Origin of the sequence: Streptococcus mitis (genome assembly GCF_002096845.1) — a bacterium.
Taxonomy (GTDB): domain Bacteria; phylum Bacillota; class Bacilli; order Lactobacillales; family Streptococcaceae; genus Streptococcus; species Streptococcus mitis_A.
Window position 1 is genome coordinate 57672 of record NZ_NCVK01000058.1, and the last position, 57671, is coordinate 115342.

The window sequence follows — 57671 nt, forward strand, 5'->3', positions numbered from 1 at the left end:
GGAACTCAGGAGTTATTACGTCTCAGCTTTTCCGTGGATTTTCACAAGCCATCAAGGATAAAGACGAGTTAACAGGTCAAGACTTGGCCCTTGCCTTCCAATCAGGTGTGGAAGTTGCCTATAAGGCCGTTATGAAACCAGTTGAAGGAACGATTTTGACAGTTTCACGTGGAGCTGCTATCGGTGCTAAGAAAAAAGCTGAGCAAACAGATGACGCTGTTGAAGTAATGCGTGCAGCTTTAGAGGGTGCTAAAACAGCTCTAGCTAAAACACCAGACATGCTTCCAGTATTGAAAGAAGTTGGCGTTGTGGATTCAGGTGGTCAAGGACTGGTCTTCATCTATGAAGGTTTCCTTTCAGCCCTTACTGGTGAATATATTGCATCTGAGGACTTTGTAGCTACTCCTGCTAATATGAGTGAAATGATCAATGCGGAGCACCACAAGTCTGTAGCTGGTCATGTAGCGACTGAGGATATCACATTTGGTTACTGTACTGAAATCATGGTAGCCCTTAAACAAGGTCCAACCTATGCTAAAGATTTTGACTACGACGAATTCCGTAACTACTTGAATGAACTTGGGGATTCTCTTCTTGTTGTCAACGATGATGAAATCGTCAAAGTCCATGTCCATACAGAAGATCCAGGACTGGTTATGCAAGAAGGTCTCAAATATGGTAGCTTGGTCAAGGTAAAAGTTGATAATATGCGGAACCAACACGAAGCACAGGTTGAAAAAGAAGCGGCTCAAGTGAGCAAGCCGGCTGAAGAAAAAGAGTATGCTTTGATTGCTGTGGTGGCTGGTAAAGGTCTAGCAGATATCTTCCGTTCTCAAGGTGTAGATTATGTTATTGAAGGCGGTCAAACTATGAACCCTTCAACAGAAGACTTTATCAAGGCTGTTGAACAGGTCAACGCTCGTAACATTATCTTCCTACCAAACAACAAGAATATCTTCATGGCAGCTCAATCTGCAGCAGAAGTTTTGGAGCAACCAGCAGTAGTGGTAGAGGCTCGTACTTTACCACAAGGTTTGACAAGCCTTCTTGCCTTTGATCCAAGCAAGTCCATCGAAGAAAACCAAGAGCGTATGACTGTAGCCCTTAGCGATGTCGTTAGCGGAAGCGTCACAACAGCTGTGCGTGATACAACGATTGATGGCTTAGAAATCCATGAAAACGATAATCTTGGTATGGTTGATGGGAAAATTCTTGTGTCAAACCCTGATATGCACCAAACCTTGACAGAAACATTGAAACATATGTTGGATGAAGATAGTGAAATTGTAACCTTTTATGTCGGTGAAGACGGAAGTGAAGAACTTGCTAATGAAATTGCCCAAGAAATCGCAGAAGAATTCGAAGACGTTGAAGTCGAAATCCACCAAGGCCAACAACCAGTTTACCCATACCTATTTAGTGTGGAATAAGATTAATGAAGGACTGAGAAATCAGTTCTTTTTTCTTTTTGAATAATGAAATCGCTATCTTTTAAATAAAAACAAAAATAATATTCATAAAAAAACGTTAAAATAGAAAATTCAGAAAATTTCTTCTTTTCTCTTGAAAAATCTTGAAAAAATGGTATGATAGTAACAAGTTATTTTTAAGAGAAGAGAAAGGGGAACAATGGAGAAAATCAGTTTAGAGTCTCCTAAGACGGGGTCGGACCTAGTTTTGGAAACACTTCGTGATTTAGGAATTGATACCATCTTTGGTTATCCTGGTGGTGCAGTCTTGCCTTTTTATGATGCGATATATAATTTTAAAGGCATTCGCCACATTCTAGGACGCCATGAGCAAGGTTGTTTGCACGAAGCTGAAGGTTATGCCAAATCAACTGGAAAGTTGGGTGTTGCCGTCGTCACTAGTGGACCAGGAGCAACCAATGCCATTACAGGGATTGCAGATGCCATGAGCGATAGCGTTCCCCTTTTGGTCTTTACAGGTCAGGTGGCGCGAGCAGGGATTGGGAAAGATGCCTTTCAGGAGGCAGATATCGTGGGAATTACCATGCCAATCACTAAGTACAATTACCAAGTTCGTGAGACAGCTGATATTCCGCGTATCATTACGGAAGCTGTCCATATCGCAACTACAGGTCGTCCAGGGCCAGTTGTCATTGACCTACCTAAAGACGTATCTGCTTTAGAAACAGACTTCATTTATTCACCAGAAGTGAACCTACCAAGTTATCAGCCGACTCTTGAGCCAAATGATATGCAAATCAAGAAAATCTTGAAGCAATTATCCAAGGCTAAAAAGCCAGTCTTGCTAGCTGGTGGTGGAATTAGTTATGCTGAGGCTGCGGCAGAATTAAATGAATTTGCAGAACGCTATCAAATTCCAGTGGTAACCAGCCTTTTGGGACAAGGAACGATTGCAACGAGTCATCCACTCTTCCTTGGAATGGGAGGTATGCACGGGTCGTTCGCAGCTAATATTGCCATGACGGAAGCTGACTTTATGATTAGTATTGGTTGCCGTTTCGATGACCGCTTGACAGGAAATCCTAAGACCTTCGCTAAGAATGCCAAGGTTGCTCACATTGATATTGACCCAGCCGAGATTGGCAAGATTATCAGCGCGGATATTCCTGTAGTTGGAGATGCGAAGAAAGCCTTGCAAATGTTGCTGGCCGAACCAACCGTTCATAACAATACTGAGAAATGGATTGAAAAAGTTACTAAAGACAAGAACCGCGTTCGTTCTTATGATAAGAAAGAGCGTGTGGTTCAACCTCAAGCCGTTATTGAACGCATTGGTGAGTTGACGAATGGTGATGCCATTGTGGTAACAGACGTTGGTCAACACCAAATGTGGACAGCCCAGTATTATCCCTACCAAAATGAACGTCAGTTAGTGACTTCAGGTGGTTTGGGAACGATGGGATTTGGAATTCCAGCAGCAATCGGTGCTAAAATTGCTAACCCAGATAAGGAAGTAGTCTTGTTTGTTGGGGATGGTGGTTTCCAAATGACTAACCAAGAATTGGCTATTTTGAACATTTACAAGGTGCCAATCAAGGTGGTTATGCTGAACAACCACTCACTTGGAATGGTTCGCCAGTGGCAGGAATCCTTCTATGAAGGTAGAACATCAGAGTCAGTCTTTGATACCCTTCCAGATTTCCAATTGATGGCACAAGCTTACGGTATTAAAAACTATAAGTTTGACAATCCTGAGACCTTGGATCAAGACCTTGAAGTCATCACTGAGAATGTTCCTATGCTAATCGAGGTAGATATTTCTCGTAAGGAACAGGTGTTACCGATGGTACCAGCTGGTAAGAGTAATCATGAGATGTTGGGGGTGAAGTTCCATGCGTAGAATGTTAACAGCAAAACTACAAAATCGTTCAGGAGTCCTCAATCGCTTTACAGGTGTCCTATCTCGTCGTCAGGTTAATATCGAAAGCATCTCTGTTGGAGCAACAGAAGATCCGAATGTATCGCGGATCACTATTATTATTGATGTAGCTTCACATGATGAAGTCGAGCAAATCATCAAGCAACTCAATCGTCAAATTGATGTGATTCGTATTCGTGATATTACAGACAAGCCTCATTTGGAGCGCGAGGTGATTTTGGTTAAGATGTCAGCACCAGCTGAGAAGCGAGCTGAGATTCTAGCGATTATTCAACCTTTCCGTGCAACGGTGGTAGACGTAGCACCAAGCTCAATTACCATTCAGATGACAGGAAATGCTGAAAAGAGTGAAGCCCTGTTGCGAGTCATTCGACCATACGGTATTCGTAATATTGCTCGTACGGGTGCAACTGGATTTACCCGCGATTAAAAATCCAACTAAAATTTGTTAAACCAGCCTAAAAGGCAATAAATAATAGAAAAGAGAGAAAAACTATGGCAGTTCAAATGGAATACGAAAAAGATGTTAAAGTAGCAGCACTTGACGGTAAAAAAATCGCCGTTATCGGTTATGGTTCACAAGGACATGCGCATGCTCAAAACTTGCGTGATTCAGGTCGTGACGTTATTATCGGTGTACGTCCAGGTAAATCTTTTGACAAAGCAAAAGAAGACGGATTTGACACTTACACAGTAGCAGAAGCAACTAAATTGGCTGATGTTATCATGATTTTGGCACCAGACGAAATCCAACAAGAATTGTACGAAGCAGAAATCGCTCCAAACTTGGAAGCTGGAAACGCAGTTGGATTTGCTCATGGTTTCAATATCCACTTTGAGTTTATCAAAGTTCCTGCGGATGTAGATGTCTTCATGTGTGCTCCTAAAGGACCAGGACACTTGGTACGTCGTACTTATGAAGAAGGATTTGGTGTTCCAGCTCTTTATGCAGTATACCAAGATGCAACAGGAAATGCTAAAAACATTGCTATGGACTGGTGTAAAGGTGTTGGAGCAGCTCGTGTAGGTCTTCTTGAAACAACTTACAAAGAAGAAACTGAAGAAGATTTGTTTGGTGAACAAGCTGTACTTTGTGGTGGTTTGACTGCCCTTATCGAAGCAGGTTTCGAAGTTTTGACAGAAGCAGGATACGCTCCAGAATTGGCTTACTTTGAAGTTCTTCACGAAATGAAATTGATCGTTGACTTGATCTACGAAGGTGGATTCAAGAAAATGCGTCAATCAATTTCAAACACTGCTGAGTACGGTGACTATGTATCAGGTCCACGTGTAATCACTGAGCAAGTTAAAGAAAATATGAAGGCTGTCTTGGCAGACATCCAAAATGGTAAATTTGCAAATGACTTTGTAAATGACTATAAAGCTGGACGTCCAAAATTGACTGCTTACCGTGAACAAGCAGCTAACCTTGAAATTGAAAAAGTTGGTGCAGAATTGCGTAAAGCAATGCCATTCGTTGGTAAAAACGACGACGATGCATTCAAAATCTACAACTAATTGATAGAAATCAAGTTGAAGGCGAGTTGGGGGGACCTAACTCGCTTTTATAATCAATTCATCTCTTTTTAAAAGGATGGATTGAGATAAGTATGAAATAGTCTAGGAGAAAATGATGTTAAGTTCAAAAGATATAATCAAGGCTCATAAGGTCTTGAATGGTGTGGTCGTTAATACACCGCTTGATTATGACCATTATTTATCGGAGAAGTATGGTGCTAAGATTTATTTGAAAAAGGAAAATGCCCAACGTGTTCGCTCTTTTAAAATTCGTGGTGCCTATTACGCTATTTCTCAGCTCAGCGAGGAAGAGCGTGAGCGTGGGGTAGTCTGTGCCTCTGCGGGAAATCATGCGCAGGGAGTTGCCTATACTTGTAATGAGATGAAAATTCCTGCTACTATTTTTATGCCCATTACTACTCCGCAACAAAAAATTGGGCAGGTTCGCTTTTTTGGTGGGGATTTCGTGACCATTAAACTAGTTGGAGATACCTTTGATGCCTCAGCTAAAGCAGCTCAAGAATTTACAGTCTCTGAAAATCGTACCTTTATTGATCCCTTTGATGATGCCCATGTTCAAGCTGGTCAAGGGACAGTTGCTTATGAGATTTTAGAAGAGGCTCGAAAAGAGTCGATTGATTTTGATGCTGTTTTGGTCCCTGTTGGCGGCGGTGGTCTCATTGCTGGGGTTTCTACCTATATCAAGGAAACAAGTCCAGAAATTGAAGTCATTGGGGTAGAGGCTAATGGAGCGCGTTCCATGAAGGCTGCCTTTGAAGCTGGTGGACCTGTTAAACTCAAAGAAATTGACAAATTTGCGGATGGGATTGCTGTACAAAAGGTAGGTCAATTGACCTATGAAGCAACTCGTCAACATGTTCAAACTTTGGTAGGTGTCGATGAGGGATTGATTTCTGAAACCTTGATTGACCTCTACTCTAAGCAAGGGATTGTAGCAGAACCTGCTGGAGCAGCTAGTATCGCCTCTCTAGAGGTTTTAGCTGAATATATCAAGGGGAAAACCATTTGTTGTATCATTTCTGGAGGAAATAATGATATCAACCGTATGCCAGAAATGGAAGAACGTGCCTTGATTTATGATGGTATCAAGCATTACTTTGTGGTCAATTTTCCACAGCGTCCAGGTGCTCTGCGTGAGTTTGTAAATGATATCCTGGGACCAAATGATGATATCACACGATTTGAGTATATCAAACGAGCTAGCAAGGGGACAGGGCCTGTATTGATTGGGATAGCTTTAGCAGATAAGCATGATTATGCAGGATTGATTCGTCGAATGGAAGGTTTTGATCCAGCTTATATTAACTTAAATGGTAATGAAACGCTATATAATATGCTTGTCTGAGGACTAATAAAAAAATATCATATTATTTGCACAACCGATGTATAGGTGTTATAATGAGGATGAAGAAAGGGGGCGATTCCTATGGACTTAGGAAATCTATCGTGCTATTTCTACTACAACTCACTATAGCACCTATTATGTTTGATTCTGTTTATATTGAGGCGACAGAATTACTTACTATATAAGGAAATTTTTTGAAATCCCCAATTGTATATATCCCTAATTTGAACTTTCACTAAATATAATAGGAAATAGAAAAAATAATCAATGTTTGTGAGATGGTTACTAGGTAAGTCGGCTGAAAAAACTCGTGAGATAAACAATAGTGCTAGACATGAAACGGCAAGTGCTGCTGTTTTCAAATGACTAGCTGGGAAGCGGGTGTGTAATCAGAAGGTGCAAGATTGGACAAAGTAAGTAGTACCGGTTGTGAAATAAATAAGATATAGATAAGGACAGGAAAGGAACCAAAGAAGGAGAAAGAAAACGGAATAGTTTAGAGATAGTGTGGAGTGAAAGACTATCTTTAGTGGACTTGTTGATTTAAAAGGAACGTATAGAATGAAATAGTAAATCCTGTCTATCCTATTGAGAAACTAGTATTTAGTTTGTATGAATATTTTTACGAATTTAAAGTTTAATAATGCAATTGTTTTTTAGGGGCTTACTAATGGGTTATAGTAAGCAAAAACCTATATATTATCGGCTTTAAAAAGGAAGTAAGAAGATTCTGAATCATTTATTTTATTGAATATATGTTTTTTTATTGACAAAAGACATAAAAACGTATAGAATAATATAACGTAAAGAAGAAAATAGGAGAAGAACATGGCTAAGTCAAACTTTGAAAAAGTAGAATCAGTTGTTGGCTGGGTTCGTGATAAGAAAATCACAGGCTACCGTATCTCTAAAGAAACGAATGCGCGTGAAATGTCTATCATTGCTCTAGCGCAGGGTCGTGCAAAAGTAAAAAATATTTCATTTGAAACAGCTCTAGGTTTAATTGATTTCTATGAAAAAAATCATGAAAAATTTGAAGATTAATCTTTGGATAATGGCGGATTCTTGAATAAGGTCTGCCTTTTCATTTTGATACTCAATGAAAATCAAAGAGTAAACTAGGAAGCTAGCCGTAGGCTGCTCAAAACACTGTTTTGAGGTTGCAGATAGAGCTGACGTGGTTTGAAGAGATTTTCGAAGAGTATGAGGACAGCAAAAAGACTGCACGATTGATGCAGCCTTTTCTTTTTATTTGAGATAACGTTGAAGGAATTCTTTTGTACGGTCTTCTTTAGGATTGGTGAAGAGGTCTTCTGGTTTGCCTTCTTCAGCAATCACCCCCTTATCCATAAAGATAACACGGTGAGAGACATCACGGGCGAATTCCATTTCGTGGGTTACGACAATCATAGTCAAGCCTTCCTGAGCTAGATCCTGCATGATTTTGAGGACCTCTCCAACCATTTCTGGATCGAGAGCTGATGTTGGTTCATCAAAGAGAATAGCGTCAGGATTCATTGAAAGGGCACGAGCGATGGCCACACGTTGTTTTTGACCACCTGAGAGTTGTTTTGGTTTCGCTTGCCAGTAGCGTTCTCCCATGCCGACCTTTTCTAGGTTTTCTTTGGCAATCTTTTCAGCTTCTGTACGTTCGCGTTTAAGGACAGTTGTCTGAGCGACAATTGTGTTTTCAAGCACGTTGAGATTTTCAAAGAGGTTAAAGGATTGGAACACCATCCCCAACTTTTCACGGTATTGCGTGAGGTCATAGCCTTTTTCGAGGACGTTTTGTCCATGATAAAGGATTTGTCCATCAGTTGGCGTTTCAAGGAGGTTAATGGAGCGTAGGAAGGTCGATTTCCCACTTCCAGAGCTTCCGATGATAGAGATGACCTCTCCCTTGTGGACAGTCAGAGAAATGTCTTTTAGCACTTCGTTTTGTCCATAGGATTTTTTGAGGTGTTTAATTTCAAGGATTGCTTGTGTCATTATTTCAAATCCTCCGTTTGCATTTGGTTAGCACCTGTAGTATAGGTATCCATGTCCATGCGGCGTTCGATGAAGCGTAGGATACGTGTTACGGTGAAGGTGAGGACAAAGTAAATCACGGCGATGATTGTAAATGTCTGGAAGTATTGATAGGTTTGAGTTGCCACGGTATTTCCTGAGAAATAAAGTTCGACAACAGAGATAACGTTCAATACAGATGTATCTTTGATATTGATGACAAATTCATTACCAGTTGCTGGTAGGATATTGCGGACAACCTGAGGTAGGACAATCTTACGCATGGTTTGGTTATGAGTCATACCAAGAGCAGTCGCAGCTTCGAATTGTCCCTTGTCAACTGCCAGGATACCACCACGGACGATTTCAGTCATGTAGGCACCGGTATTGATTGAAACGATGAAGATAGCAGCTAGTGTACGGTCAAGGTTGATACCGAAAGCTTGGGCAGTTCCATAGTAGATAACCATCGATTGAACAATCATTGGTGTACCACGGAAAATTTCAATGTAGACATTGAGAATCCAGCCGACTAGTTTTTGTAGGCCGTAAATGGCTTTGTTTTCAGATAGTGGAGCAGTACGGAAAACACCAATGGCAAGGCCGATAATGAGACCTGTGATGGTTCCGACGATAGAGATTAAAAGAGTGATACCAGCACCACGCAAGAGTTGTTGCCAGTTTTCAGAAAGAATTTTAGCAACTTGGCTAAAGAAACTACTGCTAGTCTCTTCAGTTGTTGTAGCTTCGGCAGGTTGTTCCTTAATCATACGATCCATCAAGGCAACTTGGTCGTCTTTTGAAATGGTTTCAATGCTGGCATTGATTTGGCTAATACGATTGTCATCTTTACGAAGTCCAATGGCGATAGCTGTATCTTCTTCCCCAGTTTTGAAACCAGGTTCTACTTGGACCATCTTGAACTTAGAGTTAGCAGCTTCAGCAGTCAGAGCTTCTGGGCGTTCAGAAACATAGGCGTCGATGACACCAGCCTCAAGAGCTTGGCGCATTTGAGCGAAGTCTCCCATGGCTGTTTCTTTTTTAGCACCTGTGATTTGTGCAATCAAGTCATAAAGGTAGACACCTTGTTGAGAAGTGATTTTTGCACCGTTAAAGTCATCCAAAGATTTTGCATTTGCATAAGCAGAATCTTTTTTGACAAGTAGAACTGGTTCGCTAGTGTAGTAACTGCTTGAAAAGGCAATTTCTTGTTTGCGTTCAGCAGTAGGGCTCATACCTGCGATAATCATGTCAATCTTACCGGAAGTGAGGGCAGGGACTAGACCTTCCCACTTGGTTTTAACAACCAAAGGTTCTTTACCTAAGTCCTTAGCGATTTTCTTGGCGATTTGAACATCGTATCCGTTGGCATACTGGTTGGTCCCATCGATTTTGACAGCCCCATTGCTATCATCATCCTGAGTCCAGTTAAAGGGGGCATATGCTGCTTCCATCCCGATGCGTAAATATTCATCGGCTTGGGCAACATTGACAAGTCCCAGCATCAGCAAGAGACTTGTGAAAATAGATAAGTATATTTTTTTCATGATTTCTCCTATTTCTAATCTATTAAAAAATAACTGTCTCCTATTTTATCGAAAAAAACTTTATTTTTCAATATGGGTAAGCCCTTACTTGAGAAAAAATGATATAATGATAGCAAAGATAAAAAGGGGGGCTTGTTTGATGAAAAAAACTTTTTTCTTACTAGTGTTAGGCTTGTTTTGCCTTCTGCCACTCTCTGTTTTTGCCATTGATTTCAAGATAAATTCCTACCAAGGGGATTTGTATATTCATGCAGACAATACGGCAGAATTCAGACAAAAGATAGTTTATCAGTTTGAGGAGGACTTTAAGGGCCAAATCGTGGGACTTGGACGTGCTGGCAAGATGCCTAGTGGATTTGACATTGACCCTCATCCAAAGGTTCAGGCTGCGAAAAACGGTGCTGAACTGACAGATGTTACGAGCGAAGTGATAGAAGGAGCAGATGGTTATACTGTTAAAGTTTATAATCCAGGTCAAGAAGGCGACACAGTTGAAGTTGACCTTATCTGGAACTTAAAGAATTTGCTTTTCCTTTATGATGATATCGCTGAATTAAATTGGCAACCTTTAACAGATAGTTCAGGAACTATTGGAAAGTTTGAATTTCATGTAAGGGGAGATAAGGGGGCTGAAAAACTCTTTTTCCATACAGGGAAACTCTTTAGAGAGGGAACGGTTGAAAAGAGTAACCTTGATTATACTATTCGTTTGGACAATCTTCCGGCTAAGCGTGGAGTTGAATTGCATGCCTACTGGCCTCGGACCGATTTTGCTAGCGCTAGGGATCAGGACTTGAAAGGGAATCGTTTAGAAGAGTTTAATAAGATAGAAGACTCTATTGTTAAAGAAAAAGAGCAAAGTAAACAACTCCTTACTTGGGTCTTCCCCTTGATACTTTCTATCTCCTTGTTATTGAGTGTCTGCTTTTATTTTATTTATAGAAGAAAGACCACTCCTTCCGTCAAATATGCCAAAAATCATCGTCTCTATGAACCGCCGATGGAATTAGAGCCTATGGTTTTATCAGAGGCTGTCTACTCGACCTCCTTGGAGGAAGTGAGTCCTCTAACCAAAGGAGCAGGAAAATTCACCTTTGACCAACTTATTCAAGCTACCTTGCTAGATGTGATAGACCGTGGGAATGTCTCTATCATTTCAGAAGGAGACGCAGTTGGCTTGAGGCTGGTAAAAGAAGATGGTTTGTCAAATTTTGAGAAAGACTGCCTAAATCTAACTTTTTCAGGTAAAAAAGAAGAAACTCTTTCCAATTTGTTTGCGGATTACAAGGTATCTGATAGTCTTTATCGTAGAGCAAAAGTCTCTGATGAAAAACGGATTCAAGCAAAGGGACGTCAGCTCAAATCATCTTTTGAAGAGGTATTGAACCAGATGCAAGAAGGAGTGAGAAGTCGAGTTTCCTTCTGGGGGCTTCCGGATTATTATCGTCCCTTGACTGGTAGAGAAAAGGCCTTGCAAGTGGGGATGGGACTCTCTACTATCCTACCCCTATTTATCGGATTTGGTTTGTTCTTGTACAGTTTGGACGTTTATGGCTATCTTTACCTCCTTTTGCCAATACTTGGTTTTCTAGGTTTGGTTTTGGCTGTTTTCTATTATTGGAAGCTTCGATTAGATAATCGTGATGGTGTTCTAAATGAAGCAGGAGCAGAAGTCTACTATCTCTGGACCAGTTTTGAAAATATGTTGCGTGAGATTGCACGATTGGATCAGGCAGAGTTGGAAAGTATTGTGGTCTGGAATCGCCTCTTGGTCTATGCGACCCTATTTGGCTATGCGGACAAGGTCAGCCATTTGATGAAGGTTCATCAGATTCAAGTGGAAAATCCAGATATCAATCTTTATGTAGCTTATGGCTGGCATAGTATGTTTTATCATTCAAGCGCGCAAATGAGCCATTATGCCAGCATCGCAAATACAGCAAGTACCTACTCCGTATCTTCTGGAAGTGGAAGTTCTGGCGGTGGCTTCTCTGGAGGCGGAGGTGGCGGCAGTATCGGAGCCTTTTAAAGAGAACTGCCATAGACTGAAAAAGTATGCTATAATGGAAGATAGAAAAAAGGAGTAATCTATGTATCTTATTGAAATTTTAAAATCTATCTTCTTCGGAATTGTTGAAGGAATTACAGAATGGTTGCCGATTTCCAGTACAGGTCACTTGATTTTAGCAGAGGAATTTATCCAATACCAAAATCAAAATGAAGCCTTTATGTCCATGTTTAATGTCGTGATTCAACTTGGTGCTATTTTAGCAGTCATGGTGATTTACTTTAATAAACTAAATCCCTTTAAACCGACTAAGGACAAACAGGAAGTTCGTAAGACTTGGAGACTATGGTTGAAGGTCTTGATTGCGACCTTGCCTTTGCTTGGCGTCTTTAAATTTGATGATTGGTTTGATACCCACTTCCATAACATGGTTTCTGTTGCTCTCATGTTGATTATCTACGGGATTGCCTTTATCTATTTGGAAAAGCGCAATAAAGCGCGTGCTATCGAGCCAAGTGTAACAGAGTTGGACAAGCTTCCTTATACGACAGCCTTCTATATCGGTCTCTTCCAAGTTCTTGCCCTTTTACCAGGAACTAGCCGTTCAGGTGCAACGATTGTCGGTGGTTTGTTAAATGGAACCAGTCGTTCAGTTGTGACAGAATTTACCTTCTATCTTGGGATTCCTGTTATGTTTGGAGCTAGTGCCTTAAAGATTTTCAAATTTGTGAAAGCAGGACAGCTCTTGAGCTTTGGGCAATTGTTCTTGCTCTTGGTTGCGATGGGAGTCGCTTTTGCAGTCAGCATGGTCGCTATTCGCTTCTTGACCAGCTATGTGAAAAAACACGACTTTACTCTTTTTGGTAAATACCGTATCGTGCTTGGTGGTGTCTTGTTGCTCTATAGTTTTGTACGTTTATTTGTATAAGAAAAACCTTGAAGGGGCAGCTCTTCAAGGTTTTAAAATCCAGTCACGGTAATCCCCAGCAGGCGGACACCTCTTTCTTTCTCGCTTAACTCTTCATAGAGTTGCAGGGCTATTTGGCTTATCTGACTAGCATCCTGCGTTTTTTGATCCAGGCTTTTTCGTTTAGTAAGAGTTGAAAAGTTCTCGTAGCGAATTTTCAAAATGACAATTTTTCCAGCTTTTTCTTGTTGATGTAGATTGAGAGCGACTCTTTTTGATAGAAGAGTCAGCTCTTTTTTGATATCTTCCTCGGCACGGAGAATCTTCCCGTAGGTTTTTTCCTTGCCGATTGATTTACGGATGCGATTGGATTTGACTGGAGAGTTGTGAATGCCACGAGCCTTTCGATACAGGTCATAGCCCAGTCTGCCAAAGCGGTCTATTAGGGTCACTTCAGGAACTTCAAGTAGGTCAGCACCAGTAAAAACACCCATGTGATGAAGCCGTTCCACCGTCTTTTTTCCTACTCCATGAAACTTGGCCACGTCCATTTGTTTGAGAAAATCCTCAGCTTGGTCAGGTAGAATTACTGTCAGACCATGTGGTTTTTGATAATCACTAGCCATTTTAGCTAAGAATTTGTTATAAGAAACGCCAGCAGAAGCAGTTAGATGGAGTTCCTGCCAGATATCCTCTTGAATGAGACGAGCGATTTTGACGGCTGACTTGATACCGAGTTTATTTTCTGTTACATCCAAGTAGGCTTCGTCAATACTCATAGGTTCAATCAAATCTGTATAGCGCTTAAAGATAGCTCGAATCTGGAGTCCCACAGTCTTGTATTTTTCATAATTCCCTGAGATAAAGACTGCCTGGGGACAACGTTCGTAGGCTTCCTTGGAGCTCATGGCTGAATGGACACCAAAAACTCGAGCCTCATAGCTACAAGTGGAAACGACACCACGTCCACCTGTTTGCCGAGGGTCGCTTCCGATAATGACAGGTTTTCCTCTGAGTTTAGGATTATCCCTGATTTCCACTGCAGCAAAAAAGGCATCCATGTCAATATGGATGATTTTTCTTGACAAATCATTTAACAAAGGAAAAATCAACATGCCTAGCACCTTTTTACTGCTTATTTTCTTTTATTATACCTTTTTTTCTGAAAAAAAGAAAAAAGGACTTTATTTTTTCAAAAATATAATACAGTTTGAAATAAAATGTAGACTGTTTTAGAAAAGAAAGTGTAAAAATAGAGAATTTTCACTTGTTGAAATCGGTTACTGTATGGTATACTTGACTCATGAATGTAACAGATGGCTGTTACTAGAAAGAAAAAAGAGGACATTAACATGGTTGTTAAAACAGTTGTTGAAGCACAAGATATTTTTGACAAAGCTTGGGAAGGCTTCAAAGGCGTAGATTGGAAAGAAAAAGCAAGTGTATCACGCTTCGTACAAGCTAACTACACACCTTACGATGGAGACGAAAGCTTCCTCGCAGGACCAACAGAACGTTCACTTCACATCAAAAAAATTGTAGAAGAAACTAAGGCTCACTACGAAGAAACTCGTTTCCCAATGGACACTCGTCCAACATCTATCGCTGATATCCCAGCAGGATTTATCGACAAAGAAAACGAAGTTATCTTCGGTATCCAAAACGATGAACTCTTCAAATTGAACTTCATGCCAAAAGGTGGTATCCGTATGGCTGAAACTACTTTGAAAGAAAATGGATACGAACCAGACCCAGCTGTTCACGAAATCTTTACTAAATACGTAACAACAGTTAACGACGGTATCTTCCGTGCCTACACTTCAAACATCCGTCGCGCTCGTCACGCACACACTGTAACTGGTCTTCCAGATGCATACTCACGCGGACGTATCATCGGTGTTTACGCACGTCTTGCTCTTTACGGTGCAGACTACTTGATGCAAGAAAAAGTAAACGACTGGAACGCAATCGAAGAAATCGATGAAGAAACAATCCGTCTTCGTGAAGAAATCAATCTTCAATATCAAGCATTGCAACAAGTTGTTCGCTTGGGTGACCTTTATGGAGTTGACGTTCGCAAACCAGCGATGAACGTTAAAGAAGCAATCCAATGGGTTAACATCGCCTTCATGTCTGTCTGCCGTGTTATCAACGGTGCTGCTACATCTCTAGGTCGTGTGCCAATCGTATTGGACATCTTTGCAGAACGTGACCTTGCTCGTGGTACCTTTACTGAATCAGAAATCCAAGAATTCGTTGATGATTTCGTTATGAAACTTCGTACAGTTAAATTTGCTCGTACAAAAGCTTATGACCAATTGTACTCAGGTGACCCAACTTTCATCACAACTTCTATGGCTGGTATGGGTAACGACGGTCGTCACCGTGTTACTAAGATGGACTACCGTTTCTTGAACACACTTGACAACATCGGTAACTCTCCGGAACCAAACTTGACAGTTCTTTGGACTGATAAATTGCCATACAACTTCCGTCGCTACTGTATGCACATGAGCCACAAACACTCTTCAATCCAATACGAAGGTGTAACAACAATGGCTAAAGACGGATATGGTGAAATGAGTTGTATCTCATGCTGTGTGTCTCCACTTGACCCAGAAAATGAAGAACAACGCCACAACATCCAGTACTTCGGTGCGCGTGTAAACGTATTGAAAGCCCTTCTTACTGGTTTGAACGGTGGTTACGACGATGTACACAAAGACTACAAAGTATTTGATATCGAACCAATCCGTGACGAAGTTCTTGAATTTGAATCAGTTAAAGCTAACTTTGAAAAATCTCTTGACTGGTTGACTGACACTTACGTAGATGCTTTGAACATCATCCACTACATGACTGATAAGTACAACTACGAAGCTGTTCAAATGGCCTTCTTGCCAACTAAACAACGTGCCAACATGGGATTCGGTATCTGTGGATTTGCCAACACTGTTGATACATTGTCAGCTATCAAATACGCTACAGTTAAACCAATCCGTGATGAAAATGGCTACATCTACGATTACGAAACAATCGGTGAATACCCACGTTGGGGTGAAGATGATCCTCGTTCAAACGAATTGGCAGAATGGTTGATCGAAGCTTACACAACTCGTCTACGTAGCCACAAACTTTACAAAGACGCAGAAGCTACAGTTTCACTTTTGACTATCACATCTAACGTTGCTTACTCTAAACAAACTGGTAACTCACCAGTCCACAAAGGTGTATACCTCAACGAAGATGGTTCTGTGAACTTGTCTAAACTTGAATTCTTCTCACCAGGTGCTAACCCATCTAATAAAGCTAAAGGTGGATGGTTGCAAAACTTGAACTCACTTTCTAGCCTTGACTTTAGTTATGCGGCTGATGGTATCTCATTGACTACACAAGTATCACCTCGCGCTCTTGGTAAGACTCGTGACGAACAAGTTGATAACTTGGTAACAATCCTTGATGGTTACTTCGAAAACGGTGGACAACACGTTAACTTGAACGTTATGGACTTGAACGATGTTTACGAAAAGATTATGTCTGGTGAAGATGTTATCGTACGTATCTCTGGATACTGTGTAAACACTAAATACCTCACTCCAGAACAAAAAACTGAATTGACACAACGTGTCTTCCACGAAGTTCTTTCAATGGATGATGCCTTGGATGCGTTGAGCTAATCAAGTTCTTGAATAATGAAATACGGAACCCTCGGTCAGTCGACTGAGGGTTGTTTTTTGGGATCTTCAATTCCTTAATACTCAATGAAAATCAAAGAGCAAACTAGGAAGCTAGTCGCAGGTTGCTCAAAACACTGTTTTGAGGTTACAGGTAGAGATGACGCGGTTTGAAGAGATTTTCGAAGAGTATAAGTCAGGATCTTTAGTGTCTCACTTGGTTTAAAAAGAGAGTTAGTTGTGGGTGAGAGTTCATCAGAAATAAAAACACCACACTTTGTAAGAGACAAGGTGTGGTTGTATTTTATCTCTTAGACCAAGTTCTCTTCATAAAGAGAAGGAGGATTGGGTAAATCTCCAAGCGCCCTGCAATCATTGCAAAGGAGAGGAGAATTTTTGAGATAGGACTAAAGATTGAGAAGCTAGAGGTGGTTCCTAGGATAGGACCGATGTTATTGAAACAGCTAAAGACAGCACTGGTCACTACCAGAAAATCATTGCTATCTAGGCTGACAATAAAGATAAGCGCTAGCAAAATCATAGCATAGATGACAAAGTACTTGAGAATCTTATGCTGGGTATCCTTATCAATCACCGTTTTATTCACATGGAGAGTCAAAACACGGTGGGGAGATAGAATTGACAAAATTTGATTTTTGGCAATTTTTGAAAGGATGAGACCTCGAATAACCTTGAGTCCACCTGCGGTTGATCCAGCAGAGCCACCGATTCCCATGAGGAAGAGGAGGATAAACTGGGAGAAGAGGGGCCAGTTGGTAATATCTCCATATCCAAAACCAGTTGTTGTAATGATGTTGGAAACCTGGAAGAAGGCCATTTCAAAGCTTTTGGAAAATCCTGGGTAGAGGTAGAGAGTATTGAGGCTAATCAAGCCTGTAGAAATTATTACGATGACTAAGTAAGCCCGAAGTTCTTCATCTCCAAAGAAGGCTTTGACGCGACGGAGCATAAGGTAGTAGTAGAGATTGAAATTTACCCCAAAAACCAGAACTCCGATACTGACTAGATAGGTAATCAGTGAGCTACCATAGTGGGCGATTCCATCGTTATAGACTGTAAAACCTCCTGTACCTGCTGTTCCCATGGCAATGACAAAACTATCAAATAGGGGCATGCCAGCCAGATAATAGATGATGACAAAGAGGGAGAAGAGAGCTAGATAAAGGAGATAGAGAATCTGAGCAGTATTTTTGAGTTTGGATACAACCTTACCGAAAACAGGGCCAGGAACCTCAGCCTTCATCACTTCTAGGTGACTATTTTTGGCATTGTCCATAATAGCGAGTGCAAAAACAAGCACTCCCATCCCTCCAATCAAGTGGGTAAAACTTCGCCAGAAGAGGAGGGAACGACTGAGAACAGAAACGTCGTTCAGAATAGTTGCTCCAGTAGTTGTAAAGCCAGAACTGATTTCAAAAAAGGCATCGATAACGCTGGGAATTTGTCTAGCAAAGACAAAGGGGAGACCACCAAAGAAGGACCAAAGGATCCAACAGAGGGCAACAATCAAGACTCCCTCCTTGGCATAAATCCGTTGATTTTTGGGCTTTTGTAAAATTCCTGAACCGCCTAGTAATACGAGAATCCCTATTGTTGAAAAGAGGGCTGTAAAGACTTGGCTCGATTCACGGTAATAGACAGCGACAGACACAGGAACCGAAAGAAGAACAGCTTCAATCAAAAGTAACTTTGAAAGGAGGTAACGAATCATACTTTTATTCATCTCTTACCTCGCAATCAAGTCATAAATCTTGGTGATGTTTGGCAACAAGGTTGTTACTAGGAGCTTGTCTCCAACTTCCAACATATCCTCCCCAGTAGGGAAAATAGTCTTGCCCTTTCGAATGATGGCCGCAATAAGAACCCCTTTTTTCAGTTTTAGTTGAGAAAGAGGTTTGGCAGTCATTTTATTGGCTTCCTTGATATGGAATTGCAGGGTTTCGATTTGGCCATTGGCTAGATGGTGCATGGCTTGAAGGTCTGAATACTGGGCATTAACACGACCACGAATAAAGTGCATAATCGTATCTACAGCGATGCTTTTAGGTGTGATGATACTTGAAAAATCAGGTGCATTGATGATCTCGAGGAGACTGGTACGATTGACCTTGGTGATATTTTTTTGTACACCTACCCTGTCAAGGAACATAGAGGTAATTAGATTTTCCTCATCGACTCCTGTTAGAGTGGCAACGGCATCATAGTTTTGAGCACTTTCTTCCAGCAGGATATCTTTTGCGGTTCCATCTCCTTGAACGATGTAGAGATTTGGGAATTTCTCGCTAAAGAAGCTGGCGATTTCGGGATTGATTTCAATGACTTTTGTATCGATACGACTGTCTTTGAGGATACCTAGTAGATAATAGGCAATTCTACCTGCACCGACGATGAGAAGGCTCTTCACGGCACGAGATTTAAAATAATTATGGAAGAGCATCATATCAACACGGTTACCAGTGACAAAGATTCTATCTTTATCCTGTATGGTCATGTCACCACTTGGGATGATAATTTGATGATCTCTTTCTATCGCACAGACAATGACATTGCCGAATTTTTTCCGAAAATCAGAGATGGGCATTTGGCAAAGACCACTGGAGGATTTAACAGTGAATTCCATGAGGCTAACGCGTCCACCAAAGAAACGTTCGACAGAGAGGGCGTTGGGGAAGTCAATGATATTCGCGATAGCGCGGGCAGCCAAGAGCTCAGGATTAACGATAAGAGAAAAACCGAGAATATTCTTTTCCTTGAAATAAGAGTTAGAGTATTCAGGGTTCCGCACCCGAACGATGGTCTCTTTAGCTCCCATTTTTTTGGCTAGAACGGCTGCAATCATGTTCACTTCATCGTATTCAGTCAGAGCGATAAAGATATCACAATCCTGGACACTGGCTTGCTCAAGGATGGTAAAATCGGCCCCGTTACCAAGGATACCCATGATATCAAAGCGATTAACAATATGATTGAGAACAGCTTCGTCTTGCTCAATCAGCAAAACATCATGCTTTTCTGCAACCAAGGAGCGACAGAGGGCAAAACCAACTTTTCCCCCTCCGACAAGGATAATTTTCATATTAAAACCTACTTTTTCATGATGTAACTATCATACCTTTTTTCAAGAAAAAATGCACCTACTAGCTAATAGCAAGAGCTTTTAGTAGGAATTTTGCTATAAGGTAAAACTATACCCTAATCAATTGAAATAGCTATTAGCACCTTTCTCTGAAATATGGTATGATAAAGGATATACAAGGAGATAAAATGAATAATAATTTACTGGTATTACAATCAGACTTTGGTCTGGTTGATGGTGCGGTATCGGCTATGATTGGAGTGGCTTTAGAAGAGTCTCCAACCTTAAAAATTCATCATTTGACGCACGATATCACGCCTTATAATATTTTTGAGGGGAGCTATCGTCTCTTTCAGACGGTGGATTACTGGCCTGAGGGAACGACATTTGTATCGGTGGTCGATCCAGGTGTTGGCTCGAAACGTAAGAGTGTGGTTGCCAAGACTGCAAAAAATCAATATATTGTCACGCCAGATAATGGGACGCTTTCTTTTATCAAGAAACACGTTGGCATTGTAGCTATTCGTGAAATTTCTGAGGTAGCCAATAGACGTCAAAATACAGAGCATTCTTATACCTTCCACGGTCGTGATGTCTATGCCTATACTGGTGCTAAACTAGCCAGCGGTCACATTACTTTTGAGGAAGTGGGGCCAGAGCTCAGTGTGGATCAGATTGTGGAACTTCCAGTCGTAGAGACTATCATTGAAGAGCATCTGGTGAAGGGAGCCATTGATATTCTGGATGTGCGTTTTGGTTCGCTTTGGACCTCTATCACGCGAGAAGAGTTTTACAAGCTGGAACCAGAATTTGGTGACCGTTTTGAAGTGACTATCTATCACGCTGATATGCTGGTCTATCAAAATCAGGTTGTCTATGGAAAATCATTTGCAGATGTGAGAATTGGGCAACCAATCCTTTACATCAACTCTCTCTATCGTTTAGGTCTGGCTATCAACCAAGGCTCTTTTGCCAAGGCCTATAATGTGGGTGTCGGTTCATCTTGGACCATTGAAATAAAGAAAATAGAGTCATAAAATAGGAGAATATAGATGAAAAATCAATCAATTAAACAAGTTGTTGCTATCGGTGTTGGGGCTGCCCTCTTTGTTGTCATCGGGATGATTAACATTCCTACCCCTGTTCCAAATACAAGCATCCAGCTTCAGTATGCGGTACAGACCCTCTTGTCTATCATTTTTGGCCCTCTAGTGGGATTACTTGTTGGCTTAATTGGGCATGCGGTGAAGGACGCTATTGCTGGCTATGGTCTGTGGTGGACTTGGATTATTGCTAGTGGTCTCTTTGGTCTAGCTGTGGGGCTATTTAGAAAGTACGTTCGCGTGATCAATGGTGTCTTTGACTGGAAAGATATTCTTATTTTTAACCTCATTCAATTACTTGCAAATGCCCTTGTTTGGGGTGTCTTGGCACCACTTGGAGATGTTGTGATTTATCAAGAAGCTGCAGAAAAAGTATTTGCCCAAGGGATTGTTGCGGGAATTGCTAATGGTGTATCTGTAGCTATTGCAGGAACTCTTCTCTTGCTTGCCTATGCAGGAACTCAAACTCGTGCAGGAAGTTTGAAAAAGGATTAAAATGATGGGGAAGGCTGGGCAACCAGTCTTTTTCGATGTTTATAGATTAGTTAGGTAAGCTAGCTAGAATAGGAATTTTTTGGAGCTAAGATTTTAAGAGAAGAGACTGCAAGAAGGGCTTGATTTATGATAAAATAGAAGTCTAAGAAGCGAATGAAGAGAGTAAGATGAAAGAAGCTATAATTGAGTGGAAGGATTTCTCTTTCCGGTATGAAACACAACAAGAACCGACCTTGCAAGGGGTGGACTTGACCATTTACAAGGGAGAGAAAGTCTTAATTGTTGGGCCATCTGGGTCAGGCAAGTCTACCTTGGGTCAATGTTTGAATGGGATTATTCCCAATATTTACAAGGGTCAGATGTCTGGAGAATTTTTGATCAAGGGGCAAGCAGCCTTTGATATGAGCATCTACGATAAATCTCATCTGGTCAGTACAGTTTTGCAGGATACAGATGGGCAGTTTATCGGCTTGTCCGTGGCAGAGGATTTGGCTTTTGCTCTAGAAAATGATGTAACAAGTCTAGAAGAGATGAAAAGCCGTGTTCATAAATGGGCTGAAAAGCTGGATCTTATTTCTTTACTGTATCAGCGTCCTCAGGATTTGTCAGGTGGACAAAAGCAGCGAGTCAGTCTGGCTGGTGTCTTGATTGATGAGAGTCCGATTCTCTTGTTTGATGAGCCACTCGCCAATCTGGATCCCAAGTCAGGTCAGGATATTATCGAATTGATTGACCGGATTCATAAGGAAGAGGGGACGACGACACTTATTATCGAGCACCGTTTGGAGGATGTTCTGCATCGCCCCGTGGATCGGATTGTCTTGATAAATGATGGTCGTATCCTCTTTAATGGGAGTCCGGATCAGTTACTGGCGACTGATTTATTGACTCAAAATGGAATCCGGGAACCCCTTTATCTAACCACTCTCCGTCAATTGGGTGTGGATTTAGCCAAGGAAGAACAATTAGCGAATCTGGCTAACATGTCTATCTCAAAAGGTCAGGTTCAGTTGCAGAATGAACTAGCAAAAGAAACCCCAGAATTACAGTCACTCTTTAGACTAGAGGACGTGTCATTTTCTTATGATGATAGGCCGATTTTAAAGTCCCTACATTTGGATATTAAAAAGGGTGAAAAGATTGCCATTGTCGGAAAAAATGGAGCAGGGAAGTCAACTCTAGCCAAGGCTCTAAGTGCTTTTATTCAGACTGAAGGACGCTATCTGTGGGAAGGGCAGGATATAAAAGGAGATTCTGTTGCAGAACGGGCGGAACGAGTAGGCTATGTGCTGCAAAATCCTAATCAAATGATTTCAACCAACATGATTTTTGATGAGGTGGCTCTGGGACTTCGTTTGCGAGGTGTGGACGAGCAGGAAATTGAAACGAGAGTCTATGAAACTTTGAAAATCTGTGGTCTATATGAATTCCGTAATTGGCCCATTTCTGCCCTTTCGTTTGGACAGAAAAAACGTGTCACTATTGCCTCGATTTTGGTTTTAGGAGCTGAAATTATCCTCTTAGATGAACCGACAGCAGGTCAAGACCAGAAGAACTATACTGAGATTATGGAATTTCTCGAAGAACTGCATCAAAAAGGGCATACCATTGTCATGATTACCCATGATATGCAATTGATGCTGGATTATTCAGACCGGGCCCTCGTCATGGTTGATGGGGAATTGATTGCCGATACTGATCCAGCTAGTCTGTTGAGCAATCCTGAGCTGTTAGTAAAAGCCAATCTAAAAGAAACTTCAATCTTCAACTTGGCCAAGAAACTAGACGTGGATCCACTTGCTTTAACGGCATTTTATAAAGAAAGGAGAGAAGGATGCAAGCTAAATTAATCGGTTACCAGCATAGAGATACTGTGATTCATCGCTTGTCAGGAGCTGGGAAACTCCTCTTTTTCATTCTCGTGTCATTGGCTGCCATGATTAGCTATGATACCAGACTGCTTGTTCTGATTGCCATCTTTTCGGTCTTTCTCCTCTATTTGTCAGAAATCCGTTTTAAAGATGTTTCCTTTGTAGCAGTTTTTGCGACGGTATTTGCCGTTTTAAACGTTTTGATGGTCTATCTCTTTTCTCCTGAGTATGGGGTTGGACTTTACGGAGAGAGGAGTATGATTTGGCAGGGAATCGGTGCCTACACTCTAACCAGCCAGGAGCTCTTTTATCTGCTAAATTTGGCCATTAAGTACCTTTGCACCATTCCTCTGGCTATTATCTTTTTGATGACAACCCACCCTAGTCAGTTTGCTTCCAGTTTAAATCAAATTGGTGTGCCCTATAAGATTGCCTATTCTGTCAGCCTGACCTTGCGCTATATTCCAGATTTGCAGGAAGAATTCTTTACCATCAAGATGTCTCAGGAAGCGCGTGGGATGGAATTATCCAAGAAAGCTTCTCTTATGCAACGAATCAAAGGCAATCTGCGCATTATTACTCCCTTGATTTTTAGCTCGCTAGAACGCATTGATACCATCGCGACCGCCATGGAGCTTCGACGCTTTGGGAAAGAGAAAAAACGCACTTGGTATAGTTATCAGGCTTTGAAAAAAAGAGATTATATTACCTTGCTTTTGGCAGCCTTGTTTTTAGTAGCTAGTTTACTACTTATCTTGCAGAATCAGGGACGATTTTACAACCCTTGGAAATAGTATTGTCAAAGTTTTCATTAGATAAGTAAAGAGAAATTATTCTATAACTTTTTATTGATAGATTGTATGAGAAATAAAGTTAATAATTGTATGCTTGAAACTTTTTGACAAAATATGAATTAGTTTGTCTACTTTATAGTAGAATTTACACTACAAAATCAAAGTTATTCAAATATAATCATTTTCAACTAAGTTCAGTGTCATAATGTAGAGACGATATAAAATAGTAAAAGTACTTAATTTAAATCGTGTTAATTTCATTTTGTGTAAACATGGGAAAATTTGAATGTAGATAATGATGGGAGAGGATTTGTAATGATCAGTTTAGAGCTGTTGTCTGAAGAAAATAGTTTAGACGTCTATTTTTTTGAAAAAGAGAATCAAGAGTATTTTGAGCGGAATTTGCCTCCTAGACCAGCTAACTATTTTGATTTAGAAAGTTTTAAAGAAATTACAAGGGAATTGTTAAGGGAACAAGAGAATCATGATGTCTACATGCATCTTATTAGAGATGCACAAGGCATTATGGTTGGAAGAATCAATTTAAGTGTTTTAGAGAATAATCGAAAAACAGCAGAGCTTGGGTATAGGATTGGGGAAAATGTTAGAAATTTAGGTTATGCCAGCGAAGCGGTTAAACTCGTTTTAGAAAAAGTCTTCACGACTTATGGTTTCAATAGAATCATTGCAGGAACGGCAACAGGTAATCTACCCTCTCAGAGGGTGCTTTTAAAAAATGGCTTCACCTTTAGTAGGGTTATAGAAAATGACTTACAAATTCATAATAAGTGGATTCATACAGCAGTATTTGAGATAACGAGGTCATAATATCATCATTCCCAGTCCACAGATAGGTATAAAAGAGTAAGCAATTTTTGCAGATATTTAAGAATTTTCTCCTAGAAACCCTTGGAAATAGTTTGAAAAAATTGAAAAAATCAAGTCGTTTCTATTGACAATGATTCTGAAAGTGTTATACTAAGAAAGTAGTTTCGCTGATTTACTTCAAACCTGTTGTGAGGTAAGTTAACGATGCCTTAACCACGCTGTTTGCTGAGCTTGACTCCGGGCAGTGTGGCTATTTTTTTGCAATGGTAAAAGGAAGCAAGTCATGACAAATCACATTGTATTATTTGAACCACAAATTCCACAAAATACAGGCAATATCGCGCGTACTTGCGCTGCAACCAATTCTCCCCTCCACATCATCAAGCCAATGGGCTTTCCTATTGATGACCGCAAGATGAAGAGAGCTGGATTGGATTATTGGGATAAGCTAGAGATTTATTTTTACGAGAGTTTGGAGGATTTCATGTCTCAGATGCAGGGCAAACTCTATCTGATCTCAAAATTTGCTGAGAAAGTGTATTCTGATGTGGATTTATCGACTAACGAAGACCATTATTTTCTATTTGGACGTGAAGACAAGGGCTTGCCTGAGGACTTTATGCGAGAACATCCTGAGAAAGCTCTCCGTATTCCCATGAATGATGAACATGTCCGCAGTCTCAATGTGTCTAATACCGTCTGCATGATTGTCTACGAAGCCCTCCGCCAGCAGAACTTTGCAGGTCTTGAGCTCGTTCATACCTATGAAGTGGATAAATTGAAATAAAAAATGAAAATGAAAATGAACAAAATGCTTGCGCTTGCAAGCGTTTTTTGTTATGATAAAAGAGTCTTCAGGGCAGGGTGTGATTCCCGACCGGCGGTGACTTTAACTAGGAAATGATCTTTTCCTTTTATACTTTGTTGACAAGCTTTGCCTAACCAGAAGTTATGCCTACAGCTTGTCGCCTAGTCTAAAAGAAAAATCTCTATTTCCTTCTCTTTAAAGAAGTCCGCGAGCGCAAGCTGATGTGGTGAGATTCCACAACCGACAGTATAGTCTGGATGGGAGAAGACGAAAGAATAGCTTTGTCTGTTCTGATAGATTTATAGCCGAATTGTAACCGCTTGCTTGAATTTCCTTAATAGAGTGAGGGGGAGCTTTTGGGATATAAAAAGTGAGAATAGATAGAGGAATCCTTTCTAACTTCTTCTGATTTTATAGAAAATTGGAGGAACCTGTTATGACAAACACACGTCGACTTTCGACCATTGCGATTCTATCAGCCATTTCATTTGTACTGATGTACTTTGACTTTCCGCTTTTGCCAGCGGCATCCTTCCTCAAGATCGAATTTAGTATCTTGCCAGTCCTTGTGGGCTTAGTGGTCATGGATTTGCCTGCTGCTCTAGGAGTTCTCTTGCTTCGCTCACTCTTGAAATTGCTTCTTAACAGCCAGGGAGTGAATACTTACATTGGTTTGCCAATGAATATCGTAGCTTTGGGAGTTTTTGTCATCGTATTTGCTTTGGTTTGGAAAAAGGAACGGACAACCCTTCGTTTCCTACTAGGCTCTCTAGCTGGGACTATTGGTTTAACCGTGGCTATGTTGGTTCTCAACTATGTTTATGCTGTTCCTTTGTACGCTAAGTTTGCTAACTTTGATATTGGAAAAATTTTGGGACTTTCCAACTACCTAATGACTATGGTATTACCTTTTAACTTGATTGAAGGTGTAATCTTTTCCGTTTCATTCTGGTTGTTGTATGTTCTCTTGAAACCAACCTTAAAACATTATGAGAGATAAACAAACATTTTTAATGAAGGGCAGTTTTGCCCTTTTACTTTTCGTTATTCTTGGCTACATGGTCAAATTTTACCCTGAAACGCTGGTCGGTTTTGACCAACCGATACAGACTGTCGTTCGAGGAGACTTGCCAGATTACTTGACTATTCTTTTCCGAGCCATCACACGCTTGATTGATATTCCAGTGATTATCACTTGGGTTGTCATTACAGCTTTTGTCTTTTATCGTAAGCGGTGGAAGATAGAAAGTTTCTTCATGCTGGGAAATCTGACTTTGGCAGGTCTTTTAATTGTGACCTTTAAAAATATCTACCAGCGCCCGAGACCAGCTATTTTACACTTGGTTGAGGAGAAGGGATTTTCCTTTCCAAGCGGCCATTCTCTGGCTGTAACCTTGATGGTTGGCTCTCTGATTGTCATTCTCAGTCAACGGATGAAAAATCCAGTCTGGAGAAAAATCGTGCAAATCGTGCTAGCTCTCTACCTAGTCAGTGTGCTGGTATCAAGGGTCTATCTGGGAGTTCACTATCCATCAGACGTTCTTGCCAGTTTCTGTGTGGGTTTGGGAGTCTTGTTTATCGAATTTCCCTTTTATGATAAGCTCCGCTTCCAATGGCGTTTTAAAGGCAAGCAGAAGTGAGTATCAAATTCCTTTGAGGAGAAAGAAATGAAAGTCAATATAGCAGATCTTCATCCGACTCAACTATACTTATCAGAAAAGAAGTTGCAAGATATTCAGATGCTTTACCAGTCGGCAGAAACAATCCAAGTCGATCCAATCAGTATTCTTGCATTTGGAGATTGCTTGTTGATTACAGATGGGCATCACAGGGCTTATCAGGCTTTATTGGCAGGTAGGGATACGATTTCTGCTGAGTGGGATAGAGATGGTGGTGATGAACTATATCATCTCTATGCGCAAGCCTGCGAAGAAAGAAAAATTTACTCTGTTCTGGATTTAAAAAATCATATCTTAGCTAAAGATGAGTATGAAGCAAAATGGTATAACTGGTGTGATGGTTTTAATCAAGCAGCAACTCTTTTGTTGAAAAGGAAAGCAGATGAAACAGACCCTACAAATAGATAATGCACTGCGTCTTGTTCCTTATTATAAGGTCAATCATTGTGAAGAAGCTTTTGCTTGGTATCAGGATGTGAACTTGGTTCACCTCGTAGATGGTGTGAAGAGACCTTATAGTCAAGAAACTTTGGAAGCTATGTATTCTCATTTGGATCAGCATGGTGAACTTTTTTGGATTGAAGTCAAGGAGAAGGGAGAATGGTTTCCAATTGGGGATGTTACACTATCTCAGGGTAATCTCCCCATTGTGATTGGGAATCCCGCTTACCAACATCGAGGGCTTGGGAAAAAGATTCTAAGTACTTTGATTGAATTGGCTCGAGTAAAAGGATGGAAAGAATTGAGAGTCAAGGAAATCTACACCTACAATCATGCTTCTAGGAGGTGTTTCAAGTCGCTTGGATTTGTGGAAGATGGAGCAACGGAAAAAGGAACGAGTTTTATACTGAAATTAGTCTAATCTAACTTGTTTTTTAACTAAAAATCTGATAAACTATGTAGTAATTGAATAGAAATCCGCAAGACTAGTAACTCAAGGGAAGTATATCAGGGAGGAGAGCCGCGACTGCAAGCTCTCTATATGAAAGCTGGGTGAATTCACTTGCGCATGGATTTAGAAATGAAGGTCTGACTTGTCAGATGAAAACGGATGGTACCGCGTGTCAACGCTCCGAGTGGAGTTTTTGGCATGTGGTTTTCTTTTTATCTACGAGCGACTGATGGAGGAATTATGTCAACTATTGAAGAACAATTAAAAGCGCTTCGTGAAGAAACGCTGGCTAGCTTGAAGCAGATTACTGCTGAAAATGAAAAAGAGATGCAAGATTTGCGTGTCTCAGTCCTTGGGAAAAAGGGTTCGCTTACTGAAATCCTCAAAGGGATGAAAGATGTCTCTGCTGAGATGCGTCCAATCATTGGGAAACACGTCAATGAAGCTCGTGATGTCTTGACAGCTGCTTTTGAAGAAACAGCTAAGCTCTTGGAAGAAAAGAAAGTCGCAGCTCAACTGGCTAGCGAGAGTATCGATGTAACCCTTCCAGGTCGTCCAGTTGCGACTGGTCACCGTCACGTTTTGACACAAACCAGTGAAGAAATCGAAGATATTTTCATTGGAATGGGTTACCAAGTCGTGGATGGTTTTGAAGTGGAGCAAGACTACTATAACTTTGAACGTATGAACCTTCCAAAAGACCACCCAGCTCGTGATATGCAGGACACCTTCTATATCACAGAAGAAATCTTACTCCGTACTCACACGTCTCCAGTTCAAGCGCGTGCTATGGATGCCCATGATTTTTCAAAAGGTCCTTTGAAGATGATTTCGCCAGGGCGTGTCTTCCGTCGTGACACAGACGATGCGACCCACAGTCACCAGTTCCACCAAATTGAAGGCTTGGTTGTTGGGAAAAATATCTCTATGGCAGATCTTCAAGGAACCCTTCAGTTGATTGTGCAAAAAATGTTCGGTGAAGAGCGTCAGATCCGTCTGCGCCCCTCTTACTTCCCATTCACAGAGCCATCTGTTGAGGTGGATGTTTCTTGCTTCAAGTGTGGTGGAGAAGGCTGTAACGTATGTAAGAAAACAGGTTGGATCGAAATTATGGGGGCCGGTATGGTTCACCCACGTGTCCTTGAAATGAGTGGTATCGATGCGACTGTTTACTCCGGATTTGCCTTTGGTCTTGGACAAGAGCGTGTAGCTATGCTCCGTTACGGAATCAATGATATCCGTGGATTCTACCAAGGAGATGTCCGCTTCTCAGAACAGTTTAAATAATGATCAGAAAAGTAGAAAAGGCAGATGTTGAGGTGTTGGCTAAAATAGCCAAACAAACCTTTCGTGAAACATTTGCTCATGATAATACGGAAGAGCAGTTACAGGAATACTTTGAAGAGGCTTATAGTCTGAGAGTTTTGTCAACTGAGTTGGAAAATCCAGAATCCGAAACCTATTTCATTATGCATGAAGAGGAGATAGCTGGTTTTCTCAAAGTCAACTGGGGAAGTGCTCAGACTGAGAGAGAATTAGAGGATGCTTTTGAAATTCAACGCCTCTATGTGCTAGAAAAATTCCAAGGATTTGGATTCGGTAAGCAACTGTTTGAATTTGCTCTTGAACTTGCTACAAAAAATAGTTTTTCCTGGGCTTGGTTAGGTGTTTGGGAGCATAATACAAAAGCTCAAGCGTTTTATAATCGATATGGTTTTGAAAAATTTAACCAACATCATTTTATGGTTGGTCAAAAAGTAGATACGGATTGGTTACTGAGAAAGAAATTAAGGTAAGAAGAGGATTCTTCTATTGAAATGATAGGAAAGGAAAAGAACTAGAGTGACAACTGTCATTCTGGAAAACTAAATTATGCTTGTATCTTATAAATGGTTAAAAGAATTGGTGGACATTGATGTGCCATCACAAGAGTTGGCTGAAAAAATGTCAACTACAGGGATCGAGGTAGAAGGTGTCGAATCACCAGCTGCTGGTCTCTCAAAAATTGTCGTCGGTGAGGTCTTGTCTTGTGAAGATGTTCCAGAAACTCACTTGCATGTCTGTCAGGTTAACGTTGGCGAAGAAGAACCCCGTCAAATCGTCTGTGGTGCACCGAATGTGCGTGCTGGTATCAAGGTTATGGTGGCTCTTCCAGGAGCTCGCATCGCTGACAATTACAAGATCAAAAAAGGGAAAATCCGTGGCTTAGAGTCACTTGGAATGATCTGTTCGCTTGGTGAATTGGGGATTTCTGATTCAGTTGTACCGAAGGAATTCGCAGATGGCATTCAAATCTTGCCTGAAGAAGCTGTTCCAGGTGAGGAAGTCTTCTCATATCTAGACTTGGATGATGAAATTATCGAACTTTCAATTACCCCTAACCGTGCGGACGCTCTTTCTATGCGTGGGGTGGCTCACGAAGTGGCAGCTATCTATGACAAGGCGGTCAACTTTAAAGAATTTACTCTTTCAGAAACTGACCAAGCTGCAGCAGATGCTCTTTCTGTGGGCATTGAGACAGACAAGGCACCTTACTATGCAGCTCGTATTTTGGACAATGTGACTATTGCACCAAGTCCACAATGGTTGCAAAACCTTCTCATGAACGAAGGAATCCGTCCAATCAATAACGTAGTGGACGTGACCAACTACATCTTGCTCTACTTTGGTCAACCTATGCATGCCTTTGACTTGGACACCTTTGAAGGGAGTGACATCCGTGTACGTGAAGCGCGTGCTGGTGAAAAATTGGTGACTTTAGATGGTGAAGAACGTGACTTAGAGGTGAATGACTTAGTTATCACTGTCGCTGACAAGCCAGTAGCCCTTGCCGGTGTTATGGGTGGTCAAGCAACAGAAATCTCTGAAAAATCTAGTCGTGTCGTCCTTGAAGCTGCAGTCTTCAACGGAAAATCAATCCGCAAGACTAGCGGTCGTCTTAACCTTCGTTCTGAGTCCTCTTCTCGCTTTGAAAAAGGGATCAATGTGGCAACTGTTAACGAAGCTCTTGATGCGGCAGCTAGCATGATTGCTGATCTTGCAGGTGCGACGGTGCGTAAGGGCATCGTTTCAGCAGGCCAGCTTAATACTTCAGATGTGGAAGTTTCTTCAACTCTTGCTGATGTTAACCGTGTCCTTGGTACAGAACTTTCTTACGCGGATGTAGAAGACGTCTTCCGTCGTCTTGGCTTTGGTCTTTCTGGAAATGCAGACAGTTTTACAGTCAGCGTCCCACGCCGTCTCTGGGATATCACTATCGAGGCAGACCTCTTTGAAGAAATCGCTCGTATCTATGGATATGACCGCTTGCCAACCAGCCTTCCAAAAGACGATGGTACAGCTGGTGAATTGACTGCGACACAAAAACTTCGCCGTCAAGTTCGTACCATCGCTGAAGGGGCAGGTTTGACAGAAATCATCACCTACGCTCTAACAACTCCTGAAAAAGCAGTTGAGTTTACGGCTCAACCAAGTAACCTTACTGAACTCATGTGGCCAATGACCGTGGATCGTTCTGTCCTCCGTCAAAATATGATTTCTGGTATCCTTGATACGGTGGCTTATAACGTAGCTCGTAAGAATAAAAACTTGGCCCTTTACGAGATTGGAAAAGTTTTTGAACAAACAGGTAATCCAAAAGAAGAACTTCCAAATGAGATTAATAGCTTTGCCTTTGCCTTGACAGGCTTGGTTGCTGAAAAAGATTTCCAAACAGCAGCAGTTCCAGTTGATTTCTTCTATGCTAAGGGAATCCTTGAAGCCCTATTTACTCGCTTGGGACTAGAAGTGACCTATACAGCTACGGCTGAGATTGCAAGCCTCCACCCAGGTCGTACAGCTATGATTTCACTCGGTGACCAAGTTCTTGGTTTCCTTGGCCAAGTGCATCCAGTCACTGCTAAGGCTTACGATATTCCAGAAACGTATGTAGCTGAGCTCAACCTTTCAGCCATCGAAGCTGCCCTTCAACCTGCTGCTCCATTTGTAGAAATCACGAAATTCCCAGCAGTCAGCCGTGACGTTGCCCTTCTCCTCAAGGCAGAAGTGACTCACCAAGAAGTTATAGATGCTATCCAAGCTGCCGGCGTGAAACGTTTGACAGATATCAAACTCTTTGACGTCTTCTCAGGCGAAAAATTGGGACTTGGTATGAAGTCAATGGCTTATAGCTTGACCTTCCAAAATCCAGAAGACAGCTTAACGGACGAAGAAGTCGCACGCTATATGGAAAAAATCCAAGCTTCTCTCGAAGAAAAAGTGAATGCAGAAGTGCGTTAACTCATCAATCCATCCTTCGGGGTGGATTTTTACTGTTCAAATAACAATTTAGGATCAAAAATGGACAGTTGAGGAGCAGAGAAGATAAATTGAAGTTTGCTACTGTATAATGTACTCATAGCTCAAAGTATTCCAAGATTTTTTTACTAAAATGAGAATGATAAAAATGGACAGAAATCATTGTAAAGGCTATCAAAAAGGAGTATAATGAGTGCAAGACATTTCGGAGGTAAAAGATGCTAGAAGTAAGAAGTCTAGAGAAAAGTTTTGGATCCAAGCAAGTTTTGTTTGGTATTGACTTTCAAGCGCGACCAGGTCGTATTTTGGGATTAGTCGGGAAAAACGGTGCTGGTAAAACAACGATTTTCCACAGTATTTTGAAATTTTTAGAATACCAGGGAGAAATCAGTCTAGATAATCAGGATATTCGTCAGGAAACGTACGCTCGGATTGGCTATTTGCCTGAGGAACGCAGCCTCATGCCTAAATTGACAGTCCTTGAACAAGTTCGCTACTTGGCGACTCTAAAAGGTATGGATGCCAAGGAGGTCAAGGAAAAACTCCCTCAATGGATGAAGAAGTTGGAAGTGAAAGGAAAGCTGACAGATAAAATTAAGAGTCTGTCAAAAGGAAATCAGCAGAAGATTCAGCTCATTATTACTCTGATTCATGAGCCAGACTTGATTATCCTGGATGAGCCTTTCAGTGGATTGGACCCGGTCAATACAGAATTGCTCAAGCAAGTCATTTTTCAAGAAAAAGAACGTGGGGCAACCATTATCTTTTCTGACCATGTCATGACCAATGTCGAGGAGCTTTGTGACGATATTCTCATGATCCGAGATGGCCGTGTGGTCTTGCATGGACCAGTTCAGGATGTCCGCAATCAATACGGGAAAACGCGTCTCTTTGTTTCAAGTGAACGAAGCAAGGAAGAATTGGAAAATCTTCCTCATGTCAAACAGGTGAGCTTGACTAAACAAGGCAGTTGGAAATTAATCTTAGAGGATGAGAGCGCTGGAAGGGAACTCTTCCCAATCTTGACTCAGGGTCAGTATATCGCAACCTTTGATCAACAAGCGCCAACAATCGATGAAATCTTTAAACTAGAATCAGGGGTGGAAGTATGAGAAATATGTGGGTTGTAATCAAGGAAACCTATCTTCGACATGTCAAATCGTGGAGTTTCTTCTTTATGGTGATTTCGCCGTTCCTCTTTTTAGCCTTATCTGTAGGAATTGGCTATCTCCAAGGGTCTTCTATGGCCAAGAATAGTAAGATAGCAGTAGTAACAACTGTGCCATCTGTGGAAGAAGGGCTCAAGGGTACCAATGGTACCAACTTTGATTATCAGGATGAAGCCAGTGCCCAGGCTGCTATCAAGGATGAGAAAATCAAGGGTTACCTAACCATTGACCAAGAGGACAGCGTCCTCAAGGCCGTCTATCGAGATTGCTATTAAGCTAGGAGTAACGAGCAAGTTAAATGAGCTTCAAGATCAACTCAATCGTTCGGCAGCCAATTTGTCACAAGAACAGGAAAAACGCTTGGAACAAACAGTTAACTTTACGGAGAAAATTGATGAATCCAAGGAAAACAAAAAAATTGTTCAAACCATTGCGGCCGCAGGGCTTGGTTTATTCCTTTATATGATTTTGATTACCTATGCTAGTGTCACGGCTCAGGAAGTTGCCAGTGAAAAAGGCACCAAAATTATGGAAGTCGTCTTTTCTAGCATAAGGGCTAGTCACTATTTCTATGCGCGGATGATGGCTCTGTTTCTGGTGATTTTAACGCATATTGGGATTTATGTTGTAGGTGGTCTGGCAGCCATTCTGCTCTTTAAAGATTTGCCATTCTTGGCTCAGTCTGGTGTTTTAGATCACCTGGGAGATGCATTCTCACTGAATACATTGCTCTTTATTTTGATCAGTCTTTTTATGTACGTAGTTTTAGCAGCCTTCCTAGGATCTATGGTTTCTCGTCCTGAGGACTCAGGGAAAGCCTTGTCGCCTTTGATGATTTTGATTATGGGTGGTTTTTTTGGAGTGACAGCTCTAGGTGCAGCTGGTGACAATCTCATCTTGAAGATTGGTTCTTATATTCCCTTTATTTCGACCTTCTTTATGCCATTTAGAACCATTAATGGCTATGCAGGGGGAGCAGAAGCATGGATTTCACTTACTATTACAGTGATTTTTGCAGTGGTAGCAACAGGATTTATCGGACGCATGTATGCTAGTCTAGTCCTTCAAACGGATGATTTAGGGATTTGGAAAACCTTTAGACGTGCCTTATCTTATAAATAGAAGAGCCTCGCGAAAGCGAGGTTTTTTAGAGATAAAAAGAGTGGAATTCAGAAAAATATTTTTCATATCTATTGACTTTTAGGGGTGAAATTTGGTATTATAGTAGGCGGTATTGTTTACCCCATTTGAAAGGCCCCGGAACCTTCCAAATACTTTTCGATGGGAAGGAACACCCATCACCGTAAACAAAAATCGAACTATATATAGGAGAAATCATGAACAAAACAACATTTATGGCTAAACCAGGCCAAGTTGAACGTAAATGGTACGTAGTTGACGCAACTGATGTACCACTTGGACGTCTTTCTGCAGTAGTTGCTAGCGTACTTCGCGGAAAAAACAAACCAACATTTACACCACACACTGATACAGGTGACTTTGTGATTGTTATCAATGCTGAAAAAGTTAAATTGACTGGTAAAAAAGCAACTGATAAGATTTACTACACTCACTCAAACCACCCAGGTGGATTGAAACAAATCTCTGCAGGTGAACTTCGTTCTAAAAATGCAGTACGTTTGATCGAGAAATCAGTTAAAGGTATGCTTCCACACAATACTCTTGGACGCGCTCAAGGTATGAAGTTGAAAGTATTTGTTGGAGCTGAGCACACTCATGCTGCACAACAACCAGAAGTTCTTGATATTTCAGGACTTATCTAAGGAAAGGAACAATAAAGTATGTCACAAGCACAATATGCAGGTACTGGACGTCGTAAAAACGCTGTTGCACGCGTTCGCCTTGTTCCAGGAACTGGTAAAATCACTGTTAACAAAAAAGATGTTGAAGAGTACATCCCACACGCTGACCTTCGTCTTGTTATCAACCAACCATTCGCAGTTACTTCAACTGTAGGTTCATACGACGTTTTCGTTAACGTTGTAGGTGGTGGATACGCTGGTCAATCAGGAGCTATCCGTCACGGTATCGCTCGTGCCCTTCTTCAAGTAGACCCAGACTTCCGCGATTCATTGAAACGCGCAGGACTTCTTACACGTGACTCACGTAAAGTTGAACGTAAGAAACCAGGTCTTAAGAAAGCTCGTAAAGCATCACAATTCTCAAAACGTTAATCAATACGATTATATCAACGTTTCAAAGCACTCAAGGGTTTACCCTATGGGTGCTTTTTTCGTGTTTTTTTGAAAAGTTCACCTCAAAGTTTACCTTATTGTTTTAGGGAAATTATAGTCAATTGAAATAAGAACAAGACAAAAGAGCCTTAAAAAAAGTATTGTAACGTGGTAATACCTTTTTGAGGTGCTTTTTGATATGAGCCCATGTTTTCTCAATAGGATTGTACTCAGGTGAGTAGGGATGAAGTGGTAAAAGTTTATGCCCAAATTATTCACATAAGCGCTTTAGCTTACCCATTCTATGGAATCTTGCATTATCCATAATATAGTTGCTTAGTTTTAAAAAAGCATATTATAATAAATTTATGGTATATAGTACAGATTTTAAACAAAGTTACCAAATGTTTTATATCTTCACTTCAACCATTTAGGGACTTGACTTTTCTTTCCAAAACAATTACAATAAAGGTACGAAGTTTATGTGTTGTTCTGATGATTAGTCATCTGGTTGTCAGACGCACTTTTTATTTAATTGTCAATGATCGGGATTTAGCCTTGAAGATAAGGTTATTATTTTCAATCGCTATACAACCATTAGTTGTTGTTGTCAACTATTTTCTGCAAAAATTTAAAATATTTTTTTGAGGTCACATATGGAATTAGCAGAACGCTTGAAAACACTAAGGAAACAAGTAAAACTAACACAAGCTCAAATAGCTGAAAAATTAGATATTTCCCAACAAGCATATGCTTCATGGGAACGCGGAGTAAAAAAACCAACACAAGAAAATCTTGTTAAGATTGCACAAGTTTTAAATGTGTCCGTTGATTACCTAGTTGGAAACTCAGAAGAAAAATCAGATGAATTAGACAATATTGAATTACTTTTCCGTATGAACTCAAAAGGATTGACCGAAGAAGAAAAAGAGATCTTCAAGAAGGAATTGATTGAGTTTATGGAAGAACGAAAGAAGGCTTTTGATAATAGGGAAAATAAGGATTAATCTTAATTACTATGCTATAAAAATGGTGTCAATTATTTGTAATAAAAATGCGAAAGAGAGAATATAACTAATGGATATGACAAGATTCTTTATTGGTTTAAATGGATTTAGGTTGGAAAACTCTATTCAAGAGAATTTTAAAATGAAAAATGATGATGGAGAATTAGTTTTTAATATATGTCAGGATAATGACTATATAAATCAAATATTTAATGTCCATTTTTTAGATGACGAAGATTTGGGTATCGAAGTTGGAACTATTTTTACACATACTTTTGGACTGGAACCATTATTTGGTCTAAAGACTTATCCTTATCTTTATTATTTTATAGACATTAAACCAACTGATGAAAATCTTACTATGATATACAGACAACTTGCTACAGAGGTCCATTTGTTACTGGTCGCAATGTGGTTTGTGAAAGATAATTCGGTAAACTTTAAAAATATTTTACCTTATTATGAAGACTTTGAGTCGAATCCAGATTTTCCTAGAGCATATTACAATTATACAATTCCAGTATTATCAAATGCTAAACAACGCGATACTGAGTTTAGCTCATCTGATTTGAAAGAAGTAGAAAATTGGTATAATCTAATAAAAAAATTTATTCAAAACGCTGAGATAAAGGAGTACGAAAATGAGGAACCTATATATGAATCTTATCCGAATATACCAAGCTATCATAGAGTAATTAATTTTATTATGTCCATACGTTCGGACTGGACAATTACTTCAAAAATAGCAGGCTATGTTTCGATTCTTGAATGTATTTTATCTGTAAAAGGCGAAAATACTCATAAAGTTTCAGAGAGAGTCGCTTGGTTTATTGGTGAAGATTCGCTTGATAGGCTAAAAATTTATAATACAATTAAATCTGCGTATAATGATCGCTCTAACTTTATACATGGATCGGCAATGAAGTATGATGAAACTTCAAGGGATAAAAGAGAATCAATGGTTACTGATTTAGATGATCTCGTTAGAAAAGTGCTAAAAAAATGTTTCCTGGACTACCCTTATTTGAATTATGGTGTTAATAAAAAAGATAAATTGGCTCTAAGCGATAATGTAGATCAATGGTTTAATGAACTAGTTATTACTGGACAAATTCCAGCGGAAATAAAAATAGAATCTAATTAAATAAAATTTTGGAAGCTAATCTGACATATTACTCACTTAATTCAAATAAATCAGAGTGTTCTTTGCTTATTCACGATAAGATATTAGTAGTCGTTGTAATAACAGAGTCTCTTTCCTTCTATATGTAGCTATAACTTTGCCTTTTAATCATATTTCATACTAATCTACATATTATAAGTTGTAAAGAACTTATGAAAAATTGCTATTAGTTGTTAATGTCAGTGTAAGTGGATTTGATAGTTTTAAATACTCCAGTTATTTTTCTTTGGAATAACTTATTCTTGTGGACAACTGTCCACTTTTTTTGTATAATAAACTCAACCTATTTGGTTTAGCTGCTATAAATTGTTACTTAAAGGAGGTACTGTTCGTTGGATGAATTATATTCAAGAGTAAGTGATATCACAAAACAAGTTCTTTATCCCTTTATGAAAGATGAAGAAATTTCAACTCTGAACTATCACTTTCACTATTATTTCGACTATTGTATTCATGAGAATAACATTCAAGTAATCGGTCACCACTTTTCAAATCATAAAATTGAAGGTTTGACGGTTATTGATGAACTAGGGACGAGTTTCTCCTACGAACAAGATAATCCTGTAACCAAGCGTCACTTTACCTTGTGTCATGAATTAGGTCACTTTATCTTGGAACACGATGGTTCGTATTTTACAGAGTCGGTGGATAACCAAGAATCTATCCTAGAGAGAAGGCAATGTATTTTCAGCTATTGTACTCATGCCTGATATTGTGTTACTATCCGAGATTTACTACGCTTGTGAATCTTTTCAAAAGGTCAAAGAGAGTCTAGAGGTTTCAAAACAGGCACTTTATTTCCGATTGATTGACTTGTTGAGAGTTTACAAAGTGGATTCTGAATCAGCCATAAAACAGGCAGTAGATGAATACCTAGATGGTCAAAACGCTTCCCTTCACCATTACTTTCATAAACTGAAAGAAATATTGATTGAAGAGTTCAATCAATATCAACCCTCGCTTATAGCACGGCTAAAAAAGAGATTGAAACTAACCAATATCGTGACGAGTCAAGAACTACCAGAATTACTTGATCAGACACGATGGGATGAAATCAGGAAGATAAAGTATTTTAAAGTGTGGCTTGTTTATGATAAAGGAAGATCCTTAGCCTATGTGTGGGATAGCAAAAAAACTATCTGATACAGAAGCAAGGAGAAAGGCAAATTTAGAACTATTAATTATATGAGGTGACTTCATGTATCAACCAGAAAAATTAAAAGCTCGGAGGAAAGAGTTCAGTTCAACACTGATACTATGCGTTTTTTAGGATTTTAAATCCTGATTGCTTGGTCTCTTTTTCATTATAGTTCCGTTTGATTTATAGTTTCATTAATTCTATGGAGATTCATCATTTTGAGTAATAATAGTACTTCTAGAAGTTAAAGATTCCATTTTATCTTTCAAGTGTCTATATTAGATAATGTGTTCTAAATTTACTATATATTGTTAAGGTTTGGGTAGAATCATTGATAACAGACTGTTGCAAATCTAATTAGCTGCATGATTTATATTTATCTACTTTTCTAGTAACCAATCTATGATATTTTTCTTCTCAATACCATTGTAATTGGCTGTTGGCTGAATCGTATCCATTGTTAATAGATATTTTGGGAATTGATCTTTAATGGCTTCTAGTGGTCTAAGTTCTCTTTCTAGTGTTTCTGGAGCAAGTGTTGTTTCACTGACCTGATAATAAGCGTAGTGACCAAGATCAGTTACAACAACAAAATCAACCTCATATTTATCTAAATTACCAACATATACTTGTGAATATCTACGTCTTAATTCCAAATATACCATATTTTCCAAGATATGCCCAATGTCTTCCTTGTGGTCTGGTAATAAGAGATGTCGTAAACCTAAATCAACGGGATAATATTTTTCTAAGCGTTGCAATAATGCTCGACCTTTTACATCAAAACGTGGAACGGAATAAAAAAGTAAACTATCTGTCAAAGTTGTCAAATAATTTTCCAAAGTATTATGGGATATTGAAACATTTTGGTTGACTAGGGTATTGCGAATCTTATTTGTTGATATTAAGCTACCTGTACTACTGAGAAGGGTTCGGACAATGCGCTCAATAATAGTAGGATTTGGATTTCCCAATCTAGTTACAATATCATTTAACAGTATTGAGTTATATATTCCTCTGAGATAGTCAATTTTTTCAGCGTAAGATGATGTTTGCAATAGGTAAGGGAAAGCACTAAAGAGATAATTGTTAAAAATTTCTGTTGTATTCAGATTTTCTGAGAGAGATTGACCTGATAGGTATTCTTCAAATGACAAAGGAAGAACCTCTATCTCAACATACCGACCAGTCAAGTTTGTAGCTAATTGGCTACTCATAAAGTAAGCGTTTGATCCAGTCAAATAGAGGTCAACATTTGGCAAGATGAATAGACTATCTGCTACCAGTTCAAATTTTTCAACATGTTGAATTTCATCTAAAAAGATATAGTATGTTTTCTCGCTAACCAACTGCTCTTTTATATAAGTAAATAATGTTTGAAAATGTCGCAGGTCATAGTAACTCAAATCTTCGAAATTGATAGATATAATCTGATCTTCGTCTACGCCAGTTGCTAGTAACTCCTCTTTATAGAGTTGAAAAAGCACAGATTTACCAGCTCGTCTAACTCCACTCACAACCTTAATGATTTGTCGGTCACGATGTCTTCTTAAAAAATCTAAATAATGTGGTCTTTTAATATAGTTCATAATAGATACCTCAAAGATAGTATAATACAAATAGACATTATTTTCAAATATTTAGAAATAATATTTAATTAATTTGATTATTTCTAAGTATTTAGAAATAGTGTTTTTCTGTAATTAAAAAATAGTCCATTTTGGTATGTCATAATAGTAAATATTGTGAGGTTTTGTAGCAAGTATTCAAATAAAAAGCGTATACTATCAGGAGTGTAAAAGCTTGATAGTATACGTTTTATCCTAGAAATATTTACTGGCTGTTGTTCTCAAACTGCCTCTTTAAGAAGTTACCTTATCAGCAATTTCAAATAAGTTTATGGTGCTATCTTTGGAAAAACTGTAGAATGTCAAAAATTACTACAGACCTTGAATTTTACTTATCATTTCAATGATTTAGATTACTTACATTTTGTTTTGATAAGTTTTACGGTAATCTCCAGGAGAAAGCCCAGTCCTTTGTTTAAAAATTTTAGTAAAGTAAGAATAATTATCATACCCTACTTGACAAGACACTTGTGATATCGAGATATTTGTTTGAGATAGGAGAGATTTAGCAGCATTAATGCGTTTATCCGTTATATATTTAACAAGAGTTTCTCCAGTTTCTTTTTTAAAAATTCTAGCTAAATGATCTGCGCTGAGATAAACCATATCTGCTAATATAGAACGATTTATATCTTCATAGTAGTGATGATCTATGTATTCGACGATGCGTTGAATACTATTTTTTTGGTTTTCAATGTTTGTTGCAAATTTCTTAGCATGTGACCAGTAATAATCAAAGTAATCCTGAAAAGATTCAATTGAATGAAAGCGTCGTTGGAATAAGAAATCATGAGTGCTGTTTTGGAACAATTTATGTGCCGAGATTCCATTTTGATCTAGATATATTCCTATTTGTTGAGTCCAATCTAGTAAAATTTGTTGTAGTGTGAAAGTAGGAATTTGAGAATTATAAGCAAGTGAATTAATTTTTTCTCTTAATTCGTATTCACTTAAGGTATCTAAAAACGTAATTGAAAGAGTTTCTGTTTTAAAGGAAGTTGGAAAACTATGTGGAACACATGTAATAGTATTCCAATAAGAAATATATTGTTCATTATAAGTGTAGAGTTCTTTGGTATGAAATAAAATATCGTATATTTTATGGCAACTCTTATATATAATGTTTGAGTATTTACTAAAGTTATTAGAAATTTGAGAATGAATCTCATATGCCAATTTGTCACTACGTTTGGATGAGTCTACTCTAAAGAGACAAACATATTGATCAACCTGGCTTTCCATCTTGAATAGACTTATCAGCTTATAAGAAGGTTGTGAAATTCTTTGAAGTTCTCTTTTTAGTTGAGAAGTCCATGATGGAGTTTCTGCAGAATAATCTTCTTCATTAAGATTGATTGTTAAAATTGCAAGAAAAAAATACTGGTGTTTTTGAAGAATAAAATCTTGTTTGCTTGCTATATTTTCTAGCTCATCAATGCGAGAAATTTGAGGTTTTCTAAGGTAATCATACCAGAAGTTATCTTCTATTTGTAAAAGTGCATCATTTTTTCCGTTTAAGTTATGATTCTCAATTTTACTAATGGCTTTTTGAATAATAAATTCTAATTTTTCAAAGTTAATGGGTTTTAGATAGTATTCGAAGCTTTGTAATTCAATTGCTTTTTGAGCATAGTTGAAGTCGGCGTAATTGGTTAAAAAAATTGTTTTTATATCATATTTTTCATTTCTAATCCACGATAAGAGTTCGAGGCCGCTGCCTTGAGGCATTTCTATATCGCTTATCATGAGATCAATGGGATGCTCTCTAATAATATTTTGAGCTTGAGTGAGGCTATAGGCAACATAAACAGTGTCAATGTGTAGTTTAGCCCAATTTATTTTCTCTCGTAAAGCTTCAATGATAAAGCGATCGTCATCAACTAATAAGATGTTCATTATAACCTCCATCTATAATCTTGTATGGAATAAGTAAAAGAATTTTAGCCCCACCTTCCTCATTATTCTCAAATGCAATACTATAGTCATTAGGATAGAGAAGATTTAAACGTTCGATGGTGTTTGTGATCCCAATATGATGTCCATCTTCTGTTATTAGAGACTGTTTCTGATTTAGTTTTGATAAAATTTCTTCAGAGAAACCTGGACCATTATCCTCGATACAAATCTGAATATAATCTGAGTCCTCAGTTTGTACTTTTTTTATTGATAGTAAAATTGTAAATAAATCCTGAAATGAAAAACCGTGTTTGATTGTGTTTTCAATAAATGTTTGTAAAAGTAATGATGGGACAAGAGTATTTTGTAGGTCATCATTGTAGTTTAGTGAAAAGTAGATGCTATTTCCATATCGAATTCGTTGTATTTCTAAATAATCTTTAATATGCTGAACTTCATCTTTGAGTTCTGAAAAATCTTGATTAGCCATAAATAAATGACGGAGATAATTTGAAGTTAGGATAGTTAACTCTTCAATTTCCTTGTAGTTTTTTGTTTGAAGCATACTATGAATCATTGATAGCATATTTAAGTAGAAATGCGGACGAATTTGGTTCTTAAGATAATTAAGCTCAATCTTCTTAAGTTCTAGTTGTGAATGGTATTCCCGTATTTTTAATTCTTGCATATCAAATATTACTTTATTAAGTTTATCATTTGCCTTATCAATTTCTAGTATACCTTCAGATATAAAAAATTCAGAAGGGGGGATGGAGTCCCCGAGTTGAGAGAGTCGTTCAGTGAGTCTTGTTATTGGTTTAATCATCCACTGACGAATATACAGGATAATGATGATTGATAAAATGGTGATAATGATAGGAACGGCTGATAAAAATACTTCTAAAAGTGTGATATTTCTAAAGACTTCGGCATAATCGACTAAAACATAAATATCGAAAGGTAAATGCGTTTTTTCATTTTGAGCATGAATCAGGTAGTTTTCGGAGGGGATATTGTTAGGCTCTTTTAGAGAAAGTTTACCATTATTTCCAATATTAAGTTTTCTTAGAGGTTTTAGGATATCTTCTGAAGATATGACAGCATAAATGATTTTTCCTTCGTAATGAACAGATTTAACTAAGTATTCGCTGTTTTTAGTAGTTACATTTTTCCATTTACGCTCACTTATATCACTACGCAATGATTTTAGATTTGATTTTAACAGTAGATAATCTTCATATGGAATATAAAGATTGGAGACATTTATAAAATGATCAGTACTATCGGTTTCTAATAAGAATGTCATATGAGTTTCATTTTGATATTCAAACTCTGTAAAGCTAGTTTGAACTTTTTTGAGATCTTCTTGATAGTCAAGAAACGTTTGTACATGATTTAATTTCTCTAAAGATTCATTATGCGTTATTGTTGAGTACATAAAGCGTTCTACAGAATGCAATTTCTCATTAACAGAGTCAGCATAAATTTCAATTGAACTACGTAGGTGTACTATATTTTGGTTTTTAATAAAATTTCTGGTTATGTTACTCATAGCAATATTGATTAAAATATTTATCAATAGTAGTACAAGTAGGAGTTTAAAGAAAAAATGAATGGAATGTTTTTTTGATAAGTCGTGATTTAATTTCATATACTATTCTCCTCTTAAAATTATAGCACTTTGAAAATATGATATCATGTAACAAAACAGATATGTTTTATCAAGATGTCGGAAAAGTAATAGTTTTTAAAATTAAAAAACTGAAAAATTGATAAACCTAGTCCAAAAAGTTCTATTAAGGGAATTCTATATGGTGTAAAATAATCGTAGAAAATCAGATGGGAGGAAAAACATGAAAGTAGCATCTCAACTTCATAAAATAAAATTAAAGCATAGTATTCCGTTATATATATTACTTTTTCCTTCAATATTGCTATTAATTTTATTTTCCTATATTCCCATGTTGGGACTAATTATTGCATTTAAAGACTATTCACCAGCCAATGGTATCTTTGCTAGTCAGTGGGTAGGATTTAAGTACTTTACTCAATTTTTCTCATCATTCCAATTCGGGACAACTATGTTCAATACATTAAAAATTTCACTTTATAGTATTGTAGTAGGATTCCCCTTACCTATTATACTAGCTATAATCAGTAATCAGTTAAGAGTTGGGAAATTTAGAAAAATATTTCAAGTGACAACTTACTTACCTCATTTTATCTCTACAATGGTTATGTGTGGGATGATCATCTTATTTTTATCTCCTACTAGTGGTTTGTTAGCGAATGTATTTAAGTCTGTTGGAATTACTATTCCAGATTTTTTATCAAAACCTAGTCATTTTGCGGTTGTTTATGTTTGGAGTGATGTATGGCAACATATTGGTTGGGATAGTATTATTTATCTGGCAGCGCTTTCTGCAATTGATCCTACATATTATGAGGCTGCAACTATGGATGGTGCCTCTAGATTACAAAAAATTCGGCATATAGAATTACCATTACTTTTGCCTACTGCTATGATTTTACTAATATTAAGAGCAGGTAGTTTATTAAGTGTAGGGTTTGAGAAAGTGTTACTATTACAGAATCCTCTTAATTTAGCAGGAAGTGAGATAATTTCGACCTATGTTTATAAAGTTGGTATGGTGAACTTTCAGTATAGTTATTCGACAGCTATAGGGTTATTTAACACCGTAGTCAATCTAATAATTTTGTTATCTGTTAACTGGTTCTCGAAAAGATATACTAGAACGGGTCTTTTTTAAAGGAAGGAGTGCTCAAGGTGAAATGGTTTCATAAATCAAGAAAAACAAACTCTGAATTATTATTTGATATAGTTACCTATGGTTTAGCAATTTTCCTCATCCTGTTAATTGTTTATCCGTTATGGTTTGTAGTGATTGCATCTTTTAGTAATCCTTCAGATGTTGCAAACGGGAAGGTATGGTTTATTCCAAGAGAATGGAAATTAGATGGATATTTACGTCTTATTCAACAACCTTTATTTTTGCGTAGCTATTTAAATACAATTTTATATACTGTTGTTGGTACCTTAGTTGCTTTAGTAGTCAATATTCCAGCTGGTTATGCTTTATCTAGAAAAGAATTAGTTGGTAGAAAGTGGATGAGTATTCTATACATAATCCCTATGTTTGTATCAGGTGGCTTGATTCCTACCTACTTAACAGTAAAGAATGTAGGCTTGATTGATACATTTTGGGTAATGGTAATACCTTTTGCAGTTTCATCATACAATATTATTGTTGCTAGAACTTTCTTTAATAATAGTATTCCAGACGGGATGTGGGAGGCTGCGCAAATTGATGGCTGTGGTACAATTCGTTATTTTATTAAAATAGTTGTTCCGTTATCAAAAGCTATTATAGCAGTTATTGGACTTTGGACTGCAGTTGGTATTTGGAATTCGTGGTTTAATGCTTTAATTTATTTAACGAATGAAAATTTACAGCCATTGCAATTAATTTTACGACGTTTACTAATTAGTAATCAAATGTTACAATCGCAAGCAACAGGAGAAGTTGCATCAGATCTTCGTATCAAAGCTGATATGATGAAATATGCAGCAATTGTTATTTCAACCGCTCCGATTATGTTGTTGTATCCCTTTGTTCAAAAATATTTTAATCAAGGCGTAATGATTGGAGCCTTGAAAGAATAGGAGAAAAACATGAAAAATAAATCATTTACATATTTGTTCTTAGGAACAGTTACACTTGCTGGCTTAACAGCCTGTGCAAATTCCAATAATGCGAATAAGGACGATAAGTCTGGAGAAGATTCTTATAAAATCACAACTGTTCGTTGGTCTGACTGGGGGGAAGATTATCATAAAGGTTTTCTAACAGATTCGGCCAAAGAAGCAGGTATCGATGTTAAATGGGATACACTTGTAGCTGCAGATTGGGCAGATAAGAAATCTGTGTTGGTTGCTAGTGGAGATTTACCAGATGCATTTTTAGGTTCAAATGCTTTTACAGATTCAGAAATTGCTCAGAACCAATCTTTATTTATTCCATTGGAAGATTTAATCAAGGAAAACATGCCTAATTTAACTAAGGCTATGGAGAAAGAACCTAAGATTAAAGCTATGATTACTGCACCAGATGGTCATATCTACAGCCTGCCTAAAAAATTGCCGATGCGTCCTACAGTAGCTAATCAGCTATTTATTAATAAAAAGTGGCTGGATAATTTAGGATTAAAGGTTCCAGAAACTTATGATGATTTAGTAAAAGTACTACAAGAATTTAAGGATAAAGATGCGAACGGAAATGGAGATGCTTCTGATGAAATTCCATTCGGAGCAGGAAACTTTGATCCAACATTCTCATATATTCTTCCGTTCAATAATCGTTTAGGGGCAGATAATACATATGAAATGTCTGTAAAAGATGGAAAATCAGTCTACCTTCGTACAGAAGAAAGTTATAAACAAGGGATTGCAGCAATGCACGAATCTTATAAAAAAGGTTTGATTGATCCGGAAATCTTTACAGAAGATACCTCTATGAGTGTAGCAAAACGTATGGATAAGGGAGTATCTAGAGTAGGTGTTTCTAGTGGTTGGACAGCAGATGCAACGTTTGGCTTACATTCAAGTGAGTATATTGCTCTACCTGCTTTAAAAGGTATGGATGGTAAACAATATGTCTTTTCTGATCCAGATCATTACAACTATGGTCGAAATGAAATTTTGATTACAAATAAGAGCAAAAACCCTGCTAAATTATTGAAATGGTTGGATAAATTATATACAGATGAAGCAAGTATTCAGAATTTCTATGGATCATTTGGAATAGCTACTGAAAAGAATGGTGATAAGTTTAAAGTGTTACCTCCTAAAGATGGTAAATCAGCTGATGAATGGGCATGGATTAATTCACTTCGAGATTTTGGTCCTAAATACGTAAGCGATGATATCAATAGTCGCGTAGAAATCGATCAAACACAAGGTGATGGATTGAAATTGAAGATGGACCAAGATTTGAAACAATTTGCGTTGCCAGCTTACCCTAATGTGATTTATTCACAAGAAGAACTTAACAAATTATCATCAATCTATGTGAGTATTGAATCCTATGTCAAACAACAAGCATCTAAATGGGTAGTTGAAGGTGGCATAGAAAAAGAATGGGACTCATACAAAGAAACTCTTAAGAATATGGGATTGGACGAATTTATGAAGATTCAACAGGAAGCATATAATCGTTACCAAAAAGAAGTAAAAGAGTAATACTTTATATGAACTCTTGGTTGTATAAACAAGGGACTAGCTAATTACAGGAAGCGAGACTGATAACATCAAATTATCTCGCTTCCTTTATTCTAATTTTTAAAGAAATTTGGAAATGTTTTTTAAATAATTTAGGTAATATTTTTGTGCAACTGACATTCTAAAATATAGAGTTAAGACGATTGATTTTATGGAGAATATATTATGCAAAAATTATTTTCATTAGATGGAAAAGTGGTTAGAATTTTAACTTTTTTGACAGATTTAATTATTTTAAATACTCTATTTATTGTTAGTTGTATTCCAATAGTTACAATTGGGGCATCACTAACTTCTCTTACGACAATGTGGTATCGTATTTTAAAAGGTAAAGATACCGATATTGCTTATCATTATTTTCGGATCTTTAGACAAAATTTTAAACAGTCAACTTTTATTTGGTTGTTTATCCTCCTAATAGAATTACTTTTATATGTGAACTATTGTCTTTGGGGCTATTCAAGTTTACTTTCAGAGTATAGTTTATTGTTAGTGTTGCCCTTTTTATTTGTTATAATACTTTTGATGAGTGTTATTTTTCCCTATATTGGTCTATTTAAAGATAATCTAAAAAATAGTATTGTAAATAGCGTATTAATTTGTATGTTAAATCCAATACAAGCGATCATGTTGGTTTTATTTAATATTTCTGTACTATATATGAGTTTTAGTAGTCCAGAACGCGTTTTAACAGCTATTTACGTATTTACATTTGGGGGATTTGCTTTTTGTGGATTGATGAATGTAACGATAACAAATAAAATGTTTGATGAGGTAAAGAAATTTACTAAAAGGAGGGAAACAAATTGAAAATTTTTAAGGGAGAGTTTTATCGAATCTCTGTATTAACAGACAAGCTAGTAAGGTTAGAATACTCTCAAACTGGAAGTTTTGAGGATAGAACGACACAACTTATCTATAATAGAGATTTTGGCCAAGTTTCGTTAGATTATATCGAGACATCAAACGTACTAGATATTATGACGGACTATTTTCATTTGCACTTTAATAAAGGAGAATTTAACGCCGAAAATTTATTTATAGAATTAAAAGGAAATTTTGCTGTATATGGTAGTCGCTGGTATTTTGGTGAATCTATTGAAACGTTAAAAGGAACAGCTCGGACTCTGGATGAGGCAGATGGAGCAATCTCGTTAGAAGATGGAATTATTAGCCGAAATGGTATAGCCTTATTGGATGATTCTAAAGGATTTATTTGGGATGAACAGTCTGGTTATATTGAGAGAGAAAATCAAATTGACCTGTATTTCTTTGCCTATGGGCATGATTATAGAGGAGCAATCAGAGACTTTTACCATTTGACTGGTTCAACACCCTTGTTGCCAAGATATGCTTTAGGCAATTGGTGGAGTAGATATTGGCCTTATACGTCGGATGAATACTTGGATTTAATAGACAGATTTGAAACAGAGAAAATTCCATTATCTATCGGTGTGTTAGATATGGATTGGCATATAACTGACATTCCAGCTCGTTTTGGAAGTGGCTGGACAGGATATAGTTGGAATAAAAACTTAATACCTAATCCAGAACAGTTATTGCAACAACTTCATGATAGAAAGTTAAAACTCTCTTTAAATGTCCATCCTGCTGATGGTATACGGGCTTATGAAGAAGCTTATTCTCGAGTCGCCAAACGATTAGGGTTAAATGTAGAATTAGAAGAACCTGCTATTTTTGATTTTTTTAATCCCTCTTTTAGGGAAGCCTACTTTAAAGATGTTCATTATGAGCTAGAAAAGCAGGGAGTAGATTTTTGGTGGATTGACTGGCAACAGGGGACACAAGGCATGTTGGATCCACTATGGCTTTTAAACCATTATCACTATCAGGATAGTTGTAAAAATGCAGAAGGTGGTTTGATTTTATCAAGATATGCAGGACCGGGCAGTCACCGATACCCTGTTGGTTTTTCAGGAGATACCATTATTAGTTGGAATTCCTTAAGATTTCAACCTTATTTTACAGCGACAGCATCTAATATCGGTTATAGTTGGTGGAGTCATGATATCGGTGGGCACATGCTGGGGGATTATGACGAAGAGCTACAAACCAGATGGCTACAGTTTGGCGTTTTTAGTCCGATCACTCGATTACATAGTTCTAGAAGTCCTTTTAATAGTAAAGAACCTTGGTTTTTTTCAGAAACAACATCTAAGATTATGAAGAAATACCTTCGTTTGAGACATCAGATGATTCCCTATCTATACACTATGAATGTACAGACACACGAGGAAGGTGCCCCATTAATCAGCCCAATGTATTATTTCTACCCAGAGAATGATGAGAGTTATAATGTTCCAAATCAATACTTTTTTGGAACAGAACTGATGGTGGCTCCCATTGTAGAAAAGATGGATTTGGCATTCCAATCTGCAAAAGTGGATGTATGGTTCCCTGAAGGTGAATGGTATGACTTCTTTTCAGAGAAAAAATATACAGGTGGTGTGAAGTTAAGTGTTTATAGAGACATTTCGACTATACCTGTGTTTGCAAAAAGTGGTGCAATCATTCCTTTGGTTGGTTCCGAGATAGATATGGGTGTTGATTTACCTGAAGTTGTAGATTGGTATGTATTCCCAGGCAAACAACATTCTTTTGAAATGATTGAAGATCAAAATGGTCAAAGATATAAAACAAGATTATCAATCGATTGGGAAATGGGAATAGTAGAGTTAGCATTACAAGGAGATTCTAGTATCGTTCCAAGCAATAGAAAACATAGAATTCATTTTAAAGGAACGAATGTGTCTATGATTGAATTGCCAAATAAGAATACTACAGCTAGATTTGAATGGAAAGATCATAAAAGGACATCCCTAAATGACGAAGTTTTCAGACTACTAAAGACGGCTTCTCTTCCATATGAATTAAAAGATAGATTGTTAAATCAATTCATCAATGCCAAAAATTCTCATGAGTTAATGAATATCTTGCATCATCAGGATAAGGAATTGAGAGGGCGTTTGTTGGAAATGATATTTACTAGCGAAAACTAATTGAGACATTTCGTACACAATTTCTATTCTTTGATTGCTAATTATTATTTTTTAATGTGTAACAGTTTTACATCTCTATGCTTATTGGCTTGTATTTTAGTAATTACAAGTTTGGCATAGGGATGTTTTTTGTTTACTGAAGAGGAGAGGATAAGTATGTTTCGAGGTTTAAAACATTTTTCAACTAAATAAGAGCAAATTTTTAAAGGTGATTTTTCAAAGTAACTTTCGCTTGCCTGACCGAAGTGGAAGTTAGTCTGAAATGGAGTTTTATGATGGAATTAAGTATGAGACGTGTGATTTTTTCAGAAATTTTCTAAAACAAACAGGATTTGTTTGACATTTATTTGAAAATTCTGTAAAATGAATTATTATATCGTTAAAGGAGAATATATATGGAAAAACAGAAAACATTTTTTGGACATCCTATGGGCTTGTCCACCCTCTTCTTTACAGAAATGTGGGAACGCTTTTCTTACTATGGAATGCGAGCTATCCTACTTTACTATATGTACTATAGTGTGCAAGATGGTGGATTGGGAATGGATAAGACCACAGCTGCATCGGTTATGGCGATTTATGGCTCGCTGGTATTTTTGTCCTCGGTTATCGGTGGTTTTGTCAGTGACCGTATTTTAGGAAGTCGTAAGACTGTCTTTTACGGTGGGATTCTGATTATGCTAGGGCATATTGCTTTGGCAACACCTTTTGGACAAGTGGCTCTCTATCTTTCTATTGCTTTGATTATCTTTGGTACTGGATTTTTAAAACCCAATATCTCAGATATGGTGGGGGGAATTTATGAGAAAGAGGATGATAGACGGGATGCAGGTTTTAGTATCTTTGTCTTTGGTATTAACTTAGGTGCCTTCGTTGCCCCTTATCTAGTGGGTTATCTAGGTCAGGAAGTCAATTTCCATCTAGGTTTCTCATTAGCTGCTATTGGGATGTTCTTTGGTCTAGTGAAGTATGTTTTGGATGGGAAGAAATACCTGCCTGAATCAAGTCTTTACCCCACTGATCCACTTTCACAGAAGGACCAGCAGACCTTGATTAAACGCTTGCTGATTACACTTGTCATGGTTATTCTGGTGGTTATAGGTTTAGTCTTTACTCACCAGTTTAACGTGGATATGATTGTTAATATCTTTACAGTGATTGCGGTAATCATTCCAATCTACTATTTCTTTAAGATTTTATCTAGTCAGAAAATAACTGCCACTGAAAGATCTCGAGTATTTGCCTACATTCCTCTATTTATCGCTGGAGTACTCTTCTGGTCTATTGAGGAGCAGGGTTCTGTTGTTCTCGCTCTATTTGCGGATGATCAAACTCAACTTTACTTTAATGTATTTGGGAATCAGATTCATTTTCCATCTAGCTTTTTCCAAAGTATCAATCCCCTTTTCATTATGATTTATGTGCCGATTTTTGCGTGGTTGTGGGGGAAAATGGGTAAAAAGCAACCATCCTCCGCTAAGAAATTTGCTTACGGTTTATTTGCGGCGGGTTTATCCTTCTTGTGGATGATGTTACCAGGGATGTTCTTTGGGACAGATGTTAAGGTCAGTCCTTTCTGGTTGATTATGAGTTGGGCTATTGTGATTGTGGGTGAAATGTTGATTTCGCCGATTGGTCTATCAGTCACTAATAAGCTAGCACCAAAGTCCTTCCAAGCACAAATGATGTCTATCTGGTTCTTGAGTAATGCAGCTGCCCAAGCTATCAATGCTCAAATTGTAAAATTTTATACAAGCGAAACTGAAGTAGCTTACTATGGAATTGTTGGAGGAATTACGATTGTATTCGGTATTATCCTACTCTTCTACGTTCCACGTATTGAAAAACTAATGTCTGGTATCAAATAGAGAAAAACTGGAATTTCTGTAGGGATTTTAAAAGTTAGATCAATTATTTATTCAAAGGATTTAGTTCTGTATTGTATAGGGCTAGGTCCTTTTAGTTTGATTAATACTCTTCGAAAATCAAATTCAAACCGCGTCAACGTCGCCTTGCCGTATATATGTGACTGACTTCGTCAGTCTTATCTACAACCTCAAAACAGTGTTTTGAGCAACCTGTGGCTAGTTTCCTAGTTTGCTCTTTGATTTTCATTGAGTATAAAACTCACGATGTTTCTGTTTTTCCTAGTGGACATTTGTCTACTTTTTTTATATAATAAAACTAAACTATATTGGTTGAATTTTAAAAATATGGCTTCAAGTATCGATTAGTCTTTCTAAGGGAGATAATGTCCATTAAAGTATCATAATAGGAGGTGAAGTATGTATCAGCCAGAAAAATTAAAGGCTCGTAGGAAAGAGTTAAAACTGACACAGAAGGAAATTGCAGAGCAACTTGGGATTAGTTTCCAGGCTTACTCAGCTTGGGAACGTGGGATAAAAGAACCGTCTAAGGAGAAGGTAGCCCAGCTAGAGAATATTTTAAAAGTACCAAAAGGATATTTTACTCAGATCGAGATTGTCCGTCTCTACCATAGTCTCTCCAAGCAAGGGCAGGAGAAGGTTGTTCTCTATGCTCGCAACCTATCTCAAGAGGAGCAAGCCCAAAAAGTAACAGCTATTCCAGAGCGTCTCTACGAGTACCGTGTTTATGAACGCATGTCAGCAGGGATTGGGGCTTCGGTCTACGATGATCAGAATTTTGATACGGTTTACTTTAATGAGGAGTTGGCTCATGATTTTGCGTCATGGGTGTCTGGGGACTCCATGGAACCTAAATACCAAAATGGTTCAGTAGCTCTGATTCGAGAGACAGGATTTGACTATGATGGGGCGGTTTATGCAGTGGTTTGCAACAACCAGACCTATATCAAACGGGTTTATCGAGAGGAAGATGGCTTGCGTCTAGTCTCTATCAATCCTAAATACAAGGACATTTTCATCTCCTATGAGGAAGATCCTCGGATTGTGGGGATTATCGTTGGGAACTTTGTGCCGATGGAGGGCTAGCCTATGGGCTACTTTGATTATTCCCGAGAGTCTAAAAGTGACATCGCCTTTGTCGATATGAAATCCTTTTATGCCAGTGTTGAGTGTGTGAAAAGGGGCTTGCATCCGCTGAAAACCTCGCTTTGTGTCATGAGTCGCGCGGATAATTCAACTGGTCTTATCCTAGCCTCCTCTCCCATGTTTAAGAAGATTTTTGGCAAGTCAAATGTTGGTCGAGCCTATGATCTGCCCTTTGATATCAAGACCCGCAAATTTTCCTATTACAATGCTCGAAAGCAAGGACTACCTACCGACTCAGACTATGTTCGTTACATCGAAGATTGGGCTCAAGTGACCTTGATTGTGCCACCTAGGATGGATGAGTACATCGCAGTCAATATGGAAATCCAGCGAATCTTTCAAAACTATGGCAGTCCAGATGATATTTATCCTTACTCTATTGATGAGGGCTTTATTGACCTGACTAGTTCGCTCAACTATTTCATCCCAGATAAGAGTCTCTCTCGCAAAGACAAGCTGGATATGCTTTCTGCTCGTATGCAGAGGGATATTTGGAGGCAGACAGGGATCTACTCTACAGTGGGCATGTCAAATGCCAATCCTTTACTGGCCAAGTTGGCTCTGGATAATGAAGCCAAGCACACTCCGACCATGAGGGCCAACTGGTCTTACCAGGATGTGGAAGAGAAGGTCTGGTCCATTCCCAAGATGACGGATTTTTGGGGGATTGGCAGGCGGATGGAGAAACGCTTGAATGCCTTGGGGATTTGTTCCATCAAAGAATTGGCTACCAGCAATCCAGACCAGCTACAGAAAGTTCTCGGTCAGGCTGGTCTGCGTTTGTGGTTTCATGCTAACGGGATTGATGAGAGTAATGTTCATAAGCCCTATAAAGCTAAGTCCCAAGGTTTGGGAAATTCTCAAATCCTACCTAGAGACTACGTGAAGCTACGGGATATTGAAATTATTCTTCGAGAAATGGCGGAGCAGGTGGCTATTAGATTGAGAAGGTCTGGAAAGAAAACAACCCTTGTCTCTATCTATGTCGGTTTCTCTAAACAGGAAGTTAGGCCGTCTATTCACACACAAATGAAGGTCGAACCGACCAATAATACAGCTGTCTTAACAGATCATGTTTTGAAGTTATTTTATAATAAATACACTTCTGGAGCGGTCAGAAGTGTCGGAGTCAACTATTCAGGCTTTGTGGATGAGTCCTTTAGCTTGATTTCCCTCTTTGATGATGTTGACAAGTTAGAAAAAGAAGAAAGGCTCCAGACGGCCATTGACTCCATTCGGGAACAATTTGGTTTTACTTCTCTTTTAAGAGCCAATGCACTGGAAGAAGCCTCTAGGAGTCTTGCCAGAAGCAAGCTGATTGGGGGACATTCTGCTGGAGGATTAGATGGATTACAATGATTGATCGTTCTTATTTACCTTTTCAATCTGCGCGAGATTATCAAGATCCAGGTATGCAGAAGTGGATGGGATTTTACCTCTCAGAACACACCAGTTCGCTCAGTGCAGAAAAAAACCGTGTTGATTTTTCGATAGATTTGGACCCAGTTGAGAAACTACATTTACTTTCTCAGCTTTATGTTGGTCAACTTAAGGGAAGTTTTGTGGTAAAGGAAAAGAAGCAGAAGGCGACTATCATCGGTGTGGTGAGAGAGTTATCACCTCAGACTCTATCTATTAGGACAAACGAGGGATATAGGTTGATAGAGGTTGCAGATATCCTAGAAATTCGGCTGTGGGAGGAGGGAGTTTATGACTAGAAAAGAGCTGTATGAAAACAAACTGCAGATGGATTATTTTTCAGATGACTATATTCGTTTTGAAGAGGACTTCTACAAGTATTCAGCTATGGATGTACCATTGACATTCCTCACTGATGATATACTCAGAGAAATGGCCATGAGCCAAAAGAACTATTTCAAACTCAATAAGGAGAATAGCAAAGACGGACGAGATTACTATTTCTGCTTCAAAATTGAAATGAGCGATGAAAGTAAGATGGTTAAGAAGTATCAGTATTTGAAGGTGTTTACTCAGATGCTATAAAAGAGAATTTTTACGTTGTTAAAGAAATTCAATTTCTGGTATAATGGGAGAAACACAGATTTCTCTTAAGTACTCGAAAAAATTAAAATTGAAATCTAAAATACAGCTTATGAATTGGAGAAAATCATGAATTATGTTGAACTTTTTTCGGGAGCAGGAGGATTAGGCTTAGGATTTGAAGAAGCTGGTTTTAAGAATGTATTTGCGGTAGAATATGATCCACAAATCTCTAAAACTTATCAAAGAAATTTCCCTCAAAACAAATTGATTGTAGCTGATATTAAAACTCTTAACGATGAGGAAATTTTGAAACTTTCTGAAGGGAAAAAGATTGATGTTGTTATTGGTGGTCCGCCCTGTCAAGGATTTAGTCTTGCGGGCAACATCGGTCGAACTTTCGTTGAGGACGAGCGAAACTATTTATTTAAAGAATTTGTCAGAGTTGTATCCTTTCTGAAACCTTCGGTCTTTGTAATGGAGAATGTTGCACGTATGGCAAGTCATAATAAAGGTAAAACAATTGAAGAAGTAAAGAAATCATTTGAGGACATTGGATATGAAGTCCAGTATCAAGTTCTTCAGGCTGCAGATTATGGAGTTCCTCAAAAAAGACAAAGAATTTTTGTTGTAGGAACACTAGGACAAGACTTCTTTTATCCAGAAAAAACTTTGTCTGATTATATGACCGTGAAAGAAGCTATTGATGATTTACCTCCGTTACAAAGTGGAGAAGAGAGTGAAGTTCCCAATCATTTTGCTATGAAACATAGTCAGCAAATGCTTGAAAAAATGTCTTATGTTAAAGATGGCGGAGACCGAAATAGTATTCCAATTGAAATTCGGCCGAAATCTGGAGATATCAGAAAATACATCCGTTATGACAGTAATCAACCTGCTGTTACAGTAACTGGAGATATGAGAAAGGTTTTTCACTACAATCAAAACCGAGCCTTAACACCTAGAGAGTTAGCACGTTTACAAAGCTTTCCAGATGAATTTGTTTTTGAAGGTAGCAGTATAAACATTCAACAACAAATTGGTAATGCAGTTCCACCCAAATTAAGCTATGCAATTGCAACTGAGGTAAAAAGAAGTTTAGAGGAGAAATAAAGTGACTACAAAATATCCAAAAGTTAATTACATTGGTAATAAAGAAAAATTAGTTACTTGGCTCGTTGATAACTTTCCGATTGAGGGTGGAATAGTATTAGATGCTTTTTCTGGTGGTTGCTCTGTTTCTTATGAATTAAAAAAAAGAGGCTATGAAGTCATTACAAATGATGTCTTGTATTCGTCTTTTGTAGTGGCAAAATCTATTATTGAGAATAAAGATGAGCAGTTAGATGAAGAAGAGATAAAAAAAGTATTATCTATTCAGATTACTTCAGAAGTTCGTGAACAATACTCTTGGATTGAGAATAAATTATATTTCCCAGAGGAAGTTGATGAGTTAGCAAAGTTAGTAGAATATTCAAAGTCTTTAGATGGCAATAAGAAATACATTATGCAATCACTGATTCGTCGTGCAATGATTAGAAAACTGCCCTATTCACGAATGAATGTTCCGTGGAATAATATCGTTAAATTAAGAGATGAGGATTATTCCTATGAGAAATACGGGCGTCGTAGAGCATATCACAATGTTCCGTTTTCACAACATATTCTTGAAAATCTTTCATCATACAATGCTTCAGTTTTTGATAATGGATTAAATAATACCTCACATCAAGAAGATATTCTGAAACTTGCTGACACCATCAAACCAGTTGATTTAGTATATTTAGATCCACCTTATCCTGGTACTATGAATAAGTACGAATCCTTTTATGGATCCTTTGACA

The 57671-nt window shown here is 38.4% G+C and carries 47 protein-coding genes, 3 pseudogenes and 1 riboswitch (2 of these 51 cut by a window edge); of the genes and pseudogenes, 41 read left to right on the forward strand and 9 right to left on the reverse strand.

The window, feature by feature from the left end; genetic code table 11:
• From B7695_RS08050 to B7695_RS08075, 6 genes are all read left to right on the forward strand, one after another.
• Positions 1 to 1430, forward strand: the 3' portion of a protein-coding gene (locus tag B7695_RS08050) for a DAK2 domain-containing protein (RefSeq protein ID WP_084890965.1). Its footprint begins 238 nt before the window's first position; 1430 of the gene's 1668 nt are visible here — the last part of the coding sequence; its start codon lies off the left edge, out of view; it ends in the stop codon at positions 1428 to 1430.
• 199 nt (positions 1431 to 1629) lie between these two features.
• Positions 1630 to 3330: an acetolactate synthase large subunit gene (locus B7695_RS08055; protein WP_061758876.1), complete on the forward strand. Its 1701-nt coding sequence runs from the start codon at positions 1630 to 1632 to the stop codon at positions 3328 to 3330.
• Positions 3323 to 3799: an acetolactate synthase small subunit gene (gene ilvN, locus B7695_RS08060; RefSeq protein ID WP_001253803.1), complete on the forward strand. Its 477-nt coding sequence runs from the start codon at positions 3323 to 3325 to the stop codon at positions 3797 to 3799. The genes B7695_RS08055 and ilvN overlap by 8 nt, the downstream gene beginning before the upstream one ends.
• Before the next feature lie 65 nt (positions 3800 to 3864).
• Entirely contained in the window at positions 3865 to 4887 is a 1023-nt protein-coding gene (ilvC, locus tag B7695_RS08065; RefSeq protein ID WP_000290683.1) for a ketol-acid reductoisomerase, read from the forward strand.
• 115 nt (positions 4888 to 5002) lie between these two features.
• Positions 5003 to 6253 (forward strand): threonine ammonia-lyase IlvA, encoded by a 1251-nt coding sequence (ilvA, locus tag B7695_RS08070; RefSeq protein ID WP_084890967.1) that lies wholly within the window; start codon positions 5003 to 5005, stop codon positions 6251 to 6253.
• An 828-nt stretch (positions 6254 to 7081) separates the two neighbouring features.
• Positions 7082 to 7297 carry a capsule biosynthesis transcriptional regulator gene (locus tag B7695_RS08075; RefSeq protein WP_001130036.1) on the forward strand — a complete coding sequence of 72 codons (216 nt, stop codon included), beginning with the start codon at positions 7082 to 7084 and terminating at the stop codon, positions 7295 to 7297.
• Between the two features lie 204 nt (positions 7298 to 7501).
• Here the strand turns inward: B7695_RS08075 and B7695_RS08085 are convergent, their stop codons facing one another.
• On the reverse strand, positions 7502 to 8242 hold the full coding sequence (locus tag B7695_RS08085; protein ID WP_000189477.1) for an amino acid ABC transporter ATP-binding protein: 741 nt from the start codon (positions 8240 to 8242) through the stop codon (positions 7502 to 7504).
• Complete coding sequence (locus tag B7695_RS08090) at positions 8242 to 9807, reverse strand: ABC transporter substrate-binding protein/permease (protein WP_084890969.1); 1566 nt, start codon at positions 9805 to 9807, stop codon at positions 8242 to 8244. Before B7695_RS08090 ends, B7695_RS08085 begins: the two co-directional genes overlap by 1 nt.
• 139 nt (positions 9808 to 9946) lie before the next feature.
• Between B7695_RS08090 and B7695_RS08095 the strand changes: the two genes are divergently transcribed.
• Positions 9947 to 11836: a DUF2207 domain-containing protein gene (locus tag B7695_RS08095; protein WP_084890972.1), complete on the forward strand. Its 1890-nt coding sequence runs from the start codon at positions 9947 to 9949 to the stop codon at positions 11834 to 11836.
• 61 nt (positions 11837 to 11897) lie between these two features.
• Positions 11898 to 12743, forward strand: coding sequence for an undecaprenyl-diphosphate phosphatase (locus B7695_RS08100; protein ID WP_084890973.1), 846 nt, complete (start codon positions 11898 to 11900; stop codon positions 12741 to 12743).
• A gap of 32 nt (positions 12744 to 12775) precedes the next feature.
• Here B7695_RS08100 and dinB read toward each other — a convergent pair whose 3' ends face one another.
• Positions 12776 to 13837, reverse strand: coding sequence for a DNA polymerase IV (gene dinB, locus B7695_RS08105; RefSeq protein ID WP_084890975.1), 1062 nt, complete (start codon positions 13835 to 13837; stop codon positions 12776 to 12778).
• A 237-nt stretch (positions 13838 to 14074) separates the two neighbouring features.
• Between dinB and pflB the strand changes: the two genes are divergently transcribed.
• Positions 14075 to 16399 (forward strand): formate C-acetyltransferase, encoded by a 2325-nt coding sequence (pflB, locus tag B7695_RS08110; protein ID WP_000260631.1) that lies wholly within the window; start codon positions 14075 to 14077, stop codon positions 16397 to 16399.
• A 301-nt stretch (positions 16400 to 16700) separates the two neighbouring features.
• Here the strand turns inward: pflB and B7695_RS08120 are convergent, their stop codons facing one another.
• Complete coding sequence (locus tag B7695_RS08120) at positions 16701 to 18140, reverse strand: TrkH family potassium uptake protein (RefSeq protein ID WP_084890977.1); 1440 nt, start codon at positions 18138 to 18140, stop codon at positions 16701 to 16703.
• A 3-nt stretch (positions 18141 to 18143) separates the two neighbouring features.
• Positions 18144 to 19493, reverse strand: a complete 1350-nt coding sequence (gene trkA, locus B7695_RS08125) for a Trk system potassium transporter TrkA (protein ID WP_064276391.1) — start codon at positions 19491 to 19493, stop codon at positions 18144 to 18146.
• Between the two features lie 188 nt (positions 19494 to 19681).
• Between trkA and B7695_RS08130 the strand changes: the two genes are divergently transcribed.
• The 17 genes and pseudogenes from B7695_RS08130 to rpsI all read left to right on the forward strand — a co-directional run bounded on the left by B7695_RS08130 (position 19682) and on the right by rpsI (position 35623).
• Entirely contained in the window at positions 19682 to 20530 is an 849-nt protein-coding gene (locus tag B7695_RS08130) for an SAM hydrolase/SAM-dependent halogenase family protein (protein WP_084890979.1), read from the forward strand.
• 15 nt (positions 20531 to 20545) lie between these two features.
• Positions 20546 to 21091 (forward strand): ECF-type riboflavin transporter substrate-binding protein, encoded by a 546-nt coding sequence (locus B7695_RS08135; protein WP_084890981.1) that lies wholly within the window; start codon positions 20546 to 20548, stop codon positions 21089 to 21091.
• 167 nt (positions 21092 to 21258) lie between these two features.
• Positions 21259 to 22941, forward strand: coding sequence for an ABC transporter ATP-binding protein (locus B7695_RS08140; protein WP_084890983.1), 1683 nt, complete (start codon positions 21259 to 21261; stop codon positions 22939 to 22941).
• A complete protein-coding gene (locus B7695_RS08145) occupies positions 22926 to 23756 on the forward strand; it encodes an energy-coupling factor transporter transmembrane component T family protein (protein WP_084890985.1) in 831 nt (276 codons plus the stop codon). The genes B7695_RS08140 and B7695_RS08145 overlap by 16 nt, the downstream gene beginning before the upstream one ends.
• Positions 23757 to 24071: 315 nt before the next feature.
• The gene (locus B7695_RS08150; protein WP_084890987.1) at positions 24072 to 24584 is read left to right on the forward strand and encodes a GNAT family N-acetyltransferase; all 513 of its coding nucleotides are present in this window, start codon (positions 24072 to 24074) and stop codon (positions 24582 to 24584) included.
• A gap of 283 nt (positions 24585 to 24867) precedes the next feature.
• Positions 24868 to 25371 (forward strand): tRNA (cytidine(34)-2'-O)-methyltransferase, encoded by a 504-nt coding sequence (locus B7695_RS08155; protein ID WP_084890989.1) that lies wholly within the window; start codon positions 24868 to 24870, stop codon positions 25369 to 25371.
• Positions 25372 to 25430: 59 nt separating this feature from the next.
• Positions 25431 to 25665: riboswitch (FMN riboswitch) on the forward strand.
• A 163-nt stretch (positions 25666 to 25828) separates the two neighbouring features.
• Complete coding sequence (locus B7695_RS08160) at positions 25829 to 26392, forward strand: ECF transporter S component (protein WP_084890991.1); 564 nt, start codon at positions 25829 to 25831, stop codon at positions 26390 to 26392.
• Positions 26382 to 27032, forward strand: a complete 651-nt coding sequence (locus B7695_RS08165; RefSeq protein ID WP_084890993.1) for a phosphatase PAP2 family protein — start codon at positions 26382 to 26384, stop codon at positions 27030 to 27032. Before B7695_RS08160 ends, B7695_RS08165 begins: the two co-directional genes overlap by 11 nt.
• Before the next feature lie 27 nt (positions 27033 to 27059).
• Positions 27060 to 27479, forward strand: coding sequence for a chromosome partitioning protein ParB (locus B7695_RS08170; RefSeq protein ID WP_084890995.1), 420 nt, complete (start codon positions 27060 to 27062; stop codon positions 27477 to 27479).
• A 4-nt stretch (positions 27480 to 27483) separates the two neighbouring features.
• Complete coding sequence (locus B7695_RS08175; protein ID WP_192855768.1) at positions 27484 to 27933, forward strand: GNAT family N-acetyltransferase; 450 nt, start codon at positions 27484 to 27486, stop codon at positions 27931 to 27933.
• Between the two features lie 270 nt (positions 27934 to 28203).
• Complete coding sequence (gene pheS / locus B7695_RS08180; RefSeq protein ID WP_000103743.1) at positions 28204 to 29250, forward strand: phenylalanine--tRNA ligase subunit alpha; 1047 nt, start codon at positions 28204 to 28206, stop codon at positions 29248 to 29250.
• Entirely contained in the window at positions 29250 to 29759 is a 510-nt protein-coding gene (locus B7695_RS08185; protein WP_084890999.1) for a GNAT family N-acetyltransferase, read from the forward strand. The genes pheS and B7695_RS08185 overlap by 1 nt, the downstream gene beginning before the upstream one ends.
• 76 nt (positions 29760 to 29835) lie before the next feature.
• Positions 29836 to 32241, forward strand: coding sequence for a phenylalanine--tRNA ligase subunit beta (gene pheT / locus B7695_RS08190; RefSeq protein WP_084891001.1), 2406 nt, complete (start codon positions 29836 to 29838; stop codon positions 32239 to 32241).
• Positions 32242 to 32477: 236 nt separating this feature from the next.
• Entirely contained in the window at positions 32478 to 33371 is an 894-nt protein-coding gene (locus B7695_RS08195; RefSeq protein ID WP_084891003.1) for an ABC transporter ATP-binding protein, read from the forward strand.
• Positions 33368 to 34550: pseudogene (locus B7695_RS08200) on the forward strand (ABC transporter permease). The gene B7695_RS08195 and the pseudogene B7695_RS08200 overlap by 4 nt, the downstream one beginning before the upstream one ends.
• A 215-nt stretch (positions 34551 to 34765) precedes the next feature.
• Positions 34766 to 35212, forward strand: a complete 447-nt coding sequence (gene rplM, locus B7695_RS08205) for a 50S ribosomal protein L13 (RefSeq protein ID WP_001044624.1) — start codon at positions 34766 to 34768, stop codon at positions 35210 to 35212.
• A gap of 18 nt (positions 35213 to 35230) precedes the next feature.
• Positions 35231 to 35623: a 30S ribosomal protein S9 gene (gene rpsI, locus B7695_RS08210; RefSeq protein ID WP_000075973.1), complete on the forward strand. Its 393-nt coding sequence runs from the start codon at positions 35231 to 35233 to the stop codon at positions 35621 to 35623.
• A 118-nt stretch (positions 35624 to 35741) separates the two neighbouring features.
• On the opposite strand, the pseudogene B7695_RS08215 reads toward rpsI, so the two are convergent.
• Positions 35742 to 35966, reverse strand: a pseudogene (locus B7695_RS08215) (transposase); the annotation flags it as partial.
• Between the two features lie 313 nt (positions 35967 to 36279).
• On the opposite strand from B7695_RS08215, the gene B7695_RS08220 reads away from it, so the two are divergent.
• The 3 genes and pseudogenes from B7695_RS08220 (at position 36280) to B7695_RS08230 (ending at position 39002) form a co-directional block, all read left to right on the forward strand.
• Positions 36280 to 36630: a helix-turn-helix domain-containing protein gene (locus tag B7695_RS08220; RefSeq protein ID WP_084891005.1), complete on the forward strand. Its 351-nt coding sequence runs from the start codon at positions 36280 to 36282 to the stop codon at positions 36628 to 36630.
• Between the two features lie 70 nt (positions 36631 to 36700).
• On the forward strand, positions 36701 to 37774 hold the full coding sequence (locus B7695_RS08225) for a HEPN domain-containing protein (protein ID WP_084891007.1): 1074 nt from the start codon (positions 36701 to 36703) through the stop codon (positions 37772 to 37774).
• Positions 37775 to 38145: 371 nt separating this feature from the next.
• Positions 38146 to 39002, forward strand: a pseudogene (locus tag B7695_RS08230) (ImmA/IrrE family metallo-endopeptidase).
• 329 nt (positions 39003 to 39331) lie between these two features.
• Here the strand turns inward: B7695_RS08230 and B7695_RS08235 are convergent.
• The 3 genes from B7695_RS08235 to B7695_RS08245 all read right to left on the reverse strand — a co-directional run bounded on the left by B7695_RS08235 (position 39332) and on the right by B7695_RS08245 (position 44126).
• Entirely contained in the window at positions 39332 to 40540 is a 1209-nt protein-coding gene (locus tag B7695_RS08235; RefSeq protein ID WP_084891009.1) for an ATP-binding protein, read from the reverse strand.
• A 396-nt stretch (positions 40541 to 40936) separates the two neighbouring features.
• Positions 40937 to 42475 (reverse strand): response regulator transcription factor, encoded by a 1539-nt coding sequence (locus tag B7695_RS08240; RefSeq protein WP_084891011.1) that lies wholly within the window; start codon positions 42473 to 42475, stop codon positions 40937 to 40939.
• Positions 42456 to 44126 (reverse strand): sensor histidine kinase, encoded by a 1671-nt coding sequence (locus B7695_RS08245; protein WP_084891013.1) that lies wholly within the window; start codon positions 44124 to 44126, stop codon positions 42456 to 42458. Before B7695_RS08245 ends, B7695_RS08240 begins: the two co-directional genes overlap by 20 nt.
• Positions 44127 to 44328: 202 nt before the next feature.
• Here B7695_RS08245 and B7695_RS08250 point away from each other — a divergent pair, with 202 nt between their 5' ends.
• The 12 genes from B7695_RS08250 to B7695_RS08305 all read left to right on the forward strand — a co-directional run.
• Positions 44329 to 45246 (forward strand): ABC transporter permease, encoded by a 918-nt coding sequence (locus B7695_RS08250; RefSeq protein WP_084891016.1) that lies wholly within the window; start codon positions 44329 to 44331, stop codon positions 45244 to 45246.
• A 17-nt stretch (positions 45247 to 45263) separates the two neighbouring features.
• Positions 45264 to 46160, forward strand: coding sequence for a carbohydrate ABC transporter permease (locus B7695_RS08255; RefSeq protein WP_000870790.1), 897 nt, complete (start codon positions 45264 to 45266; stop codon positions 46158 to 46160).
• A gap of 9 nt (positions 46161 to 46169) precedes the next feature.
• The gene (locus B7695_RS08260) at positions 46170 to 47735 is read left to right on the forward strand and encodes a type 2 periplasmic-binding domain-containing protein (protein ID WP_084891018.1); all 1566 of its coding nucleotides are present in this window, start codon (positions 46170 to 46172) and stop codon (positions 47733 to 47735) included.
• A gap of 204 nt (positions 47736 to 47939) precedes the next feature.
• Positions 47940 to 48584 carry a DUF624 domain-containing protein gene (locus B7695_RS08265; protein WP_084891020.1) on the forward strand — a complete coding sequence of 215 codons (645 nt, stop codon included), beginning with the start codon at positions 47940 to 47942 and terminating at the stop codon, positions 48582 to 48584.
• Positions 48581 to 50794 (forward strand): glycoside hydrolase family 31 protein, encoded by a 2214-nt coding sequence (locus B7695_RS08270; RefSeq protein ID WP_084891022.1) that lies wholly within the window; start codon positions 48581 to 48583, stop codon positions 50792 to 50794. The genes B7695_RS08265 and B7695_RS08270 overlap by 4 nt, the downstream gene beginning before the upstream one ends.
• Positions 50795 to 51252: 458 nt before the next feature.
• Complete coding sequence (locus B7695_RS08275) at positions 51253 to 52662, forward strand: peptide MFS transporter (RefSeq protein ID WP_419991790.1); 1410 nt, start codon at positions 51253 to 51255, stop codon at positions 52660 to 52662.
• Positions 52663 to 53079: 417 nt separating this feature from the next.
• The gene (locus B7695_RS08280) at positions 53080 to 53766 is read left to right on the forward strand and encodes an XRE family transcriptional regulator (RefSeq protein WP_084891024.1); all 687 of its coding nucleotides are present in this window, start codon (positions 53080 to 53082) and stop codon (positions 53764 to 53766) included.
• Positions 53767 to 53769: 3 nt separating this feature from the next.
• Positions 53770 to 55185 (forward strand): Y-family DNA polymerase, encoded by a 1416-nt coding sequence (locus B7695_RS08285; protein WP_084891027.1) that lies wholly within the window; start codon positions 53770 to 53772, stop codon positions 55183 to 55185.
• A complete protein-coding gene (locus B7695_RS08290; protein ID WP_084891029.1) occupies positions 55182 to 55544 on the forward strand; it encodes a hypothetical protein in 363 nt (120 codons plus the stop codon). The genes B7695_RS08285 and B7695_RS08290 overlap by 4 nt, the downstream gene beginning before the upstream one ends.
• Positions 55537 to 55830: a DUF5960 family protein gene (locus B7695_RS08295; protein ID WP_084891031.1), complete on the forward strand. Its 294-nt coding sequence runs from the start codon at positions 55537 to 55539 to the stop codon at positions 55828 to 55830. Before B7695_RS08290 ends, B7695_RS08295 begins: the two co-directional genes overlap by 8 nt.
• Positions 55831 to 55956: 126 nt before the next feature.
• Positions 55957 to 56940: a DNA cytosine methyltransferase gene (locus B7695_RS08300; RefSeq protein ID WP_084891032.1), complete on the forward strand. Its 984-nt coding sequence runs from the start codon at positions 55957 to 55959 to the stop codon at positions 56938 to 56940.
• A 1-nt stretch (position 56941) separates the two neighbouring features.
• Positions 56942 to 57671: the 5' portion of a DNA adenine methylase gene (locus tag B7695_RS08305; protein ID WP_084891034.1), read on the forward strand. It continues 278 nt past the right edge of the window; 730 of the gene's 1008 nt are visible here — the first part of the coding sequence; its start codon is at positions 56942 to 56944; the stop codon falls past the right edge of the window.

What these genes read in the sequence shown, in the direction of transcription:
- B7695_RS08055 (WP_061758876.1), top strand. Translation starts at nt 1,630, where the DNA reads ATGGAGAAAATCAGTTTAGAGTCTCCTAAGACGGGGTCGGACCTAGTT.
- ilvN (WP_001253803.1), top strand. Translation starts at nt 3,323, where the DNA reads ATGCGTAGAATGTTAACAGCAAAACTACAAAATCGTTCAGGAGTCCTC.
- ilvC (WP_000290683.1), top strand. Translation starts at nt 3,865, where the DNA reads ATGGCAGTTCAAATGGAATACGAAAAAGATGTTAAAGTAGCAGCACTT.
- ilvA (WP_084890967.1), top strand. Translation starts at nt 5,003, where the DNA reads ATGTTAAGTTCAAAAGATATAATCAAGGCTCATAAGGTCTTGAATGGT.
- B7695_RS08075 (WP_001130036.1), top strand. Translation starts at nt 7,082, where the DNA reads ATGGCTAAGTCAAACTTTGAAAAAGTAGAATCAGTTGTTGGCTGGGTT.
- B7695_RS08085 (WP_000189477.1), bottom strand. Translation starts at nt 8,242, where the DNA reads ATGACACAAGCAATCCTTGAAATTAAACACCTCAAAAAATCCTATGGA.
- B7695_RS08090 (WP_084890969.1), bottom strand. Translation starts at nt 9,807, where the DNA reads ATGAAAAAAATATACTTATCTATTTTCACAAGTCTCTTGCTGATGCTG.
- B7695_RS08095 (WP_084890972.1), top strand. Translation starts at nt 9,947, where the DNA reads ATGAAAAAAACTTTTTTCTTACTAGTGTTAGGCTTGTTTTGCCTTCTG.
- B7695_RS08100 (WP_084890973.1), top strand. Translation starts at nt 11,898, where the DNA reads ATGTATCTTATTGAAATTTTAAAATCTATCTTCTTCGGAATTGTTGAA.
- dinB (WP_084890975.1), bottom strand. Translation starts at nt 13,837, where the DNA reads ATGTTGATTTTTCCTTTGTTAAATGATTTGTCAAGAAAAATCATCCAT.
- pflB (WP_000260631.1), top strand. Translation starts at nt 14,075, where the DNA reads ATGGTTGTTAAAACAGTTGTTGAAGCACAAGATATTTTTGACAAAGCT.
- B7695_RS08120 (WP_084890977.1), bottom strand. Translation starts at nt 18,140, where the DNA reads ATGAATAAAAGTATGATTCGTTACCTCCTTTCAAAGTTACTTTTGATT.
- trkA (WP_064276391.1), bottom strand. Translation starts at nt 19,493, where the DNA reads ATGAAAATTATCCTTGTCGGAGGGGGAAAAGTTGGTTTTGCCCTCTGT.
- B7695_RS08130 (WP_084890979.1), top strand. Translation starts at nt 19,682, where the DNA reads ATGAATAATAATTTACTGGTATTACAATCAGACTTTGGTCTGGTTGAT.
- B7695_RS08135 (WP_084890981.1), top strand. Translation starts at nt 20,546, where the DNA reads ATGAAAAATCAATCAATTAAACAAGTTGTTGCTATCGGTGTTGGGGCT.
- B7695_RS08140 (WP_084890983.1), top strand. Translation starts at nt 21,259, where the DNA reads ATGAAAGAAGCTATAATTGAGTGGAAGGATTTCTCTTTCCGGTATGAA.
- B7695_RS08145 (WP_084890985.1), top strand. Translation starts at nt 22,926, where the DNA reads ATGCAAGCTAAATTAATCGGTTACCAGCATAGAGATACTGTGATTCAT.
- B7695_RS08150 (WP_084890987.1), top strand. Translation starts at nt 24,072, where the DNA reads ATGATCAGTTTAGAGCTGTTGTCTGAAGAAAATAGTTTAGACGTCTAT.
- B7695_RS08155 (WP_084890989.1), top strand. Translation starts at nt 24,868, where the DNA reads ATGACAAATCACATTGTATTATTTGAACCACAAATTCCACAAAATACA.
- B7695_RS08160 (WP_084890991.1), top strand. Translation starts at nt 25,829, where the DNA reads ATGACAAACACACGTCGACTTTCGACCATTGCGATTCTATCAGCCATT.
- B7695_RS08165 (WP_084890993.1), top strand. Translation starts at nt 26,382, where the DNA reads ATGAGAGATAAACAAACATTTTTAATGAAGGGCAGTTTTGCCCTTTTA.
- B7695_RS08170 (WP_084890995.1), top strand. Translation starts at nt 27,060, where the DNA reads ATGAAAGTCAATATAGCAGATCTTCATCCGACTCAACTATACTTATCA.
- pheS (WP_000103743.1), top strand. Translation starts at nt 28,204, where the DNA reads ATGTCAACTATTGAAGAACAATTAAAAGCGCTTCGTGAAGAAACGCTG.
- B7695_RS08185 (WP_084890999.1), top strand. Translation starts at nt 29,250, where the DNA reads ATGATCAGAAAAGTAGAAAAGGCAGATGTTGAGGTGTTGGCTAAAATA.
- pheT (WP_084891001.1), top strand. Translation starts at nt 29,836, where the DNA reads ATGCTTGTATCTTATAAATGGTTAAAAGAATTGGTGGACATTGATGTG.
- B7695_RS08195 (WP_084891003.1), top strand. Translation starts at nt 32,478, where the DNA reads ATGCTAGAAGTAAGAAGTCTAGAGAAAAGTTTTGGATCCAAGCAAGTT.
- rplM (WP_001044624.1), top strand. Translation starts at nt 34,766, where the DNA reads ATGAACAAAACAACATTTATGGCTAAACCAGGCCAAGTTGAACGTAAA.
- rpsI (WP_000075973.1), top strand. Translation starts at nt 35,231, where the DNA reads ATGTCACAAGCACAATATGCAGGTACTGGACGTCGTAAAAACGCTGTT.
- B7695_RS08220 (WP_084891005.1), top strand. Translation starts at nt 36,280, where the DNA reads ATGGAATTAGCAGAACGCTTGAAAACACTAAGGAAACAAGTAAAACTA.
- B7695_RS08225 (WP_084891007.1), top strand. Translation starts at nt 36,701, where the DNA reads ATGGATATGACAAGATTCTTTATTGGTTTAAATGGATTTAGGTTGGAA.
- B7695_RS08235 (WP_084891009.1), bottom strand. Translation starts at nt 40,540, where the DNA reads ATGAACTATATTAAAAGACCACATTATTTAGATTTTTTAAGAAGACAT.
- B7695_RS08240 (WP_084891011.1), bottom strand. Translation starts at nt 42,475, where the DNA reads ATGAACATCTTATTAGTTGATGACGATCGCTTTATCATTGAAGCTTTA.
- B7695_RS08245 (WP_084891013.1), bottom strand. Translation starts at nt 44,126, where the DNA reads ATGAAATTAAATCACGACTTATCAAAAAAACATTCCATTCATTTTTTC.
- B7695_RS08250 (WP_084891016.1), top strand. Translation starts at nt 44,329, where the DNA reads ATGAAAGTAGCATCTCAACTTCATAAAATAAAATTAAAGCATAGTATT.
- B7695_RS08260 (WP_084891018.1), top strand. Translation starts at nt 46,170, where the DNA reads ATGAAAAATAAATCATTTACATATTTGTTCTTAGGAACAGTTACACTT.
- B7695_RS08265 (WP_084891020.1), top strand. Translation starts at nt 47,940, where the DNA reads ATGCAAAAATTATTTTCATTAGATGGAAAAGTGGTTAGAATTTTAACT.
- B7695_RS08275 (WP_419991790.1), top strand. Translation starts at nt 51,253, where the DNA reads ATGTGGGAACGCTTTTCTTACTATGGAATGCGAGCTATCCTACTTTAC.
- B7695_RS08280 (WP_084891024.1), top strand. Translation starts at nt 53,080, where the DNA reads ATGTATCAGCCAGAAAAATTAAAGGCTCGTAGGAAAGAGTTAAAACTG.
- B7695_RS08285 (WP_084891027.1), top strand. Translation starts at nt 53,770, where the DNA reads ATGGGCTACTTTGATTATTCCCGAGAGTCTAAAAGTGACATCGCCTTT.
- B7695_RS08290 (WP_084891029.1), top strand. Translation starts at nt 55,182, where the DNA reads ATGATTGATCGTTCTTATTTACCTTTTCAATCTGCGCGAGATTATCAA.
- B7695_RS08295 (WP_084891031.1), top strand. Translation starts at nt 55,537, where the DNA reads ATGACTAGAAAAGAGCTGTATGAAAACAAACTGCAGATGGATTATTTT.
- B7695_RS08300 (WP_084891032.1), top strand. Translation starts at nt 55,957, where the DNA reads ATGAATTATGTTGAACTTTTTTCGGGAGCAGGAGGATTAGGCTTAGGA.